Source organism: Variovorax sp. MPBD4-3 (genome assembly GCF_058809745.1).
Genome location: NZ_JBXASW010000006.1, coordinates 1 through 57,671 on the forward strand (window position 1 = coordinate 1; position 57,671 = coordinate 57,671).

Sequence of the window (57,671 nt, forward strand, 5' to 3'; positions counted from 1 at the left end):
GCCTCGCTGCCGCTTGCCAACCCGCAAGGCAGCCGCCGCGCCAGCGACCAGGCCAGCGTGACCATCACCCTGGACGCGGCCACCACCCAGCGCCTGCTCAAGGACGCCCCCGCCGCCTACCGCACCCAGGTCAACGACTTGCTGCTGACCGCGCTGGCACGCGCCCTGTGCGGCTGGAGCGACCAGCCCGGCGTGCTCATCGACCTCGAAGGCCACGGGCGCGAAGACATCTTCGAAGGCCTGGACCTCAGCCGCACCGTGGGTTGGTTCACCAGCGTGTACCCGGTGGCGCTGGCGCCGCAGGGCGAGATCGGCGAAGCGCTCAAGCGCGTGAAGGAGCAACTGCGCCAGGTTCCCCGCAAGGGGCTGGGCCACGGCGTGTTCCAGCACCTGGGCAGCGATGCGCAGAGGCAGGCCGTCGCGGCACTGCCGAAGGCGCAGGTGGTCTTCAACTACCTGGGCCAGTTCGACGGCAGCTTCGACGAGCAGGCACCGTGGCGCCCGGCGGCGCGAGGCGGCGGCCAGGCGATGGGCGCGGACGCGCCGCAGGCGCACGAGTTCGCGATCAACGCGCGGGTCTACGAGGGCGAGCTGAGCCTGGCGGTGAGCTACGGGCGCGAGCGCCATCGGGAAGAAGACGTGCGGGCGTGGACCACCCGACTGCGCGAGGAGCTGCAGGCGCTGGTGGCGCACTGCACGGGCGGTGCCGCAGGCGTGACGCCCTCGGACTTCGCATTGGCCGCGCTGACGCAGGCGCAGCTGGACGCCTTGCCGCTGGAAGCACAGAAAGTGCAAGACCTATACCCGCTGTCGCCGATGCAGCAGGGCATGCTGTTCCACAGCGTGTACGACGGGGGCGGCACCGCCTATGTGACGCAGCTGCGCATCGAAGTGCAGGGACTGCAGGTGGAGCGCTTCAGGCACGCCTGGCAGCAGGTGGTGCAGCGCCATGACGTGCTGCGAACAGGCTTCCTGAGCATGGCCCAGCCTCCGATGCAGTGGGTCGCCCGCCAGGTGGTGCTGCCGTTTGTCGAGCACGACTGGCGCGGGCGCACCGACCACGCGCAGGCCACCGAGGCGCTGGCGCTGGAACAACAGGCGGCCTTCGACCTGGCGGCACCACCGCTCATGCGGCTCGCAACAATCCGTATCGACGACAAGCGCCATCGTTTCATCTGGAGCTGCCATCACCTGCTGCTGGACGGGTGGAGCATGTCGCGCCTGTTCGGCGAGGTGCTGCAGGCCTACGACGGCGTGGCGGTCGAGGAGCCGGCATGCAACTATCGCGACTACATCGCATGGCTGGCCGCGCGTCCTGCAAAGGACGGGGAAGCCTACTGGCGCGGCAGGCTGCGGCAGGTGGATGCGCCGACGCTGCTCGGCACGGCGCTGGAGCCGCCGGCCACCGGGGAGGGCCACGGCGAAGTCGGGGCCGCGCTCGATGTCGCGGGAACGCAGGCGCTGCAGGCCTTCGCCCGGCGCGAGCGCGTGACGCTGAACACTCTCGTGCAGGGCGCCTGGTCGCTGCTGCTCGCGCGCTACACCGCGCAGGACACGGTCGTTTTCGGCGCCACAGTGGCGGGCCGACCCGCGGGACTGGTGGGCGCGGACCGGATGCTGGGCCTGTTCATCAACACGCTGCCGGTGATCGTCGACGCCACGTCGGCGCAACAGTTGGGCGACTGGCTGCGCGAACTGCAGGCGCAGAACCTGGCATCGCGAGAGCACGAATACACGCCGCTGCACGACATCCAGCGCTGGGCCGGGCAGGGCGGCGGGCAGGGGCTGTTTGACAGCATCGTGGTGTTCGAGAACTACCCGATCGACCAGACGCTCGCCGGCCGCGCCGACCAGGGGCTGAAATTCGAGCAGGCAGAGTCGGTCGACGTGACCCATTACCCGATGGACGTGGAAGTCCATCTCGGCGAAGTGCTGACGATCAAGCTCAAGTACCTGCGCGAACGCTTCAAGGAAGCCGACGTGCAGGCGCTTTCGCAGCAGCTGTTCGGCCTGATGGAGCGGATGCGCGAGGACGGCTCGAAGGCGCTGCGCGACCTGGACACGCTGACGCCCGCGCAGCAGACCGAGATCGCGCGGCTGGGACGCAGCGGACGCCACGGCTTCCTGCGCACGCCGGTGCACCAGTTGATCGCGCAGCAGGCGCAGCTGCAGCCCGAGGCCATTGCCCTGCTGATGGGAGATGCCGAGCTGAACTATGCCGACCTCAACGCACGCGCCAACCGGCTCGCCCATGCGCTGATCGACCGGGGCGTGCACGGCAATGCGGTGGTCGCGGTCTCGCTGCAGCGCTCGCTGGAGACCATCGTCGCGCTGCTCGCGGTGCTCAAGGCCGGCGCCGCCTATCTGCCACTGGACCCGGACTATCCGCAAGACCGCCTGCACTTCATGTGCAAGGACAGCGGCGCGCGGCTGATGCTCACACAGCGCGCGGTGCTGCCGCGCCTGCCTTCGATGGACGACACGCTCGTGCTGGACGAAACGGATCTCTGCTGCTGGCCCGACCATGATCCCGGGACCGAGGTTCACGTGGACCAACTGGCCTACGTGATCTACACCTCGGGCTCCACCGGCCAGCCCAAGGGCGTGGCGGTGTCGCACGGGCCGCTCAGCATGCATTGCCAGGCCACGGCGGAGATCTACGGCATGGTGGCGCGCTCGTGCGAACTGCACTTCATGTCCTTCTCCTTCGACGGGGCCCACGAACGCTGGTTGACCGCGCTCACGGTGGGCGCCAGCCTGGCGCTGCGCGACAACGAACTCTGGACGGCGGAGCAGACCTGCGACGCGCTGTACCGCTACGGCGTCACCAACGCCGCCTTCCCGCCGGCCTACCTGAGCCAGTTGGCCGACTGGGCCCATGCGCGCGGCGAGGCCCCGCCGGTGGAGCTCTACGTGTTCGGCGGCGAGGCGATGCCGCGCGCCGCCTACGACAAGGTCTGCCAGTCGCTGCGCCCGCGCACGCTGATCAACGGCTACGGGCCGACGGAGACCGTCGTGACGCCCCTCATCTGGAAGACCAGCGCGGACCACGGTTTCGACGAAGCCTATGCACCCATCGGCCGCCCGGTCGGCGAACGCACGGTCCACGTGCTCGACGCCGAACTGCGGCCGGTGGCCCGGGGCAGCGTCGGCGAGCTGTACATCGGCGGCTATGGCCTGGCCCGCGGCTATCTGGGGCGCAGCGCGTTGACGGCCGAACGCTTCGTTGCCGATCCGTTCGGCGGCGGCGGTGGCCGCCTGTACCGCACGGGCGACCTGGTGCGGTGGCGCGAGGACGGCAACGTTGCCTACATCGGGCGTGCCGACCAGCAGGTCAAGATCCGCGGCTTTCGCATCGAGCTGGGCGAAGTCGAGGCGCAACTGCGCGAGGTGCCGGGCGTCCTCGAAGCTGCGGTGCAACTGCACGAAGGCGCGGCAGGGCGGCAGCTGGTCGGCTACATCGTGCCCATGCCGAACGGACCGCGCGCGCAGTTGTCGAAACAGGCCCTGCAGCAACTGCGCCGGCGCCTGCCCGAGCACATGGTTCCCGCGCACCTGATTGTGCTGGAGGCGCTGCCACGGCTGATCAGCGGCAAGCTGGACCGTCACGCGCTGCCCGAACCCGACATAGACGCGCAACGCGAAATCAAGGCGCCGCGCAACGACACGGAACGCCAGCTCGCGGCCATCTGGGCCGGCGTGCTGGGCGTAGATTCGGTGGGCATCTCGGACAACTTCTTCGAGCTGGGCGGCGACTCGATCCTGAGCCTGCAGGTGATCTCGAAGGTGCGCCAAGCCGGGATCGGCTTCCAACTGCGCCTTCGCGACCTGATGCGCCACCCGACCATCGAGACGCTGTTGGAACAGTTCGCCGACGCTGCGCCCGCACAGCCGGTGCCAGCCACCGCCGAGGCCGAGGCTGAGGGCACGCTGCCGCTCATTCCGATCCAGGCCTGGTTCTTCGACACGGCCATTCCGCGGCGTCATCATTTCAACCAGGCGCTGATGCTGCAGACCGCGCAGCCGCTGGACGAATCGCTGCTGTTGCAAGCACTGGATGCGCTGGCGGCGCATCACGATGCGCTGCGGCTGCGCTATGCGCCGCGGGCCGACGGAAGCTGGGAGCAGCGCTATAGCGCGCAGGCCGAGCCGCGCGACTTGCTCTGGAGCCGCGAGGTTGCCGATGCCGAAGAGATCGTGCGCGTGGCCGACGCCGCACAGCGCAGCCTCGACCTGAGCGAAGGCCCTGTCTGGCGCACAGTGCACATGCGGCATGCGGACGGCAGCGCGAGGTTGTTGCTTGTGGTGCATCACCTGGTGGTCGACGGTGTGTCCTGGCGCGTGCTGCTGGAAGACCTTCAAGCGGTCTACGGCCAGCTGAGCAACGGCCGCGCGGTGCAGTTGCCCGGCAAGAGTGCGTCCTTCAAAGCGTGGGCCGAGCATCTTCAAAGCCTGGCGCAGAGCGGCGAGCTCGACAGCGAAATCGCGTACTGGCAGGCGCAGATGCAGCCGGTGACCGATATTCCACGCGACCGCCCGGTCGATGCGCTGCTGGATCGCGATGCGGTGACACAACGCCTGCGCCTGGACAGCGAGCGCACGGCCCAGCTGCTGCGCGTGGCGCCGTCGGCCTACGGTACGTCTATCGACGACCTGCTGCTGGCGGCCCTGTCGAGAACCGTCTGGCGCTGGTGCGGCGAGTCCGAGACGCTGGTGCAGTTGGAAGGCCACGGGCGGGAGGGCGATGCCGCCGGGCTCGACCTGAGCCGCACGCTGGGCTGGTTCACCAGCGTGTATCCGGTACGGCTGCGCGAGGGCAACTCGCCGGTCGAAGCGCTGGTTCTTTCCGCCAGGCAGCAGCGGCAGGACGTGCCGCGCCGCGGCGTCGGCCATGGCGTGCTGAAGTACCTCCGGCCTCACGGCGCCACGCTTGGCAAAGCCCAGCCGCGCATCACCTTCAACTACCTGGGGCAGTTCGACCGCAGCCTGGGGGGAGACGACGCCATGTTCAAGCCGGCCGAGGAGCATCCCGGGCCGGTGCACGACGAGGAGTCGCCGCTGGCCAACTGGCTGGAGATTGCAGGCAACGTGTACGAGGGGCAGCTCTCGATGAGCTGGATCTTCAGCCGGGCCATGTACGACGAGGCAACCGTCCAGCAACTCATCGGCTTCTACCGCGAAGCGCTGGAGGAGATCGTGGACCACTGCGTCGAGGTGGCGCAGCGGGCCCGCGGGTAGGCACCGGCGAGGGGTAAAAAAAGGCCGGCCCCTTTCGGGACCGGCCATGTTTTTTTCGTACGCTGTTGCGCGGAGCGTCAGAGCTTGTAGGTCAGCTTCAGCCAGGCGTTGCGCGGACGGCCGTAGGTGTAGCCGTTGTAGCCGCCAAGACCGCTGTAGTAGCGCTTGTCGGTCAGGTTCTCGATGTTGAGGGACGCGCTCAGCTTCTTGCTGAACTCGTAGCGCGCCATCAGGCCGATCACCGTCAGCCCACCCTGGCTCGCGCGTCCCAGGCCGGAGGACTCGTCGTAGTAGATGCCGCTCTGGTAGTTCACGCTGCCGCCGATGGTGAGCTTGCTCCATTCGCCCGGCAGGCGGTAGCTCGTACTGACGCGGAACAGGCGGTTGGGGATGGTGGGTTCCAGGAGCGCGCCATCCTTGTCGCGCTTGGCGTAGTAGGTATAGCCCGCCAGCACCTGCCAGCCGGGCGCGAGTTCGCCGGAGGCGGTCAACTCGAAGCCCTTGCTGTGCGCACCCGGGACGGCGCGATAGGGGATGCTGCTGTCCGGCAGCCTGCCTGCGCTGGTGTCTTCCACCGGAACGTTGGTCTGCTTGGTGCGGAATACCGCGAGGCTGGTGTTGAGCTTGCCGCCGAAATGTTCACCCTTGATGCCGACCTCGTAGTTCTTGCCGCGCTGCGGCGCGATCAGGCTGTTGTTGCGGTCGCGCTGGGAGTTCGGAAGGAAGATGTCGGTGTAGCTGCCGTAGATCGAGAACTCCTTGCTCAGGTCGTACACGATGCCCGCATAGGGCGTGATGACGCCGCTCTCGTGCGAACCCGGGTTCCGGGTCAGCGTGCCCGCCACCTGGTTGCGGTTCAGGGAGCTGTCCGTGTACCAGGTCCCCCGTGCGCCCACGATGACCGAAAGCGGATCGGCAAGACGCAGCCGCGTCGACGCATAGATTGCCTTCTGGGTCACCTGGCCCGACAGGGTGTACGACTTGTAGGGGAAGGACGTGACCGCGGGGAAGGATTGCAGCGTGTAAAAGTTCAGCGGCCGGGTGTCGAAGGCCGTGGAGGTTGCCAGGTTGGTGTCGATGGCGTAGTCGTAGTTGTTGTAGCTCAGCCCGAGGACTGCCTCGTGCTGGCGGCCGAAGGCTTCGAAGGGCCCGCGGAGGTAGGCGTCGAACGAGGTGTTTTTCCCGTTCGCGGGGTTGTCCCGGATATCGATGGTGGAGTCGCCCGTCACGCCGTCGACGGGGTAGTAGGTGTTGAGGTCGCCGGAGGCCCGCTTGCGCTTGGTCTTCGTGTAGCTCGCATCGAGCTTGAGGCGCCAGCCGCTGCCCAGTTGCTGGTCGAGGCTCGCGAAGACCTTGTCCGAATACATGTTCCAGTAGCTCCATGGCGCGCTGGAGTTGAAGGAGCGCGGCAGGTTCGTGCGCGTGCCGTCGCTGAAGAAGAGCGGGGCCTGGCCGAAGTTGGCGCCGTCGGTGGCGGTCTTCTGGTGCTCGACGCCGAGGGAAAGCGTCGTGGTGGGAGAGAGATCCGCCTCGAGGATGCCGTACAGCACGTCCTCCGCGGTCTTCTTCGATTCGATGAAGCTCTTGCCTTCGGTACGCGAAGCCACGAACCTGCCGCGCAGTGTGCCTGCCGCGTTCAGCGGACCGCCCACGTCGACCTCGGCGTTGTACCGGTTCCACGAGCCGAAGCCCCCGGTCACGTGACCCGCGAACTCGGTGGTGGGCCGCTTGCGAACCAGGTTCACCACGCCACCCGGCGAGCCCGAGCCGCTGAGCAGGCCGGCCGAGCCGCGGATGACTTCCACGCGGTCGTAGATGGCGGTGCTCAGCATGCTGGCCTCGCCCGCCACGGAGCTGAATGACAGCGTGGGGACGCCGTCGATCATGGTGCCCAGCTCGAAGCCGCGCGAGGTGAATTTGACCCGCTCGTCCAGCCGGTCGGACACGATGCCGGGCGTCTGGCGCAGCACGTCGTCGAGCGTCACGAGGTTCTGGTCCTCGATCTGCTGGCGGCCGATCACGCTCACGGACTGGGGCGTCTCGCGCTGGGACAGGTCCAGCCGCGTGGCCGTCGCCGTGGAGCGCGTGGTGTAGGAGCCGGTGCCTTCGGTGGTGCCGTCGGAGTCGGCCTGGACGGTCACCGTCGGCAGCGATGAGCCTGCGGCGGCGGCCGAGGCACGCTGGATCGTGACTTGCGACGATCCGTTGCGAACGGCAACCAGGCCGCTGCCCACCAGGAGCCGGTCCAGCGCCTGCTGCAGCGTGAGCCGCCCCGACACGGCGGGCGCGTTGATGCCCGTCACCACGTCACCCGCTGCGAGCACCTGAGCGCTGGTCTGGCGCGAGAGTTCGTTCAGGGCCGCCGCCAGCGGCTGCGGCCCGACATTGATATCGAATGTCGGCGTGGCCGCCTGCCCGGGTGCTTGGGCGGCAGCGATGCCGCTCCAGCTGACGAATGTGGTTCCAAAGGCAGCGGCAAGCGCGGCACTCAGAAGGCGGTGGCGAGGCGAAGAACGCATGGGTCAGGGCTCCAGGTCAGATAAATGCGACGTATTCGTACTTTTGGGCGGCAGAGCCCCCGAATTGATCGGGTCCCTGGCGCTTCTCAAAGTAAGACGTTTGAACTCGTCAAACAGAGACAGCCTGTTTCAGGCACGACGCGCCAGAGGCCCGGCGCGGTTCGTTGTCAGCGGGGCTGCAGTTCCACGCCGCCACCCGCCCGGGAGACGGCCGTCACTGGAAGAATCGTCGGCAGCACCGCCACCAAGGCGGCCGAGTCGTTGGCGCGGAAGCGGCCCGACAGGCGCAGCGCGTCGATGCGCTCGCTGGCGCTGACGATCGGACTGGCGCGGTAGCTGTTGACCACCGCCAGCGCTTCGCCCAGCGGCGTGTTGTCGAAAACCAGCCAGCCCTCGCGCCAGGCCGACATGGCCCGGATATCGGCCTGCCGCACCGCGTCGGCATGGCCATCCTGCACCTCCACGAGTTCACCCCCGCGCAGGTCGATGGCTTGCGGCGCGTTCCGAGCGGACGCTCCATCGCCCTGGCGGGCATGGACCTGCACGCGCACATGGCCCTGTTCCACACCCACGGTGACGGGCCCGCCACGGTCGCGCACAGTGAACACCGTACCGACCACCTCGATCACGGCTGCACGCGTGCGGACCAGGAAGGGGCGCTGCGTGTCGTGCGCGACTTCGAAGCGCACCTCGCCGCGAGACATGTCGACGATGCGGCGCTGCCGGTACAGCGTGACGTCGACGGCGCTTTGCGGCGCGATGTCGAGCTGGCTGCCCGCCGCGTTGCCGCCGCCGTCCGCGAGCGTGACTTTCAGCATCTGGGCGGTGCGGGTGCTGTAGGCCGCTTGAAAAACTGGCTGCTGCCAATACCACTGCACGCCGCGGCCCGCGACCAAACCGCCGCCAAGCAACCCTGCGATGGAAAGCAGGATCTTGCGGCGCTGCGACCGCCGGCCGGATTGCGCCGCCGCAGCCGCCATGCCCGCCGCCGGTTCGTCGAAGTGCGCACGCAGTTCGCCTGCCATGCCGCCGAGCGCGTCCCAGCGATGCCGCGCCTCCAGCAAGGCAGCCGCATGCTCCGGCGACTTGCTGCGCCATTGGTTCATGGCCGCGCGGGCGCGCTGCGCGGCCTCGCCCGGCGCGATCTCGCCTTCGACGATCAGCGCGAGCGCACGCTCGATCAGCCGTTCGCGCGGAGCGCCGATCGCCATGCCGCCGCTCACGAGAAGTCTTCGGCGAGCGCAGTGTCGAAGCCTGCGTGGTTGTGCACGTGCTGCGGCTCGATCAGTTCGGCGCGCAGTTCGGCGAACACCCGAGAGCAATCGATGGTGGCGCGCAGCAGGTGCTTGGCCACCGCCATCTCGGTGATGTTCAGGCGCTGGGCGATCTCGGCGCGGGTGTGGCCGTAGGCACGGAACAGCAGAAAGACCTCGCGTCGCCGCGGCGGGAGCTTTTCCATGGTGTCGACCACGCGCGCAAGCACGCGTTGCTGCGCCAGGATGAATTCACTGGAAGGTGCCACGAGGTGGGTGCCGAGCGTGGCGTGCGTGCCGACCCATTCCTGCGCCACCTTGCGGCGGCGCGCCTCGTCGATGCACAGGTTGCGGGCCACCCGAAAGAGCAGGGCGCGCGGCGATTCGATGCCGCCGTTCGCGTCGTCGCACGCGGCACCGCGCGGCTTCGTGGCCTGCGCGTACACCCGCTCGAAGCTCGACTGCGCGATGTCGGCCGCGTAGTGGGGATCCCTCAGGTCGCGAGTCAGCTGCCGGCGCAAGTCCGCATAGTGAGCTACAAGTTCCTGGACGAGGTCGCGCATCCGGCCGCCTTCTCGCAAGCATCGACGATAAGCCCCGGAAACCGGGCGTCGATCATGCTGGCGGTGCCGACATTGCGCTTCGGTGAACCCGGGGACGGGTGTTAATAAGAACTATTCTTATTGAGTGTATCACCGAGCCGCGTCCGAGGAACAGCAAATCTCAAAGAACGGCTGCCGCCTGAGGCGCGCGTTCTGCCGCTTGAGCCGCCGGCCGCGGATTCGCATTCAGCAGCGCCTGTCCGATCTCATCCGAGCGGATCGCCGTGACCGAGAGCAGCGTGTCGCTCAGGCCGTGGCTCATCTCGCAGGCGCCTTGCAGGAAGATGGCCGGCTTCAGTTCCGGTGCGGCTTGCAGCCGGTAGTGGCGGTCGACCGTGAAGTCGCCCAGGTACGGCGCGATCGGATCGAGCAGCGCCTTGTGGGCGTCGCGCTTGTAGCCGGTCGCGAGGATCACCACGTCGTAAGCCTGGCTGCCGCGCTGGCCGGTGTTCATGTCGTGCAGCGCCAAGTGGATGCCGTCTGCAGCCGCGCGCACCGCCGACACCTCGTGGCGGCGCAGGAAGCTGTGGCGCGCCACGCCGGCCACGCGCTGGCGATAGAACACGTTGAAGATCTGCTGGATCAATTCCAGGTCGGGCGCGGCATAGTTGGTGTGCCAGAACTCCTCCAGCAGCTCGGCACGCTCGGGCTCCGAGCGGTTGAACACGAAGTCGGTGAAGTCGGCATTGAAGATCTCGTTGACGAAGGGACTGTCATCCGACGGCTTGATCGAGCGGGCCCGCATGATCAGGTCGACCGCGGGCTTGTTCGGGTGGCTCTGCAGGTCCATGAAGAGTTCGGCAGCGCTCTGCCCCGCGCCGACGATGGCGATGCGCTTGGCATCCGGATGCCGGGCAATCGCCTCGAGGTAGCTGCTCGAATGGAAGACGCGCGCGTCGTCCCTGAAGGGCAGGAAGCGCGTGGGAACGTTCGGTACACCACCCACGCTCACCACCAGGTTGCGCGCCAGCCGTTCGCGCACGGCGCCGCCCGCTTCGCGCGAGCGCACCCGCAGCAGTTGCACATCCGTGCCGCGCATCTCCGGAAGCACCTCGAACACCGCCTCGCCGTAGGCGCAGCGGTCCTCGAACTGCGCGGCGGCCCAGCCCAGGTAGTCGTTGAACTCGTGGCGGCTCGGGAAGAAAGTCTTGAGGTTGACAAAGTCCTGCAGGCGCTGCTTCTCATGCAGGTAGTTCAGGAACGTGAAGCGGCTCGCGGGGTTGCGCAGTGTCGCCAGGTCCTTGATGAAGGAGATCTGCATGTGCGCGTTGTCCAGCAGCATGTTCTTGTGCCAGACGAAGCCCGGCTGCTTCTCGATGAAAAGCGCATCCACGAACTGGCCGTGGTGGCGTTTCTCGTCGAGGGCGATCGCCAGGGCGATGTTGGACGGGCCGAAGCCGACGCCGATCAGGTCATGGATTTGCATGGGGTGTCCTCGATGGGAAGTTCGGCGCCCTTGGCCGAAGTTGGCGAAATGGTCGACTCCCCTTGGGGAATCCAGAGGGCCTCGCCGAAGAAGCGTTCGCGCAGCAGCACGCCGAGCATGGCCCGCTTGTGCGGAAAGTCGAACTCCTTGACGTGGGCATAGCCGCAGCGGCCCAGGCTCTTGATCATCTTGTGGTTGTCCGCGCGCGGCTCGATCACGATGCGCTGCGTGCGGCAGTCGTCCAGGAACAGGTAGTGCGACACGGAAGGCATCCACGCCGTGAGGAACGGCTTGCCACGAAAGCGCGGCTCGCCGATCAGCGCATGCCAGCCGCGGTCGTGGTCACCGGCGTCGCAGAAGGGCGCAATGCGGTCTTCCTTGGCCCAGTACACCTCGAAGTAGCCGAATGCCTCGCCGTCGAGCCGGCCGACGAGCCCGGTGACGCGCGGATCGGCGGCAATGGCCTCGAGGTAGGCGCGGTGCCTGGCGAGGTCGCCCTGTTCCTCCCAGAAGTGGGCCACCACCGGGTCGTTCATCCAGCGGTTGAAGGCTGGGAGGTCGCGCTCGATGTCGACGGCGTCCAGTGTCAGCGTCTGCAAAAGCCACGGAATGTGGCGCTGGTAGACGGTGCCCGATGGCTTGGCCGGGCGCAACGGATGGCGCTTGCCCTGGCTCATGGTGTAGCGTTGCGCGAAGGGCTCGCGCGGGTTGCGCTGCCACACGCGAGGCAATTGCCAGAAGGCTTCGCGCGAGACGATCGCCGGCCGCGAACCGGAAGCCTCGCTTGCCGCACCCGCGTCCACCAACCGTGCGATGCGCGACGCAGGCACCTGCAGCAAGAGCAGGCCATGCCCGGGGTGACGCACGAAGGCCGCCTCGATGGCTGCCAGCAGATGAGGCTCCTCGGGTTCCGTGACGCTGTCGCCCGGCCATTCCAGACGCAGCGAATCGGCTTGCTCGCGCAGCGCCCATTGGCTCGCGCCTTCCTTGCTCGCCTGCGGTCCGACGGTCAGCCGTGCCCCGTCGAGCCGCACTTCGAGCGGATGGCCATCAGGATGCGCATGGAACACCCATGCACCGATCGAAGCCGGCGTGATCGGCGCTGCGGAGACGGCCGGAGGGCAGAACGCGTCGGCCAGCGTCCGCGCGATCGCGGTGCGCAGCGTGTCGGCTTCCTCCACCACCTGGCTCAGGCGCGAGAAGTCGTGGACCATGCCCTCGTGCACGTCCAGCTGTGTGCGCACGCCGGCGGCTTCCAGTCGCTGCGCATAGGCCTTGCCCTCGTCCACCAGCGGGTCGTACTCCGCCAGCACGATGTGCGCGGGCGCCAGGCCCGACAGGTCTTGTGCGGCCAGCGGCGCGAAGCGCCAGTCCTGCCGATCCTCGTCGCTGCGCAGGTAGTGGTTGAACATCCACTGCAGCGTGCGCTGTTCGAGCAGATGCCCGCGCGCGTAACGCTGGTGCGAGGCGCTGTCCTGTCGGATGCTGGTGCATGGATAGAGCAGCAGTTGCAGCAGAGGTTGCGGGCGGCCGGCTTCACGCGCGGCCAGTGTCAAGGCGGTAGCCAGCGTGCCGCCGACGCTGTCGCCGCCGAAGGCCACGCGCGCGGTGTCGAGGCCGTGCGAGCCGCCGTGCGCCAGGAGCCACGCCGCGGCGTCCTCGGCGTCGTGGAACGCAGTCGGAAACTTGTGCTCCGGCGCGAGCCGATAGTCGACCGCCAGCACCGCGCAGGGCGTGCGCAGCGCGATCGCGCGGCACAGTGCGTCGTGCGAGTCGAGGCCGCCGACCACGTAACCGCCGCCGTGAAAATACAGCAGCGTCGGCAGCGGCGCTGCTGTGTCGACGCCCCGGTAGAGCCTGGCCCGCAGCGTCGCGCCGTCGCGCGCCTGAAAGCCGATGTCCTCGACCGGCAGGTCGGGGCCGACGCCGTCCAGCGCCAAGGTCGACTGGTCGTAGCTCTCGCGGGCCTGCGCGGGCGACATCTCGCACATGGGCGGGCGCCCGTCTTCTTCGGCGAGAGTGGCCAGTTCGAGGAAAGCTTCGAGATCGGGATGCAGTGGCATGGGGAATCGCAGTGGCACCGATAAATGGATGCTTAACCGCAAATGACGCGCGGCCAGTGCGTTTGTTTAAGCAGCCGTCTTGCGGAATTCCGGCGCCAGCGGACATGCGCCGCAATAGCCTTCTTCGGGCAGCAGGTAGTAGAGACAGCACTGCCGGTGCAGCGAGAGATGCTCGGGCATGCCCGAGTGCATCCGCACGACCTTGCGTTGCACCGCGAACATCGGATTCTCCTCGCCGTCCCAGCGCGGCTGATGCAGCAGGTACTGGAGGTCTTTCGCGATGGATGGCGCATGCCCGCTCAATGCCAGTCCTTGTTCGAGCACGGGCTCCAGGTAGCGCGCCGCGTTGCCCCACAGAATCTTCGGCGCAATGCGCGTGAGACGTGTCAGTTGCTCGAAGAGCGGGGCCAGGTGCTCACCGAGCAGTCCCGCGTAGCGCGCCGCCGTGTCGGCGCCCGGAAACGGCTGCCCTTCGTGCGGAATGTGAAAACGTTGCGGCACGGCCCCTTCGGCCAATGAAAGCCAGACCTGCGCCGGCGCCATCGGAAAGACGTGCTGCAGCAGGCTGGCCGCCGCCGTCACCGGTGGCAGCAGGGCATTCAGGTAATGCATGCTCCAGGCCGAGGCCACCGGGCGCAGGTCGGGCTTGCGCACCCGCAGGTGGCGCGCGTGCGCCTGCAGCAGCCCGGCGAGCAGCGCGGGATCGGCGACGAGGTCGGCTACCCGCAGCGCGCCGGCCGGTGGCTGCGGCGCACATGCCAGCGCCTCGCCGTAGGCCGCCCATTCGCCCTGGAAGATCGGCACCAGCAGGGGAATCATCGAAAAGGCGCAGCCGCGCAAATGAAGCTCATCGTTGATGGAGACGGATCGGGCGCCCCCGGGTTTAGTGCGGCGCACTGGTCCACGAAATTGCGACGCGCGGATGACACGCGCTAAACATACGGCGGCGGGTCGCGTCTATCCACGCATCCACAGCAGTCCGGCCTCCCGAATGCGATGAACTCCCGACACCAGGCTCCTTCCGATCCGGCTTTCAGCGAGGCCTGGCGGCTTTTTCGCGCGCTGCACGACGCGCCGTCGCTCGACCGCGCGCAAAAGCTGGTCCTGTGGCTGGGGCGCGATGCGAAGCATGTGCGTGCTTTCGACGAGGCGCTGACGCTCTGGGCGATGGCCGGTGCGGCAATGGTCGGCTCCGCGTCCGGCGAAGAGTCCAGGCACGAATCGACGCTGCAATAGCGGCACCGGCGAGCGCTAAACATTCCGGCCGCCGGACCGTCTTACCCGTCATGCAAACCCAACCCGCCAGCGCCAAGGCGTCCGACCTTCTTCGGCTGCTGCAACCCTTCACTCCCTGGATCGCGCTCTCGTCCGTCACCGGCATCGGAGCGGGCGTGGCCACCGTGGCGCTGCTGGCAACCATCAACGAGGTGCTGAGCCGACCCGGCGGCATGGCCGGCGGCCTGCTGCTGACCTTTGTCGCGCTGTGCGCCCTGGCGCTCGTCGGCCGCGCGGTGTCCGACATCTCGAACAACGTCGTGGGCCAGCGGCTGGTCGCGCAGGTGCGCAAGGACCTGGCGCAGAAAATTCTCGCGGCGCCCATCGATGCGCTGGAGCGCTACCGCATGCACCGGCTGATGCCCGTGCTCACGCAGGACGTGGACATGATCAGCGACGTGGCCTTCATGCTGGCCGCCACCATGATTTCGCTGGCCATCGCGCTGGGCTGCCTGGGCTACCTCGCGTGGCTGTCGCTGCCGCTGTTCGGCCTGCTGGTGGTGGCGATGCTGATCGGCGTGGCAGTCCAGACCTGGGCCCACGGTCGTGGCATCGCGGGCTTCTTCCAGTCGCGCGAACAGGAAGAGCTGCTGCACAAGGCCTACCGCGGCATCAGCGAAGGCGCCAAGGAACTGCGCATGCACCGTGCCCGCCGCGCCAGGGTGTACGAGGGGCAGATCGCCCGCACAGTCGACAACATCCGCGACATCAACCGCCGCGCGATCAACATCTTCGTGCTGGCCACGTCCTTCGGCTCGGCACTTTTTTTTCTGCTGATCGCGCTGATCCTCGGCTGGGCCGCCTGGCGCACGACCGACCCGGTGGTGCTCAGCGGCTTCGTGCTCGTGCTGCTGTTCATCAAGGGGCCGATCGACCAGATCGTCGGTGCCCTGCCACACCTGGGCCGCGCCAGGGTGGCGTTCGAGCGCATCGCCGACCTGTCGGCCCGCTTCGCCACGCCGGAGCCGCACCTGCACCTCGGCTCCCCGCCGACTTCGCCACCGCTGCGCAACGCCATCGAGCTGCGCGGCGTGCGCTACGCGTTCGACACGCCAGAGGGCAGCGAGGCCTTCTCGCTGGGGCCGGTCGACCTGCAGATCGGGCGCAGCGAGATCGTCTTCGTCGTGGGCGACAACGGCTCGGGCAAGACCACGCTCATCAAGCTGCTGCTCGGGCTCTACGTGCCGCAGCAGGGCGAGGTCGTGCTCGACGGAAAGCCCATCACACCCGAGACGCGCGACGACTACCGCCAGCTGTTCACCACCGTGTTCTCCGACTTCTATCTGTTCGAGGACCTCGTGGCAGGCGAGGAGGGCGGCCACCAGGCGCTGCCCGAGACCGCGCTGCCCTACTTGCAGCGGCTGGAGATCGCGCACAAGGTGTCTGTGAAGGACGGCGCGTTCAGCACCACCGATCTGTCCACGGGCCAGCGCAAGCGGCTCGCGCTGGTGCACGCCTATTTGGAAGGCCGCCCCGTGCTGGTGTTCGACGAATGGGCCGCCGACCAGGACCCGACCTTCCGCCACCTTTTCTACACCGAGCTGTTGCCTGAGCTGCGCGCCAAAGGGCATTCGCTGGTGGTCATCTCGCACGACGACCGCTACTTCCACGTGGCCGACCGCATCGTCCACATGAAGGCCGGGCGCATCGCGCAGGACACCAAGGCGCCGGCGCCAGGCCTCGCGGCCTGAACGCACGGCAACACGGGCGGCAGCGGAAGGTGCGCAAGTCGACGGCAGTGTCAGGCACGCACGGGGCGCAGGTGCCGGCGAGCAGCGGCTTTTCAGAGCAACTGCGCAGCCTGGGTATTCGGCCCACCGTCATCCGTCTGTGCGTGCTGCAGACGCTGGCGGAAAGCGATTCCCAATGGCTCGGCGGCGAGGAAGTGTTTCGCCGCATGCTCAAGCGCGGCACGGCCACCGGCCTGGCGAGCGTCTACCGCGTGATCAAAGAGCTGGAAAAAGCCAGGCTCGTGCAGCGCGAATGGGAGCGCGGCCTGGGCGGCGCGCGCGCGGTGCACCGGCTGCGGCGCACGCAAACGCCAGAAAGCACGGTGCGCCTGCGCTGCGGGGGCTGCAACGCGAGCGTCGAGGTGGTCGACGAGGCATTGCACGAGGGCCTGCTGCGCGCGGCGCAGGCGCATGGCATGCCGGCAGGCGGGCCCTTCACGGTGCAGCTCGCCTGCGCGCGGGCGGACTGCGTTCGTTGAAACGCGGGGCCGGCGTCTTTCCGATGCCATCGAGGAGATCGAACAGGGGCAGCTCGAAGATCCGCGATCCCATTGCCCAACGCGAACTGCACGAACGACCGATGCGGAGATAATCGCCGCTGCACTTCAACGGCAAACAGATCCCGGTCCGGCGCAGCAAGCATTGCGTCAATGGCCGCTGGGTCCAAGGTCCCAACACCACCTCACAAGGGTCGGGAGAAGGGGCACCCGAGGTATTTCGTCAGAGAAATTCACAAAGGTAGACCATGAAAAACTCCCCCGCCGGGCACATCCCGGCAGCCGCGGCATTGCCGCGCGAAACCTCCGCCGCCCCGGTTTCACCCGACGCATCCAGCGAAGAGCTCTCAGGCTCTGAAATCCTCGTCCGATGCCTTCAGGCAGAAGGTGTCGCCTGCCTGTGGGGCTACCCCGGCGGTGCCGTTCTTCATGTGTATGACGCCCTGCACAGGCAGCAGCAGATCCAGCATGTCCTGGTCCGGCATGAGCAATCGGCCGTACATGCGGCCGACGGCTATGCGCGTGCCACGGGCCATGTCGGCGTGGCGCTCGTCACATCCGGCCCGGGCCTGACCAATGCCGTGACCGGCATTGCGACGGCCTACATGGACTCGATCCCGATGGTCGTCATCAGCGGCCAGGTGCCGACCCGCGACATTGGGCAGGACGCGTTCCAGGAGTGCGACACGGTCGGCATCACGCGTCCGATCGTGAAGCACAACTTTCTGATCAAGGATCCGCGCGACATCGTGCAGACCATGAAGAAGGCTTTCCACATCGCGCGCAGCGGGCGTCCAGGCCCCGTGGTGGTGGACTTTCCGAAGGACGTGTCGGCAAGCAGGATCATCTATGCGGGCTACCCGCAAACGCTGGAAATGCGGACGTACAAACCCACGCTGCAGGGACACGGCGGACAGATCCGAAAGGCGCTGCAACTGCTTCTGACCGCCAGTCGTCCCTGTATCTACACAGGTGGGGGCGTGATCCTCAGCGGTGCTTGCGACGAACTGCGCACGCTGGTCGACCGGCTGGGTTTCCCGGTCACCAGCACGCTCATGGGATTGGGCGCCTACCCGGCGTCGGATCCCAAGTTTCTCGGGATGCTGGGGATGCACGGCACCTGGGAGGCCAACAACGCCATGCAGGACTGCGACGTGCTGCTGGCCATCGGGGCTCGCTTCGACGACCGGGTCATCGGCAATGTGAAGCACTTTGCGCAAGGCAAGCGCAAGATCATTCACATCGATATCGATCCCTCGAGCATTGCCAAGCGCGTGAAGGTGGACGTTCCCATCGTCGGGGACGTCAAGACTGTTCTCGTGGAAATGCTGTCGCTGCTCGATGCTTCGGACGTTCGGCCCGCGCCGCAGGACATGGCGCAATGGTGGTCGGCGATCGGGACGTGGCGCGCCCGGCATTGCCTTGACTACGATCGCGGCAACACATACGTCATCAAGCCGCAGCGCGTCATCGAGACGTTGTGCGACATCACCCGCAATGAAGATGTCTACATCGCATCGGATGTCGGGCAGCACCAGATGTGGGCCGCGCAGTACTTCCGCTTCGAGAAGCCGCGGCGCTGGATCAATTCAGGTGGGCTTGGCACCATGGGCGTGAGCATCCCCTTCGCGATGGGGGTGAAGATGGGCAGGCCCGACAGCGAGGTCTATTGCATCGTCGGCGACGGATCGGTGCAGATGAGCACCAAGGAGCTGTCGACCTGCCTGCAGTACGACACGCCGATCAAGATCGTTCTTCTGAACAACCGCTATCTCGGGATGGTCCGGCAACAGCAGCAGATCAGCCATGAGGGCCGATACAGCCAAAGCTATCTCGACGCCTTGCCCGACTTCGTGAAGCTCGCGCAAGCCTACGGCCATGTCGGCATGCTGATCGAACGCCCGGCCGATATCGAAGCTGCGCTGCGAGAAGCCCGGGCCATGCGCGACCGTACCGTGCTTCTCGATTTCCGCATCGATCCGACGGAGAACGTTTTCCCCGTGGTGGAGGTCGGCAAGGGCATCAACGAGATGTTGCTGGGAAGCGAAGACCTCTGAACAGGAAGGCGCCTTGCCGACCATCAGCAAGCTGCCGGGCAGGGGGTTTTCTCTGCCCGCTCCTGCAGCCAGCAGGACAAAGCCTCCTTGTCCATGGGCGCTGCGATGCAGTAGCCCTGGCCTTCGTTGCAGTCCATGGCCAGCAGCGCCTGCCAGGCCGCGGCGTCCTCGATGCCTTCGGCCAGCACGTGCAGGCCGAGCTTGCGGCCCAGTTGCACGACCATCTCCGCGATGCGCGCCCCCTGTGTCTCGCTGAGCTGGCGTACGAAAGTGCCGTCGATCTTGATGCGGTCCAGCGGCAGCCGCTCCAGGTAACTCAGCGACGAATAGCCGGTGCCGAAGTCGTCGATGGCGATGGAGATGCCTTGGGCGCGCAAGGCGGTGAGGGTGGATTCGAGCAGTTGCGTGGGCAGCGCAGCCACGGATTCGGTGATCTCCAGCTCCAGGTGATGGCCCTGGAGCCGGCTGTGCGCCAGCGCCGCGCACACGCTCTCGAAGAAGCCGGGGTCCTGCAACTGAACGGTCGAGACGTTGACGGCCATGCGCAGCGGCGCGCGCCCCGTGTCCAGCAGCTCGCGCATGGTCATGCAGGCCGTGGACAACACCCATTGCCCGAGCGCCACGATCAGCCCCGAGTGCTCGGCCACCGGAATGAACCGGTCCGGCGGCACCAGATTGCCGTCCTCGGCACGCCAGCGCAGCAGCGCCTCCAGGCCCACCAGCGCGCAGGTGCCCAGGTCGATCTGCGGCTGATAGACCAGGAACAGCTGCCGGTTGTCGATCGCGGCACGCAGGTTGGACAGCAACAAGGCGCGGGCGCGCGCCTCGGTGCCCATGTGGCCGGAGTACTGCAGGTGCTGGCCGCGGTGGTCACGTTTGGCCCGCTTCAGCGCGATGGTGGCGTCCTTGACCAGGTCGACGCCGGCCTGCGCATCTTCCGGAAGCAATACGTAGCCGCAGGTCAGCGAGACCTTGTGCGGCACGCCGTCGACCGCGAGCGGCTGGCGCACGCACTCCAGCAGTTGCGGCGGCGACACCTGGCCCACCGGGCCGAGCACGCCGAACGTGTCGGCGCCCAGGCGGGCCAGCATGATGCCGGCCGGCAATGCGTCGGCCAGGCGCCGGGCCACGGTCACCAGCAGGCGGTCGCCGAATCGGTGGCCCATGACATCGTTGGTGGCGCTGAAATCGTCGATGTCGACCAGCGCCAGGATGTGGTCCCGCCTGCCTTGCCGTGCACAGGCGTCGACCTCCTCGACGAAGTGGGTGCGGTTGGGCAGGCGCACCAGCGGATCGTAGTAGGCATATTCATGCAGCCGCTCCAGCAGTCCCCGGCTGTGCAGCAGCGTGCTGAGGTTGACGCAGAAGACGTCCAGCAGTTGCCGGTCGATGGTGCCGCGCACCCCGGTCGTGTCGATGAAGACGGCCATGTCCTGCTCGTCCTTGCGTCCGATGTGCAGGGCCACCCCGCCTTCGTCGCCGTAGACATTGCAGCCGAGCGCCAGCGCGCGGCGCAGCAGGTGCAGGCCGGACAACTCGGGCAGCTGCGGCACCGCATCCAGCGGCAGATCGACGAGGCCTGAGAACCGGCCAGCCGCCGCCATCACGCGGTACGGACTGCCCTGCTGCATGCCGGGTGCACAGACCAGGCCGTCGCCGGCCGCGCCCAGCAACGCGGCGAGCTGCGTGATGATGCTGCGGGCAAACGCGCGCAGGTCTGTCTCCTCCAGCAAGGAGGCGCTGGAGCGCACGATGAGTTCGAGGCTGCGGCTGTTGGCCTCGATGGCGCACAGCTGCTTGTAGGAACGCACGGCCGTGACGACCATGGCCAGCAGGCGGTCCTGGGTGAGTTCGGCCTTGGTCCGGTAGTCGTTGATGTCGTAGCGCAGCAGCGTGTCCAGCGCCGGCACATGGCCGGGGCCACCTGTGCGCAGCACGATGCGTGTGTTGCGCAGGCCTGCCGTGTGGCGGATGAAGTCGACCAGGTCCAGGCCGGCTTTCGTGCTTTCGGTCACCACGTCCAGGATCACAACGGCCAGGTCGTGCTCGCGCAGCACCAGCGCGCGTGCCTCCTCGCCGGAGTACGCATGCACGAACACCAATGGCCGCTCGAACAGCGTGAGGCCCTGCAGCGCGGCGCGCGCTGCGGCATGCACATCGGCGTCCTGGTCCACCACGAGCACGCGCCAGTCGGGCGTCCGGCGCCTCGCTTGGGTCGGCCGCCCCGGCTCAGCCGCGCGCCTCATGCGGGCTGCACATGCACGTGGCCGGATGCGAGCGCGACCTGGTTGCGGCCGCCGCGCTTGGCAACGTACAAGGCTTCGTCGGCCAGCCCGTAGGCGATGTCGAAGTTGCTGCCGCGCGGAAGCCAGCAAACGCCGAAGCTGGCCGTGACGCCGCTGCCGTCGGGCAAGTCGAAGGCGTACGCCTCGATGGCGCTTCGCAGCGTCTGCGCGACCTGCCCGCAGGTATCGCCGCGCTGCCCTGGCAGCACTACGGTGAACTCCTCGCCGCCGACACGGCCGATGTGCGCAGTCGCGGGCACCTGCGCCTGCAGACAGGTCACCACGGCCTGGATGACCCGGTCTCCCGCAGGATGGCCGAAGCTGTCGTTGATGCGCTTGAAGTGGTCGATGTCCAGCACGATCAGCGCGATGTCGCCGTCCGCGAAATGGCTGTTCACGAGCTCGATGACGGCCGCCCGGTTGAGCACGCCGGTCAGGGGGTCGTGCGTGGCGCGGTATTCGAGTTCGGCGGCCAGATCCTGCAGGCGCAGGTTCAGCTGATTCATCTCGAGCTCGGCGCGATCGCTGCGCCGCACCAGCCGGCGCGTTTCGCGCAGGAGCCGCTCGTAGGCGGTAAGCAGTTCGCCCAACGCCCGGTGGCAGGGTGCGGGCTGCGTCGCGGCACAAGTGTCGTAGGCTGCGCGCGCGGCCTGCAGCGCCCGGCTCTCGGCGTCGAACAGGTCCGGTGGTGCGGCGGTGTCCATTCAGCTCGACTTCACGGGATGGCTCGCGAAATCGATCGCGGGGAAGTCTTCGCTGAGCTCCTGGCCGAATTCGAGGATGGTGTCGTCGTCCTCGTCGTGGTACCAGTTCAGTGTCACCCGGTTGCCGGCCTCCACGGCGTCGTTGAGCGCCGCGATCAGGTTGAACAGCATCTTGGTGCTGGAGCTGTTGAAGTAGGCCAACGCGATATTGACCTCGATCTGGGTGCCGTTCTGCTGGGCCAGGTAGTCCTTGAGCCGCGAGATCACCTCGCCGTAGAAGGCGGCCGCGTTCTCGGGGTAGGACTCGCCCCGCAGGCTGAGTGTCCGAGTGTCGAACTTGAAGTCCACCTGGGGTGAACTGGGCGTCGGGGCGATGTAGAGGTTTTCCATCTGTAATCTCGATTCGTTGCCGGGCTTGGGCGTGTCAGATCGCCGCCTTCAGGTAGAACACCGGGGCGCCGCCGTCGCTGTCCGCGGCGTCGAAATCGAACTCCAGTGGTTCGCGGGCGTCGCGAGCGACCGTGAGAAGCCCCATGCCCGCGCCTTTGCTGCCTTCGGGCGTTTCCTCGCGCAGCGTCTGGCGGTAGGCCTGCTTGATCTCTTCCAGCGTCATGCTGCGCAGGGTTTCCAGTTTCGCGCGCAGCGCATCGGCGATCTCGGGCTCCACGGGATTGGCGCACAGCAGCAGGAAGCCGCCATCGCTTTCGCGGCGGATGCAGACCGAGCCGTGGCGCAGCTCGCCGCTGTGCGTGCTCGCGGCGGTGAGCGTGTCGGCAGAATAGTGAATGATGTTCTGCGCCATCTCCACGAACGACGAGAACAGCCTCCGCCGGGTCGGGCCGGCGACGCCGGCCACCTCGAGCTGCAGCTTCACGGCGTCGGACATGGCGGCCACGATGTGCTGGGAGAAGTAGCCGACGTAATAGAAGATGACCTGGTGTTGGCGCGCCACGTTGAAGAAGGAGCCGTACTTGTCGGCGATCTGAGGGAAGGGCATGGGTGATTCCGTGTCAGGTGCGGAAGCAGAAAAATGTCAGGTCGTCGCGGCGATGGTGCTCGCCCTGCCAGGCCTGCAGGGCGTCCAGCACGGCCTGGTTGACTTGCGCGGCCGTGCGCCCGCGCTGCTCGAACAGCAGTTCGCGCACACGCCGTTTGCCCAGCGCGATGGCGCGGGGGCCACCGACCTGGTCGATCAGCCCGTCGGTGCTGACGAAGACGAGGCTGCCCGGGGGCAACAGCAGTTCCTGGTTGCTCCAGCTGAAGTCGAACTCGGTGTCCATGTAGCCCACGCCCTTGCGCCGTCCTTCGACCAGCTCCACGGCATCGGCATCGGGACGCAGCAGGAACAGCGACAGCCGTGCGCCGGCAAACACCAGGCGGCCTTGCGCGGGTTCGAACCAGAAACATGCGGCGTCCATGCCGTCGTCCGAGCCGGGCGTCGCGTCCTGCCCGTCCATCTGGCCCAGCATATGTTTGATACTGCGATTCACGTTGCCCAGCAGCCGAGCGGGGTCGCGCGGGCCGTGCTGCTCGATGGCGCGGTTCAGGTTGGTGGAGGCGATCAGCGTCATGAAGGCGCCGGGAACGCCGTGCCCCGTGCAGTCGGCCACGGTGGCGAACCAGCCGTCCGGCGCGGTGCTGAACTGGTAGAAATCGCCGCCGACCACGTCGCGCGGCTCCCACACCAGGTGCGCCTGCGGGCACGCGCGTGCCAAGGCATCGAGCGAGCTGCGCAAGGTGGAGCGCTGGATCACGCTGGCGTATTCGATGCTGTGCATGATCTGGCGGTTGCGCGACACCTGCAGGTCCGCCACCAGGCGCATGAGCTGCAGGCCATTGCCCACACCGGCGAATTCGCCTTCGCGCGTGATGATGAAGCCGTCGGACAGGGCCTTCTCGCCGTGCGCCACAGTCTTGAGGGTCAGCGCTTCCAGGTCCAGCGCCGCATCGACGATCAGCGGGTCCTTGTCCATGAAGGCGATGCAACTCTTGCGGCCGTACAGTTCCACGCGAAACGGCTTGCTCATCTGCGAGAGAAAGATGTTCCGGTTGATCAGGCCGATCGGCTGGTTTCCCTCCACCACCGGCAGGCTGACGAGGTCGCGGTGCCGGTTGAAGACTTCCAGCACTTTCTCGTTCGTTTCCTCGGTCGTCATGCACGGCACTTCCGTGCAGAGATCCGCCGCACTGGGCTGGCGAAAACGCGGCCGGAAATCGCTCAAGTACTCGGAGGTTTCGGGCATGGAAACGTCGCCTGCTGATATATGTGTACTTATGTTATGTTTTTAACGTTTCGTATCCATGACAAACGAATGACGGCTACCGCCGATGGAGGATTTGAGTGCGCAATGCGAAGGCTTGGTCGCCGAGGGGGGCCGTGGTTGCCTTGACGGCGCTGTGTCTGCTGGTCGGCTGCAACGAGCAGCCCGTTTCATCTTCTCCCGGTCCAACGACAGCGGCCGTCGTGACCGATCCCACCACCGGGTTGCGATGGCTGCGATGCGCGGTGGGCCAGACCTGGAAGGAAGAACGCTGCGTGGGCAACGCCGAGGCACTGGGCCTGATGGATGCCCAGGCGCGCGTTCAGGCGCTCAATGCCCAGGGCCACGAAGGCATCGACCAGTGGCGGCTGCCGACCATCACGGAACTGGCAGCCCTGCGGCGATGCGACCATGGACTGGTGGAAGAGAGCTTCACGCTTGCACTGGGCCCTGAGCAGGCCCCCGTGACCTTGCCCCGATGGTGCGCAGGCGAGACCCGCATCCCCACGATCGACACGGCGCGCTTTCCCGACACGCCAGCCGTCAAGTTCTGGTCGGGCTCCGGCAGCGAAGCCGAGCAGCACTTCTACGCCGTGAACTTCGGCAATGCGTGGATCGGCCTCAACGAGGACGCCGAATCCACCTACGCCGTGCGGCCGGTGGCCGACCAGGCGCGCTGATCGGCCTCCGCGGCCGCTCAGGTGCCGGAAAGGCTCGGGGCGTACACCCGCCTGCTGCGCCCGCGTGCCTGCGTCGGCCGAACTATCTGGAACTCCGATCCCGCGAAGCCAGCCCGGGATAGCTGGCCCGCACCACCTCCTGCAGTTGGCGCGGGGAGGGCAGCTTGCCCTTCATCTCCGCCGGCAGCCGGCCCTGGAGGTGGTACTCGGCCACGCCGATCGGGTTCGACTTGCTCTTGAGCGCGAACTCCACCTCGAGGTTGTCCTTCTCGGCGCACAGGATGATCCCGATGGACGGTGCATCGTCCGGCGCACGCTCCTTCTCGTTGAGGAGGTTGAGATAGAAGTCCATCTTGCCGGCGAATTCCGGCTCGAAGGCACCGATCTTCAGTTCGATGGCCACCAGCGCCTTGAGAAAGCGATGGTAGAAGAGCAGGTCGATGAAGTACTCCTTGCGCCCGAGCGTGAGGCGGTACTGGCGCCCGACGAAGCAGAAGCCGTAGCCCAGCTCGAGGATGAAGTCGCGCAGCCTGTCGATCAGGTGATCTTCCAGCTCGCGCTCCCTGATCTCTCGCCGGATGCCGAGAAATTCCAGGTTGTAGCTGCTCTTGAGGGCTTCCTCGGCCTGCTCGGCGAGGTGCTCTGGCAGCGCCAGTGCGAAGTTGTGCGCCTTGCCCTCGGCCAGCGACCGTTCGTAGGCCTGCGCCTTGATCTGGTTGAGCAGCACGTTGCGGCTCCAGCCGAAGCGCGCGGTGGCCTTGAGGTAGAAAAGCCGCTGGCCGGCGTCGTCGAGCTTGGACAGCAGGTTGACATGATGGCCCCAGGGCACGGCCTCCACCATGTCTCGCACAGCCTGTGCGAGTTGCCGATCGCCGGTCACCGCAAGCGCCTTGGACGCCCGCGGGCGCTTGGCATCGCGCTCGTTTTCTCGCACAAGCTGTGCGAGAAATTCCGGCGCGGTGTAGAGCGCGTGGAACTGCCGCATGCGCCAGAGGCTCGCCGCCGAAAAACCGGCCGTCCCGGGAAAGAAGGTCTTGAGATCGCGCGCCAGCCGGTCGACCACCGCGTCGCCCCATCCGCGGCGCGCCTGCTGCTCATGAATGGCCTGCCCAATGTCCCAGTACAGCGCCACCAGTTCGCGGTTGACGGCCCGCGCGGCCGACAGCCGCGCGCCATCGATGCGCTGTTTCAGGTCCTCGACGAAGCGGGCGTAGTCGAACGGGGTGGGGGCAGTGGTGGTGGGCACCAGGGGAATATAGTGCCTTGCGTCCGGCGGCTTGCTGGCAGTGGCGACCTTCAGTTCGCGGCCAGGCGCAGCTCATGGATCAGGTCGATGAGCGCCCGCAGCCGCGCGGGCACGAAGCGACGGCCTGGGTAGTAGAGCCTCAGGCCACCGAACGGCGGGCACCACGGAACCAGCAGAGGCTTCAGCGCGCCGGACGCGATTTCTTCCTCGATGAACCATTCGGAGATGAAGCCGATGCCCAGGCCGAGCAGCACCGCCTGCTTGATGGCTGGCATCTCGTTGAGCGCCAGGCGCACGGGCGGGTCCATCTGCAGCTTCTGGCCGTTTCGCTCCAGCTCCCAGTGATAGATGCCGCCGTGCGACATGCGCATGCCGATGCTCTGGTGCTTGAGCAGGTCGCGCGGATGCCTGGGTGTTCCGTGGCGCGCCAGGTACGCCGGCGTTGCCACCACGAGCATGCGTATGTCGCGCGAGAGCGCGACCGCGATCATGTCCTGCGGCACGGACTCGGCCAGGCGGATGCCCGCATCGAAGCCACCGGCCACGATGTCGACCATGCGCGACTCGCTCAAGATGTCGATCCGCACCTGCGGATAGCGTTGCGCGTACGTGCTGAAGAGAGGCTCCAGCAGCAGAAAAGCCGCCCCTTGCGGCGCATTGATCCGCAGCGTGCCGCTGGGAACGCCCGAGCCGGTGCCGGCCTCTTCACCCGCGCTGCGGATCTCGGCAAGCGCCGGCGCGATGCGCTCCACATAGCGCTGGCCGGCATCGGTAAGTGCCACGCTGCGCGTAGAACGGTTGAACAGGCGCACCTTCAGCCGCGCTTCCAGCCCAGCCACGGCGCTGCTCACTGCGGTGGTCGACATGCCGAGTTCCAGCGCCGCGGCGCGAAAGCTGTTGCGGCGTGCCACGGCCAGCACCACTTCGAGCTCGGTCATTCCTGTGCGATGCATGAATTGTCCTGATTATCCGGATGTGCCATCCACGAAAAAGCGGCTTATCAGAACAATAAACCATTCCTAGACTTCCATGTCACCGCGGATTCGCGCCCCCGTTCCTTCCCTGGCGCCGAAGGCCGCGAGTCATTTCCAAGGAGTCACCATGCACCGCATTGAACGCATCTACATCGACGGCGAATTCGTCGCACCGCACGGCCAGGAATGGTTCGATCTTCACAATCCGAGCACCGAGGAAGTCATCGGACGGGTGCTGCTTGGCGATGCGCACGATGCAAGGCGCGCAATCGCGGCTGCCAAGGCCGCGTTCCCCGCCTGGTCGCGCACCACGCGCGAGGAACGCGTGGCGGCGCTCAAGCGCATGCAACGGGCCGTCGTCGCACGCGAAGACCGGTTGATGGAAGCCATCCTGGAGGAATACGGCGCGCCTTCGGTGCGCGGGCGCTGGATGGCGACCTATCCAGCCGCCGTCATCGAGCAGGCCGTCGAAGTGCTGGAATCCTTCGCGTTCGAGGAGCAGGCGGGAACCGCGCGGGTGATCCAGACGCCCGTGGGCGTCGCTGGCCTGATCACCCCCTGGAACAGCAATGCGGGCTTCATCTGCAACAAGCTCGCCACGGCGCTTGCGGCAGGCTGCACCGTCGTCATCAAGCCCAGCGAGATGAGCGCGCTGCAAACGCAGGTCATTGCCGAGGCGCTGCATGACGCCGGCCTGCCCGCCGGCGTGTTCAACATCGTCAATGGCCGGGGCGATGTCGTCGGCGAGGAAATCGCACGCCATCCCGACATTGCCAAGATATCGTTCACCGGATCGTCCGCCGTCGGCGAGCATTTGGTGACCGCCGGTGCGGCCACGATGAAGCGCGTGACGCTGGAGTTGGGCGGCAAGTCGCCCACGGTGGTGCTGGAGGACGCCGACTTCGCGGGCGTCATGCCTCTCGTGCTCCAGGCAGGCTTCGCCAACAGCGGACAAGCCTGCATCGCGGGGACGCGCATTCTCGTGCCGCGGGCGCGGCTGGCCGAGTTCGAGCAGATCGCAAGGGAAGCGGTGTCGCACATCAAGTCGGGCGACCCGAGCAAAGCCGACACCGACATCGGCCCCATGGTGAGCGCAAAGCAATGGGAGCGCGTGCAGAGCTACATCCGCCTTGGCCAAGCCGAAGGCGCGAAGCTGCTCGTCGGCGGTGAAGGGCGGCCCGAGGGACTGCACAGGGGCTGGTTCGTGAAGCCGACGATCTTCACCGGCGCAACCAACCAGATGCGCATTGCGCGCGAGGAAATCTTCGGCCCCGTGCTGACCGTGATCCCCTATGAAGACGAGGCCGACGCCATTGCCATCGCCAACGACACGCGCTACGGACTGAGCGCCCTCGTGCTCGGCAAGGACTCCGCGCGCTGCGAACGGGTGGCGCGGCAGATCGATGCGGGCCGGGTCCTCGTCAACACGCTGTCCCATGAGCCGCGCGCGCCGTTCGGCGGCTTCAAGCACTCGGGGCTCGGGCGCGAGATGGGGCGATGGGGAGTGAACGCCTATCTGGAGCCCAAGACGCTGCTGATGGACGCGGGGGTGTCCCGGCGTTGACGGACCGCAGCTTTCGCGGCGCACTCTGACGGCCGATGAAGCGCCATTCCGATGCACCAGGTGCATGGACGCCCGCATGGTTGCGTTATGCAGACCTCTGTCCTTATCCCCCATGGTGAAACGCTGGTGCGTCTTCTCGTCGCTGCTGCCCTAGGCAGCCTCGTCGGCCTGGAGCGCGAGCGATTGCTTTGGGCCGCGGGCATCCGTACGCACATGCTCGTGAGTGTCGGCGCCTGTCTGTTCATGCTGGTATCGGCATACGGCTTTGCGGACAGCCTGCGCGGCGAGCATGTGGTGCTCGACCCTTCGCGCGCTGCCGCCCAGGTGGTGTCGGGCATCGGCTTCCTGGGCGCGGGCGCGATCCTGGCGCGTGGAGAGATCGTGCGTGGGCTCACCACGGCAGCCAGCATCTGGACGGTGGCAGCGATCGGACTCGCGGTGGGCGGCGGGCTCTACTTTCCGGCCGCTGCCTCGACGGTGATCATCCTCGTCATCCTGGCGGGGATCAAACCGCTCGAAGAGGCCTATCGTGCCCGCAGCCAGAGCTGCCGCCTGGGCGTGGTCGCGGACCACGGCGCGGTAAGCCCCGAGACGCTGGAACGCGGCCTGGGCATCCAGCCTGCGCGGCTGCGGCGCTTCCTGGTGGCGGTGCAGCCGGGCGGTCAGATGGACGACATCACGGTTCAGCTGGTGCGCGTGTCATCGGCCGACATCGACCGCTTCGTGCAGCGCCTGCAGCAGCAGCCTGGCGTGCGCTCCGTCGAGGTCATGACCCGTGGCGGCGGCCACGGCACCGAGGTCAACTGAGCCTGCGGATCATCCAGGCTGCAGCGCAGCCAGCTCCGAGAACCGCAACGGCGCGTCCAGCGACAACGCGCGCAGGGCGGACTGCTTCTGCGCGGCATCGAGCGCCACCAGCATCGTGACTTCCCCGGCCACGCTGGTGGCGACCGGCACGCCGTCGAGGTACACCACGCGCGATCCCGCCACGCGGGGAACCTTCGGCCCGGGCACCAGCGTGCCCAGCAGGTTGGCCGGGTCGCTGGCCGCCAGCGCGACCAGCTCGCCAGTGTCCGGCTGGCGGCGCACCTGCCGCATCGACGCGATGGCTTCAGGCAACGCGAATTGCTCGCCCGATACACCGGCGATGAAGCGCCCGCCGCGGATCTCGCCGCGCGCTTCCAGCCGCCGGCACACGCGCACCAGGTCGCGCCACGGCGCAAGCCATGCAGCCTCGCGCTCCAGCAGGCGCCAGCAGATCACGCCATAGCGGCGCAGCAGCACGCGCACGACCTGCTCGATGGCCTCCGCGGAACCGGTCGGCAAGGCTTCAGCGGCCGGCGGGCGCACCAGCGTCCATCGGCCCGCATCCTCGATGCCGAAAAGCGGCGCGCGACGGCGCCGCCGTGTGTCGGCCGAGGCACGCTTCGACGCCGGCACCAGCAAGGCGCGCAGGCCGGCGTAGCTGTCGCAGCGCACACGGCCCTTGGCGACCAGTTCGGCCAGCGCCTCCTCGATCTCGACGGGCAGCAGCCGGGTACCGGCCGCGATCTCGTCGAAGAAGCAGGCACCGTGCTGCGCAAGGTGCGCCGCCACACGCGCGGCCCGCGAGCCCAGGTGTTCGTCATCGGCCGGCGCGGGTGCCAGCGTGGTCCACAACGCGGCGCTGCGACGCGGCAGCAGCACGACCGGCGTGGCGCGCAGCGACAGACTGCCCGCGCCCTTGCGGCTCTCCGTGGCGTTGGGCCGCAGCCGTGTCCACAACACCCGGCCGGCGGTGCACAGGTCGTCGAGCCATGCGCCGGCGTAATCGGCCACGCGCGCGGGAAGCAGTTCGGCCTCCCACAGCGGCGCAGGCGCCTCGTAGCCTTCGAGCTGCGACAGGATGCCCGAGAGCGCCTCCGGACCGCGCACCCGCGCGGACGCGCCGATGTGCTGCCACTCGAAGAGAAAGCGCACGAAGTCGCGCGGCTCCACCGGTTCGATTTCGCGGCGCAGGCGTTTGAGCGTGTAGCGGTGGATGCGCGCCAGAAGATGCCGCTCGCACCACTCGAGGGCCGTCGTGCCCGGTGTGAAGCGACCCTGCAACACGCTGCCCTCGGCTTGCAGCGCTAGCAGCGCACCTTCGATATCGGCAGGCTGCAGGAACAACGGTCGGGCCAACTGTTCTACCGTCACCGGCCCAAGGCCGCCGAGGCGTGAACGCAGCAGCTCGCGCAAGGCGGCATCGCGGTCCGGGGGTTGTTCGCCATCGGCGGGCGGGGTGATGGCGGGTTGCAGCGGTGCATCCGGCGCCACGGCCTGCAGCAGCCGCAGCCGTTCGGCCGTCACCCACAGCCCGCGCGCGGCACGCCCCTTGCCTTCGCACAGCAGGCGCGTGGCGCGGCCTGCCTTGGCGAGCGTCGCGAGCCAGGGCTTCCAGTCCGCCTGTCGGGCCACTTCGTTGTCGCCCACCGCGCCGAGCATGCCCAGCGCCTCATGCATCTCGTCGGCGTTGCGCGGTTGCGGCCATGCTTCCTCGCGCACGCTGGCGATGGCATCGGCGTCGAGCTGGCCGACATCGTCGGCGCTTTCGGGGTCGCTGTATCGGCGGTTCTGCACGGCTTGCGTACGGCGCTCCTCCAGCGGGGCGTCGTCGAGGAAGGCATAGGGACGCGCGTTCAACGCTTCCATCGCAAGCGGCGAGGGTGCCGGCAGGTCGCGCGCAATCACCTTCACCTCGCCCGACTCCATCCGGCGCAGCAACGCAAGCCAGCCGTCGGCATCCATCGCGTCGTGCAGGCAGTCGTCGAGGGTCTGCGCGACCAGCGGATGCGCGGGCACTTCGCGCTCGCCGACGATGTTCTCCGCGCATGCGACCTGGTCCGGGAACACGGCCGCCAGGAGGTCTTCGGAGCGCATGCGCTGCAGCTGCGGCGCCACCTTGCGCCCGCCGCTGAAGCGCGGCAGTGCCAGCGCCGTGGTCGCGTTCCAGCGCCAGCGCACGTTGAACAGCGGCGCGTCGAGCAATGCCTGTACCAGCACGTGCAGCGCCGAGGCCGAATGCAGATAGCGCGCGACCTCGTCGAGCGGAAAGCTGTGGCTGGCGGACAGCGACAGCACGATGGCGTCTTCCGTGGCCGCGGCCTGCAGCTCGAAGTTGAAGGTGCGGCAAAAGCGCTTGCGCAACGCCAGACCCCACGCACGGTTGAGCCGGCTGCCGAAGGGCGAATGAATCACCAGCTGCATGCCGCCCGAGGCGTCGAAGAAACGTTCCATGACCAGCGTGCGTTGCGTCGGCAGCGCGCCGAGCACCGCGTGTGCATGCGCCAGGTGTTCGACGATCTGGCGCGCCGCTTCTGCGTCGAGGCCGAGGGTCTGCGTCAGCAGTCGCATGGCGGTGTCGCGGCCGCCGGCTTCCAGTTCCTGCGCCATCTCCTCGCGCAGGCGCGACACACCGGACGACAGCTCGTCGCTGCGCCCCGGTGCCTCGCCGAGCCAGAACGGAATGTTGGGCGCAACCCCGTGCGCGTCCTCCACCCGCACGCGCCCTGGCTCGATCTTCAGGATGCGGTAGCTGGTGTTGCCGAGCTGGAACACGTCGCCCGCCAGGCTCTCGATCGCGAAGTCCTCGTTGACCGTGCCGATCTTGTCGGCCTGCGGCTCCAGCACCACCGTGTAGTCGCCGGTCTCCGGAATCGTGCCGCCGGAAGTCAGCGCGGTCATGCGCGCACCCTTGCGTTCGCGAAGCAGGTGGTTCACCGCGTCACGGTGCACATGGCCGGCACGCTGGCCCTGGCGCGTGGTGAAGCCTTCGCTCACCATGCACACCACCTGCATGTAGCTCTCGCGCGTGAGCCGCGCGTAAGGCCAGGCGCGGCGCACCAGCGCGAAGAGCGCGTCCTCGTCCCACTCGCGGCAAGCGGTCTCGGCGACGATCTGCTGGGCCAGCACGTCCAGCGGCGCAGGCAGTATGCGCAAGGCGTCGAGCTCGCCACGGCGTATGCAGTCGAGCAGGGCGGCGCATTCGACCAGTTCGTCGCGCGACTGCGGGAAGAGCCGCGCCTTCGGCACCCCGCCCACCGCATGGCCCGAGCGCCCCGCGCGCTGCAGGAAGGTGGCAATGGCACGCGGCGAGCCGATCTGGCAGACCAGGTCGACGTCGCCGATGTCCAGGCCCAGCTCCAGCGAGGCCGTGGCCACCAGCACCTTCAGCGCGCCGCGCTTGAGGCGCTGCTCGGCGTCGAGCCGCGTTTCCTTCGACAGGCTGCCGTGGTGCGCGGCCACCGCTTCCTTGCCGAGAATGTCGCCCAGGTGCCGCGCTGCCCGCTCGGCCATGCGGCGCGTGTTGACGAACACTAGCGTGGTCTTGTGCAGCCACACCAGCTCGGCCACGCGCGCGTACACCTGCGTCCACTGGTCGCCGGACATGACGGCTTCCAGCGGCGTCGGCGGCAGTTCGAGCGCCAGATCGCGCTGCCTGGCATAGCCGATGTCGACGACCGCGCAGTCGGCCGTGCCGTCCGCGCACAGTGCGCCCGCGCCCACCAGGAAGCGCGCCACCTCGTCGATGGGCTTTTGCGTGGCCGACAGGCCGATGCGCACCGGTCGCGCGCCCGAATGTGCCGCGCACAGCGCCTGCAATCGCTCCAGCGACAGCGCCAGGTGACTGCCACGCTTGCTTGCGGCGACGGCATGGATCTCGTCGACGATCACACTGCGCACCGTCGCGAGCATCCGCCGTCCGGACGCCGAACCCAGCAGCACGTAGAGCGATTCCGGCGTGGTCACCAGCACGTGCGGCGGCCGGCGCAGGTTCTGCTGGCGTTCGCGCTGCGGCGTGTCGCCGGTACGCACGGCGGTGCGGATGTCGACATCGGCCAGCCCGAGCGCCGCCAGTTCGGCGCGGATGCCCGCGAGCGGCGCTTCCAGGTTCAGGCGGATGTCGTTCGACAGCGCCTTCAGCGGCGACACGTAGACGACCGCCGTCTCGTCGGGCAGGCCGCCGGGTTCGAGGCCCCGGCGCACGAGATCGTCCAGCGCGGCGAGAAAAGCGGTCAGCGTCTTGCCGGAGCCGGTGGGTGCTGCCACCAGCGTGTCACGCCCGGCGCTGATCGCCGGCCAGGCCTCGGCCTGGGCGGGCGTAGGCCCGGGAAAGGTTCTCAGGAACCACCGGGCAACGGCGGGATGGAATGAATGCAGGGGCACGGGAAGAAAGGCTACGGCAGGCGCCCGGCGCGCAAATGCGGCAGGTCCTGGCTTAACAGATCGGGGCATGGCGCCCGATCTCAACCCGGCTCAAAGCGGCCTGCGGCGCGCGTACCGGACCACCGTCACGCCGGGCCGGGCCTGGCGGGTCGACGGCATGACGAGCACGCAGTCGTCATACGGCGTGGTCACGGGCTCGCCCTCGTTCCAGCCGATCACGGTGCCCGCCTGGGCGATCACCTCCAGGCCGGTGAACGGGCGGGCGAAGTGGAAGTCCTCGCCGCGCGCGACCACCGGCCCGGTGACGTCCAGCGCCCACTGGCGCGGCGCATCGGCCTGCAGCCAGCCGGGCAGGGCCCGCGCGATGGCCGCATCGTCGAGCGTGCCCGCAGCGCGCAGGAAGCGGGCGCATTGGTCCTGCGCCACGGTGCGGCTGGCCGGGTCCCCATGGAAACCGCACTCGACCAGCAGCGCCATTGCATCTTTGCGCGGGTCGGCGTCGGGCGCGCCGAAGCGGCCGAAATCGCGCATGCGCACGCCGTCCTTGTGGCCCGCGTCGATCACGATGTGCTCGGGGCTGCGCAACTGCCGCGCCAGCGCGAGGTTGCGCGGCTGCATGCCGGTGAGCGTGAGCGGTGCGGACGGCTCGTGCATCGAATGCAGGTCGAGCAGCCAGTCGGCCTGCGCCACGTGCGGCTGCAAAGCCGCGGCGCGGCGGCGCTCGCGCGTGCCGCCCGCCTCCAGGCGGTCGACGGACCACTGGCGGTTGAGGTCCTCGTCCACGAAACGCGAGGCGTCGGTATCGGCCGGATCGAAAGCGTCGAAGGCCTCCAGGTTGCAAAAAGCCAGCGTCAGGCTGCCGCGCTGCGGACGCACGGCAGCGTCCAGCAGCCCCTTGAGCGCCCAGGCGCCGCATACCTCGTTGCCGTGCACCAGCGCGCTGATCATCACGCGGTGCCCGGCCTGGCCGGAGTCGAAATGCCAGACGCCTTCGGTGCCGGTGTTGCCGGCGCGCCAGGCGGAAATATCAGGTGGAAGAAGTTCGAATGTGGACACTGGCAAGCTCGTTCCTTGATGTTGGCGAATTGGACGATGTCCGGGTATTTGACACGACGGCCGTCCCGGTCAACCGCCGCCCGCAAAGCGCACGCTGGTAAACCCTGCTCGCTCGACAAGCATGTGTCCAAATATTGATCACGCTATTTGCCTGAATCAACGACACACGCCCAGCGGCTCGCAAGAAATGTCCTTGCGAATCAACGTTTCGGCGTCTGGCACGGGCCATGCAAAGAAGCATGCGATCCCCTGGTCGCGCAGGTCACCAACCATCACACCCGCGCTCCGGGGGCTGTCACACATCGCGCAGGGACATCGCATGGACACGCTTCAATCGCTCGACAACGTACCTCAGGCACACGACAGCGTGGCCGCGTGGTTCGATCCGCTGTTGTCCGAACGGCTTGAGCAGGCCGGCTTCGGCACGCTCGGGCAATTGGTGCAACGGATCAACGACACCGGAACGACCTGGTGGTATCCGGTGCGAGGCATCGGTGTCACGCGTGCCGAGCGTCTGGTGCAGTGGCTGCATGAACAGCAGGAAAGCACGGGCATGCAGGTGCACCTGGCCAATCTGCAATCACACAGACGCGGCAGCCACGCAAGCCGGTCGCCCTCAAAGACATAGGGGCGTAGGCCGCCGCCCGCGCGGCGCGGTTGAAAATGGTCGCGCTTTCCAGCGCACTCGATCCATCGACCCGGTCTCGGCGTCGTCAGGGCCATTGCTTCAACGCCCGTCCCCCCTGTCCATGCAAGCGATTGAACGAATTCTTGTCGTCGACGACGATGTCGACATCCGGCAACTGCTGTCGGACTATCTGAGCAACGCGGGCTACAAGGTAGCTGCCGCATCGAGCGGGCTGGAGATGCATCGGCAGCTCGGCCAGCAGTCGATTTCGCTCGTGGTGCTCGACGTGATGATGCCCGGCGAGGACGGACTGTCTCTGTGCCGCGACCTGCATGCCAAAGGCGGGCCTCCTGTCATTCTTCTGACGGCACGCGGCGCACTGCTCGATCGCATCATCGGCCTGGAGATGGGCGCGGACGACTACTTGCCCAAGCCCTTCGACCCGCGCGAGCTGTTGGCACGCATCAAGGTCGTGCTGCGACGCCTTCGCAGCTTTCCGCCCCCGTGCGAGGCCGAAAGCGCCCGGACGGTGCGCTTCGATGGGTGGCAGCTCGACACCCGCACGCATCAACTGCTGTCGCCCAGCCAGGTGGTCCTGTCGCTGGGTGGCTCGGACTACCGGGTGCTGCGCCTGCTGCTGCAGAACGCGCACCGCACGCTGAGCCGCGACTTCCTCATCGAGCATGCCTTCGGCAAGGAGCGCGCGCCGTTCGACCGGGCCATCGATGTGTGCATCAGCCGCCTGCGCGTGACCCTCCAGGACGATGCGCGCATGCCGCGAATGATCCGTACGGTGCGGCATGCGGGCTATGTGATGTCGGTCGATGCGCTCGAAGAGCGCTGAGGCGCGCAGCGTCGACGCGGCCGGGCAGGGGCGTTGGCGGCGCTGGCTGCCGTGGCCGCGATCGCTGGGAGGCAGGCTCGCGCTGATCCTCGTGATGGGCATGCTGGCCGCGCAGGCATTGACCAGTTCGGTCTGGTTCGACATGCGCTACCGCCATGCGATGGAGATGCCGATTCGCCTGGTGTCGATCCAGCTGGCAGACACCCTGCGCGTCCTGCGGTCGATGCCGGTGGAGGCGGTGCCACAGGCCCTGACGCAACTGGGCTCGGAAAGCTTCAGGCTCGCATTGCGGGACGGGCCGATGCCGCAGTCGCCGCGTCCCGACAACACGCTGGAAGCCGTGCAGGACATCCTGAGCCAGTCGCTGAGCGACCGGCTCGGCAGCGGAGTCGACGCCACGCTGCTGTCGGCCGAACTGGCCGACGACACCGGGCGGTCGGCGAACGCCTGGACCTTGCTGAACGCGCGCGAACCGGTCGGTCACTTCCGCATCGCTTTGCAGTTGCCGGGCCAGGCCGCGCAGTGGATCGAGGTCGTGGCGTCCGAGGCGCAGGGTGGCATCGAGGCCAAGCCCTTCAGCATCGTGGCCGACTACGTGCTGCGCATCTATGTGCTGCGCATCATGGTGTTCGTCGCGATCGCGCTGGTCGCGGTGCGCCTGGCGCTCAGGCCGTTGCGCCGGCTGGCCGAAGCGGCGGATGCGCTGGGCCGCGACCTGCACAGCCCGCCGCTGTCCGAAGGCGGACCGCGCGAAGTGCACCAGGCGGCCCGCACGTTCAACCTCATGCAGCGGCGGCTGATCCAGGACATCGGCGAACGCACGCGCTTCCTGGCGGCGGTGTCCCACGATCTTCGCTCGCCCATCACTCGCCTGCGGCTGCGCGCTGAGTTCCTGCCGCCCGGAGAGATGCAGGACAAGTTCCGCAAGGACCTGGGCGACATGGAATCGCTGATCTCGTCGACGCTGGACTACATCCGCGGCGCGGACCACAACGAGCCCCGCCGATCGGTGGACGTGAACAGCCTGCTGGCGGGCCTGCGTGCGGATTTCGAGGAGACCGGCGGGACCGTCACGCTGCACGGCCACGCGCGCGAGCCGCTGCCGGCCTACGCCAGCAGCCTTCGGCGCTGCGTGCAGAACCTGATCGAGAACGCGATCCGCTATGGCGGCGCGGCGCATGTCCGCATCGATGATTCGGCGCAGGCACTGCGCATCCGCATCGAGGACGCCGGTCCGGGCATTCCCGAGGCTTCGCTGGAGCAGGTCTTCGAGCCCTTTTTGCGGCTGGAGGAATCCCGCAACCTGGCCTCGGGCGGAACCGGGCTCGGCCTGTCGATCGCACGCTCGATTGCGTTGGCGCATGACGGCTCGATCACGCTGCGCAACCGCGGCGAAGGCGGCCTCGAAGCGCTGCTGACCCTGCCCAGGACCGCGGGGTAGCCGCAGCGGCCGGCACGTCCGGAACAGCCCGCAAGGCAACGGGCGCGCAGTGTCTTGCAATGCGATGTGTCGGGGATGCGGCCCAACACATTGCAATACAAATCGCCGCCGCCCCGGCGTGGAGCCCGACCTAAGCTGCCACCAGCCCGATGCCGCGGCCTCGTCGCGGCGCGGGCTTCGCCGACGCTTGCGCGCGTCGACCTGTTCCATCCAAGGGTCCGAGGACCCATTGCCTGCTTCATGAAAATCACGAGAGACATTCACGACCTGATCGGGGGGCTGGCGATGGTCGCCGCCGGCCTTTTCTTCGCCCTTTACGGCAGCACCTACAACTTCGGCAGCGCGTCGCGCATGGGGCCGGGCTATTTCCCCGTGGTGCTCGGCTGGACACTGGCGGTGCTGGGGCTGCTGGTGGCCTTGCCCGCCTGGTGGCGCCGCGGTGCGGCCGTCGCCGTGCAGTGGAGCAACCTGGCCTGGACCATCGCCAGTCTCCTGGTGTTCGCCTGGACCCTGCCGCGCGTCGGCGTGGTGCTCGCCTCCGCGCTGGCCGCGCTGCTGGCCCTGATGCCTTCGGCCATGGGCCTGCGCACCCGGCTGGTCGTCTGCGCCGTGGTGGCCGTGCTCACCACGCTGATCTTTCCCCTGGCCCTGCAAATGACCCTGCCCATCTGGCCCTGGGGCAACTGACTCTCGACATTCCATGGACCTTCTCAGCAATCTCTGGCTCGGCCTGCAAGTCGCCGCCGAACCCATCACGCTCGCCTACTGCTTCTTCGGGGTCCTGCTCGGAACCGTGGTCGGCGTGCTGCCCGGCATCGGCGCGCTGGCCGCGATCTCGCTGCTGCTGCCGCTGACTTATCACATGCCGCCGACCGCGGCGATCATCATGCTCGCCGGCGTCTACTACGGCGCGCAGTACGGCGGCTCGACCGCCTCCATTCTGTTGAACCTGCCGGGCACGCCGTCATCGGCGGTCACCTGCCTTGACGGCTATCCGATGGCCAGGAAAGGCAAGGCGGGTGTCGCGCTGTTCGTGACCACCATCGCGTCGCTGGTCGGCGCGATGTCGGGCCTGATCCTGCTCGTGCTCTTCTCGCCGGTCATCGCCGGCATCGGACTGAAGTTCGGGCCGGCCGAGTTCTTCTCGATGATGGTGCTGGGCCTGGTCGCAGCCTCCTCCATGACTTCCGGATCGCCCGCCAAGGGCCTGTGCATGGTGGTGTTCGGCCTGCTGCTGGGCATGGTCGGGACCGATGTCAATTCGGGTGTCGCGCGCTTCAGCTTCGACGTGCCCGAACTGATGGACGGCATCAACCTGATCGCGCTGGCCATGGGTCTGTTCGGCGTCGCGGAGGTGGTGCGCTGCATCAACTCGGCCGACACCAACCAGAAGCCCGAGAAGGTCACGCTCAGGTCGATGGTGCCCACGTCGGGCGAGTTCAGGGCCACGATCAAGCCGATGGTGCGCGGCTCGGCGTTGGGCTCGGCGCTGGGGGCACTGCCCGGCGTGGGGCCGTCGATCGCGGCGTTCATGTCGTATGCGATCGAGAAGAAAGTGGCCAAGGACCCGAGCCGGTTCGGCCACGGTGCCATCGAAGGCATCACCGCCCCCGAATCTGCCAACAACGCCTCGGCGCAGACGGCCTTCGTGCCTTCGCTGTCGCTGGGCATTCCCGGCGACGCGGTCATGGCCGTGATGCTGGGTGCGCTGATCATCCACGGCATCCAGCCCGGGCCCATGCTGATCACCGAGCAGCCCGACCTCTTCTGGGGCCTGGTGGTGAGCTTTGCCATCGGCAACATCATGCTGGTGGTGCTGAACCTGCCGACCATCGGCTTGTGGGTCGCGCTGCTTCGCATTCCCTTCGCGTGGATGTATCCGGCCATTCTGGTGTTCGTGGCGCTCGGGGTATACAGCGTCAACAACAACGCCTTCGACATCTATGCGGTGGCCGCCCTCGGCATCATGGGCTACGCATTGATGGTGCTGCGCTTCGAGCCGGCGCCGCTGTTGCTGGGCTATATCCTGGGGCCGATGCTGGAGGAACATCTGCGCCGCGCCATGCTGCTGTCGCGCGGTGACGCCATGGTCTTCGTCGAACGCCCCATCAGTGCCTCGCTGCTGGCATGCACCGCCGCGATGCTGGCCTGGGCAGCCTGGTCCACGGTGCGCAAGGCGATGCGTGCCAAGCGCACGCTGGACGCCGCGAGGAGCGTGACCGTATAGAAGAGCAGCGGCGCAAGCCCGCGCGGGCTTGCGCTCACCGAGAGATACGTAGTTCCCCTTACGGCGGCGTCAGACAACGCTCAGGTACGCCCGAGAGCATCCGTTCGTCCGGGTTCCACCCGGATGGAGACGGGGCCGGGGCGGAGTTGTCCGCGCCGGTGACTTTGGACAACCCAGTAAATCGGGAACTATGAAAAACAGGAACCTTGTCAGAGGACTCTTCCTCATGGCAATTGCGCTGGCCTTCGGCCTCACGGCGCTTCGCTACCCCATTGGAGACTTGAGTCGCGCAGGACCGGGATTGTTCCCGGCCATGGTCAGCGCGATGCTGCTGGTGATCGGCGTGTCGACCGTGATCCGGTCGTTCTTCGTCGCGCCGGTGAAGCTCGACTTCAACTTCAAGAACATCTCGCTCATCCTCGGAAGCCTCTGCGGGTTCGCGCTGATCTCCACCTTCCTGAACATGATCGCGGGCATCGTCTTCATGGTGTTCTGCTCGGCGTTTGCCGGCAGCTCGTACTCGTGGGTGCGCAACGTCAAGGTCTCGGCCGGCCTGATCGTGATGGCGCTGGCGCTGCAGAAGCTCCTCGGCCTGAACCTGCCACTCTTCTGAGGCGACGATCATGGAAGTCCTGAACAATCTCGCATTCGGCTTTTCGCATGCCCTGACGTGGCAGAACCTGATGTTCTGCGCCATCGGCTGCACCGTGGGTACGCTGGTGGGCCTGCTGCCCGGCCTCGGGCCGCTGGCGACCATCAGCCTGCTGCTGCCGCTGACGTACTCCATTCCCACGACCGGCGCGCTCATCATGCTCGCGGGCATCTACTACGGCGCGCAGTACGGCGACAGCGTGAGTGCCATCACGATGAAGATCCCGCATGCCAGCAGCATCGTGGCCTGTATCGACGGCTACGCGATGACGCTCAAGGGGCAGACGGGGCTGGCGCTATTCACCGCGGGCTTCTCCAGTTTCATCGGCGGCACGGTCGCCATCCTGGTGCTGACCTTCCTGGCTCCGGTGCTCGGCGAGGTCGCCTTCCTGTTCGGCCCCGCCGACTACGTCGCGATGATGCTGGTGGGTTTCGTGTGCGTGAGCTTCGTCACCACGGGCAGCCTGCTCAACGGCCTGGCCATGTGCATGATCGGCGTGCTGCTGGGAACGATCGGCACCGACGTCAACAGCGGCGCACAGCGCTTCACCATGGACCTGCCTTTCCTGGTGGACGGCGTCGGCATCGTGAGCATTGCGCTGGGCTGTTTCGGCATCGCCGAGATCACGAAGAATCTCGATTCGCGTGAAGAGCGCTCGCCTTTCAACGGCAAGATCAATCTCATCCCGACCCGGGCCGAGTTCATGCGGATCATCCCCAGCGCGCTGCGCGGCAGCGTGATCGGCTCCTTCCTGGGCATCCTGCCCGGCGGCGGCCCCACCATCGCGCAGTTCGCGGCCTACGCGATCGACAAGAAGGTCAGCAAGTACAAGCACGAGATCGGCTCCGGCTGCATCGAAGGCGTGGCCGGACAGGCCGCTGCCGACGAAGCCGCCGCACGCACGAGCTTCATTCCGCTGATGAGCATCGGCATTCCGGAGAACGCCGTGATGGCGCTGATGCTGGCCGCCTTCATCATCAAGGGCATCCAGCCGGGGCCGAACATGATCGGCAGCCATCCCGACCTGTTCTGGGGCCTGGTCGCCAGCATGTGGATCGGCAATGTCTTCCTGCTCGTGCTGAACGTGCCGCTGGTGCGGTACTGGCTGTCGGTGTTCAAGATCCCGTACGCCGTGCTGTTTCCGTCGATCCTGTTCTTCTGCTGCATCGGCACCTACAGCGTGAACAACAACCTGGAAGACGTCTTCATCACGGCCGCCTTCGGCTTCATGGGCTACATGTTCATGCGCCTGGAGCTCGATGCGGCGCCGCTGATGCTCGGCTTCATCCTCGGCCCGATGCTGGAGGAAAACTTCCGCCGCGCGATGCTGCTGAGCCGCGGCAGCTTCGGCGCCTTCGTGACCCGCCCCATCAGCGGCACGCTGCTGAGCCTGATCGCGGTCTTCGTGGCCTGGCAGGTTGTCTCTTTCGTCTTCCAGGCGCGCAAGAGAGGAGTCGCCATCGAGGCGAAGTGAACCGATGTGGCGCAGCATCGGCCTTAGCAGGCCGGTGCGGCGCCATCCTACCGGCGCTGCAGACGCCTGCCGACGATGTCTTCGCGCCGTGGCCATAGCCTCCTGGGATCAGGCATATGCCTGAGACAACGCCCCCCAGGACCCTCTCCATGGCTCAACGCAAAGTCGCCGAACTCGTCGTCGAAACCCTTCAGCATGCGGGCGTCAAGCGCTGCTACGGCATCGTCGGCGACACGCTGAACCATGTCACCGATGCCATCCACCGCAGTGACATCGAATGGGTCCACGTGCGGCATGAAGAGGCGGCCGCATTCGCCGCCGGCGCCGAGTCCTATCTGACAGGCGAACTCACGGCCTGTGCCGGCTCCTGCGGCCCGGGCGGCCTGCATTTCATCAACGGCGTGTTCGAGGCAAACCGCAATCGCGCGCCTGTGGTGTTGATCGCCAGCCAGGTCGTCACGACCGAGCTGGGCATGGAATTCCCCCAGGAGGTCGACTTCAAGTCGCTCTACGCGAGCTGTACCGTGTTCTGCGAACAGGTGTACTCGGCCGAACAGGCGCAGCGGCTCACTGCGCTCGCGGCACAGGCGGCCCTCTCGCGCAAGGGCGTGGCGGTGATCATCCTGCCGAGCGACATCGCGCAGACCGAGGTGAAGGAAGGCCTGACGTACGCGGTGCATCGCGCCAGGCCGGTGCTGCGGCCGAACGATGCGGAACTGTCGCAGCTGGCCGCGCTGCTCGGCAAGGGACGCAAGATCGCGATCTACGCCGGCCACGGCTGCGAAGGCGCGCACGAGATGCTGCTCGCACTGGGGCAATGCCTGAAGGCACCGATCGCGCACACCTCCCGCGCCAAGGATTTCGTGGAGTACGACAACCCCTTCAACATGGGCATGACCGGCATCTTCGGTGTCGAGTCGGGCTACCGCGCCTTGCAGGAGTGCGACACCTTGCTGCTGCTCGGCGCCGACTTCGCGTGGAGCCAGTTCTACCCGGCCAAGGCCACCATCGCGCAGATCGATATCGACGGCAGCCACCTCGGGCGGCGCCATCCCGTGGCGCTGGGGCTGGTCGGCGACGTGGCCGCCACCATCGAGGCGCTCATTCCGCTGCTGGAGGAGCGCAGCGACCGAAGCTTTCTCGATGATTGCCTGCGCCACAGGAAAGAGGCGGTGCAAACGCTGCGCCGCGACGAGCGTCCGGGCAAGGAAGGCCTGATTCATCCGCAGCACCTGACGCGCGTCATCGACGAGATGGCCGCCGACGATGCGATCTTCACGGCGGACGGCGGCAGCCCGATGGTGTGGTCGCTGCGCCACCTGACGATGAACGGACGCCGGCGCACCCTGGTGAGCCTGCTGCACGGCACCATGGCCAATGCCATGCCTCAGGCTCTTGGCGCGCAGAAGGCCTATCCCGGGCGCCAGGTCATTTCACTTTCGGGCGACGGCGGCATCGCGATGCTGCTCGGCGATCTGATGACCGCCGTGCAGGAGAAGCTGCCGATCAAGGTGGTGGTCTACAACAACGCGAGCCTCAACTTCGTCGAGCTGGAGCAGAAAGTCGAAGGCCTGCTCGACAACTACACCGACCTGCTCAACCCCGACTTCGCCCGGCTGGCAGAGGTGATCGGCTTCTACGGGCAGAAGGTCGAGCGCGCGGAGGATCTGCCCGATGCGGTGCGCGCGTTCCTCGCGCATCCCGGCCCCGCTTTGCTGGACGTGAGCGTCAACCGGACCGAACTGGTGATGCCGCCGAAGGTGGAATTCGCCCAGGTCGCAGGCACCATGCTGTATTCGGCCAAGGCCGTCCTGAGCGGACGCTCGTCAGACGTCATCGATCTGCTCAAAGACAATTTCACGCAGTAGCGTCAGCCCGCCGTGGTGCGGCTGGCCACCAGCGCGACCAGCGCATGCGGCTGCAACGGCTTCCCGAGGTGTGCATCGAAGCCTGTCTCCGTGGTCTTCGCCAGGTCTTGCGGACGGGTGAAAGCCGTGTGGGCGACCGAGAACAGCCTGGGCTTGCCGAGCAGGCGCTCGCGCTCGCGCACTTCGCGGATCAGGTCGTAGCCGTCGCGGCCCGGCAGGCCGATGTCGCTGATCAGCACATCCGGCCATTTCTGGTCGAACAGCTGCAGCGCGCTTTCGACATCGACGCCCAGCCGGACACTGGCGCCGGCGTCGGCCAGCACCACCGTGATGATCTCGCTCGCATCCGCGTTGTCCTCGACCACCAGCACATCGAGGCCATGAAGCGCGCCGCTCATGGCAGGGGCCGGCCTGCCCGCCTGCGAATCCGGCGTGTCCAGAAGCAGGATCGACGCTTCGTCCGAAGGAACGACGCCGAGCGTCACGCGCAGCGTTGCGCCGTGGCCTTCTCCCTCGCTGTGGGCTGACACGCCGCCGCCATGCAGCTCGGCGAGGTTCTTCACGATGGACAGCCCCAGCCCGAGCCCGCCATGAAATCGGTTGTCGGGGGAGTCGCTCTGGGAAAAGCGGTCGAACAGGTGCTCCAGGAAGTCCGCGCGGATGCCGCGGCCGAAGTCCCGCACCGACAGATGCAACATGTGGCCCTGCCGTTGCAGCTCGATCAGGATGCGCCCGCCCTCGCCGGAGAACTTGATGGCATTCGAAAGCAGGTTCCAGACGATCTGCTGGAACCGCGTGGCGTCGAGCCAGGCGGGCGCATCGGCCTCCTGCCGGTCGAACACGATGTCCAGCCGCTTGGCCGCCACCGGGGCGGCAAGCGCCTCGATCGCCGCGCTCACCAGGGCGCGTGGCTCCGCCCACTCGCGGTGAAGCCGCAGTTTTCCGGAACTGATGCGTGAGACGTCCAGGATGTCGGCGATGAGCCGTGTCTGCGCCTTGACGCTGCGATCGATGGCGGCAAGCCCTTTTTCCATCTGCTCGGGGGTTCGCCCGCCGACCTTGAGCACATGCACCCACCCGCTGATCGCGTTGAGCGGGTTGCGCAATTCGTGCGAGAGCACCGCCACGAAGTCGTCCTTGGTCCGGCTCAGCCGCTCGGCGGCAACGCGCGCCGCCTGCTCGCGCTCCAGCACTTCGCGGCGGCGCGCCTCCAGCTCGAAGCGCTCCGATACATCGAGCGCGATGCCCACGCGCAGGCCGGGCTCGATGTGGCCGGACATGGTCCATTCGAGCCGTATCCAGGAGCCGTCGAGCCGCAACAGCGGGAATTCGCCTTTCCATGGCGCCGAGGGAAGCTGCGCCCCCTGCGTGTGGGCGTTCACGAATGCGGTCCACTCGCCGGGTGCAAAGGCGCTGACCGGCTGGCCGACCAGGACGTCGCGCGGCTGTCCGAGCATGGCGACCAGCGCCGGATTCACGTCGGCAAAGCGCCCCTCGGCATCGATCAGTGCGATGCCGGTAGGTGCATGGTCATGGATCGCACGGAAGCGCGCCTCGCTGTTGCGCTGCTTCTCCTCTGCCATGCGGGCACGGATGAGGGCCTGCAGCGTGGCGATGAGCACCGGTGGCTCGACCGGGTGCACCAGATAGGCGTCGGCGCCGGCGTTGAGGCCTGCCACCTTGTCCTCGTTGCGCACGAAGGTGGCCGACAGGTGCACCACGGGCAGGGTGGCGGTCGATGGTTGCACCCGCAGCTCGCGGCATACCTCGAAGCCGCTGAAATCCGGGAGATGCACATCGAGCACCACGGCCGCAATCTGCCGGGATGCGAGTTCCAGCGCCTCGCCGCCAGTGCCTGCTTCACGGGTCTGGAAACCCGCCGCGCGGATCGTGCGCGCGGTCGCGTAGCGCGTCGTGGGATTGTCGTCGACCACCAGCACCGTATGGCGCGACCGGTCGATCGTGGTGTTGATCAGGGGTCCGCTCGGCATGCCTATTCCTGTGGCGCGGATGCCTGGCGGGGCCACTGCACAGGGACCGTCACCGAAAACACCGAGCCCTTGCCCAACTCGCTCGCCACCTCGACATGTCCCCCGAGCAGCACCGCGAGCTGCCGGCTGAGGGACAGGCCCAGTCCGGTGCCGCGCAGGCGCTTCTGCACGGGGGAATCGACCTGCGAGAAGTCGTCGAACACCGCGGCGTGGTGTTCAGGCGCAATGCCGATGCCGGTGTCGGAGACCGAGAACTTCAGGGCATCCTCGCCCACGCGCATGACGTTCACCCGAACCTCGCCCTGCGGCGTGAACTTGAGCGCGTTCGAGATGAAGTTGCGCAGGATCTGCGACAGCTTGCGGTCGTCCGTGTAGAGCTTGGGCAAGCCCTCAGGCTCCTCGAAGATCAGGGCGGTGGCGGGGTTGTGCAGCACCGGGCGAAACATGCCGCGCAGCGCGGAGAACAGGTCGACCATCTCGAACCAGGCCGGCGAAATGTCGACGCGGCCCGCCTCGATCTTGGCCAAATCCAGCAGGTCGTCGACCATCTCGGCCAGTTCCGTCGCGGTGCCGTCGATGAAGCCGACCTGCTTTTCCTGCTCCGGCGTCAGCGGTCCGTCCAGGCGGTCGCTGAGCAGGCGAGCGATGCTGCGGATCGCACTGATCGGGGTGCGGAACTCATGGCTCATGTAGGCCAGGAATCGGCTCTTGAGCTCGGTGGCCTTCTTGAGTTGCTCGGCCTGCGCATCGAGCTCTGCATACAGCGCCACCACGCCGCGGTTGGTTTCCTCGAGTTCCGCGCGCAGTTCATCGACTTCGCGTCGGCTGGCTGCCAGCGCTGCTTGCGAGTCGTCGCAGTCGGCCAGGCCGGTGCTGTTCATCGGTTATTCCTTTTGACGGATCACCACGACGGTGGCGTCGTCGCGGTGACGTGTATGGTCGCGCAAAAGAACCGCGGCCACCAGCGCCGGGTCCTTTTGCAGCAGCGGCCGGATGCGATCGACGTTCCAGCGCGTCTCGATGCCGTCGCTGTGCAGGATCACCAGCGCGTGCGCGGGCAGCGCCAGCGAGGCGGTCTCCGGCTTGCGGATCTGCATGCCCGCGGTGCCATGCTGGGTGACGAGCGACTTGTCGAACACACCCGACAGTACCCGGCCCACGATATTGCCGGCGCCGGTGTAGGTGACGGTGGCGTCGGCCGTGTCGATGCGCAGGGCGCAGATCGCGGCGCCCCGGGTGGTCTGAAGTTCGCGGTGCACCTTCTGCACGGTCTCGCGCAGATCTCCTTCGCAGCAAGAGGCAAAGGCGGCCGTGGCGGCCTGCGAGGCCTTGGCCGCTTCCGGGCCGTGCCCCAGCCCGTCGGCCAGCAGTACGGTGGTCCGCTCGCCATGGATCGCGGCCGCCCAGCCGTCGCCGCAGACGGCTTCGTGCGGCGCGGGCAGGCAGATGGCGCCGATCTGCCTGGCGGCAACATGCCATGTCCCCTCGGCGGAAGACGCGGCCGGACGCACGCGCGCCACGCTCACCGTGCCGTCCGGCATGCTGGAGTGGATGTCGAATTCGCTGGCCAGGCGGCGCACCGCGCCCAGCCCGGTACCCGGCGTGCTGCCCGAGGAGTGGCCATCCTGCATCGCAAGGGAAAGGTCCGCGATGCCGGGTCCGTCATCGATCGAGATGATCTCGACTTCGCCGGCTTCACCCGTCTCCCGGTGCGCCGCGATCAACAGCCGACCGTTCCTCGCATGCCGATGCAGGTTGGTGCCCAACTCCGTCACCACCAGTGCCAGTCGACCTGCATCGACCTCGCTCCATCCCATGTTCGCGACCGCCTGCGCGGCGTGGCGCCGGGCCTCGCCGACGCAACTGGCGTCGCTCATGGGGAAGGCCTTGTGGGTCCAGCCGGTGACTATTTCCACTTGGTGATGCTCACACGGGTGCCCTGACCCGACGCCGATGCGATGTCGAACTCGTTCACGAGCCGCTTGCTCCCGGGCAGGCCCAGGCCCATGCCGCTGCCGCTGGTCCAGCCGTCGGTCAGGGCGAGCGCGAGATCCGCGATGCCCGGACCCTCGTCCTCGAAGTGCAGCATCAGGCCTCGGCGACCGTTGCGCTCCACGAATTCCCATCGCATCCGGCCACCGCCGCCGTGGATGAGCGTGTTGCGCGAAAGCTCGCTGGCCGCGGTGATCATCTTGGTCTGGTCGACCAGGGACAGCTTCAGCTCCTGGCAGAGCGTGCGCACCAACTGCCGGCTCGCGACGATGTTCTGCTCGCTGAGCAATGGCAACGTGCCGGATTGTTCAGTGGCCAAAGGCGTTCTCCTGACGGGAACGCCGCAGGAGCTCCATGCCGCGCTCGACATTGAGCGCGGTCCGCACACCGTCGAGCGACAGCCCGAGCTCGACCAGCGTGATCGCCACCGCCGGCTGCATGCCGACGACGACGGTCGTGGCCGAGAGGATGCGGGCGATGCCGGAGATGCTGGTGAGCATGCGGCCGACGAAGGAGTCGACGATCTCGAGCGCGGAGATGTCGATCATGACGCCCGATGCGCCGGTCTTGGCGATCTGGTTGGACAGATCGTCCTGCAGCGTCAGCGCTGTCTGGTCCTGCATGTCGACCTGGATGGTGACCAGCAGCGTGTCACCCATGCGAAGAATTGGGATGCGGTCCATGAAGCCTGCCGCTCACTTGTCGCGCGAGACGCGCCAGCCTGTCTGCTGAAGCGCGAGCGCGAGCGCATCGGCGAGCGTGGCCTTGGTGCGCACCCCCTGCAGGTCGATGCCCAGGTGTACGATGGTCTGCGCGATCTGCGGACGGATGCCGCTGATGATGCAGTCGGCGCCCATCAGGCGAATGGCCGTGACCGTCTTGAGCAGGTGCTGTGCCACCAGGGTGTCGACCGTGGGCACCCCGGTGATGTCGATGATGGCCAGCTCGGAGCCGGTTTCCACGATCTTCTGCAACAGGGCTTCCATCACCATCTGCGTGCGACTGCTGTCGAGCACGCCGATCATCGGCACGGCGAGCACGCCGTCCCACAGTTTGACCACGGGTGTGGACAGCTCGAGCAGCTCTTCCTGCTGGCGGCGGATGATTTCTTCCCGCGCCTGCTGGTAGATGCCCACCGTGTGTTGCGCGAGCTTGTCGACGGTCGTCGAGAGCGACCAGAGCGACGCCGCCATGGCTTCGGGGTTGGCGCCAAGGCGGCGCTGCAACGAAGAGAAGAGGGGCTTCTTGAGAGCCAGCAGGAACATGCTGGTGTCCGCCGCCGACTGGCCTTTGGCCGCGCGGGTTTTCGACAGGTCGCCCAGCACCTCGCGCAACGGCGCCCATGCGGCGCCGTCCAGACGGGAGGGGTCGCCGCCGTTTTCCAGCGCCTGGCGCAGCTGGCTCAGGATGTCGCGGGCCTCGGTCTCGGCTGCGCGCCTCGCGCCGGTGTCCGTCAGCCTTGCCTCGGTCAGCCAGGCATCGACGACGTCTTTTTCTTCTTCCCGCACGGTGGCGAGCAGCGCTTCGAATTCTTCTCTCATGAGTTCCTCATCGGATGTTTTTGGAGTCGTCCGGTGAAACGGCAGCGCCCCTGCCCGAACGCATGCGCCATGCAGTCGAGCTGCTGGCGTGAAGTTTCACTATGGACGATCCTACCTTTGGCGAAGCGTCGGAAACGCGTTGCAAGAAGCGCCAGATTGCGTCTTTTGACGTAGGCTGATTCTTACGGGCGTGCTAGCGAGGAAGAAGTCGAAAAACGGCGCCACGGCTCGGCGGCCGCTTCAGCGACCGGGGTAGTGCCCGGCGGCGATGTCTTCCAGCAGCGTCGCGTGGCTCGGCTCCCAGTCCAGGAGCTCGCGCGTCCTGGCGTTGGATGCAGGCGCGTCGGCGCCGAAGAACAGGCCGATCCACTCGAAGTGCGCAGCCGCGCGATCGACCGGAACCGACTCCACCGGCACCTGCATCGATCGGCCGAGGGCCTCGGCAATGTCGCGCGTGGCGATGGCTTCCTCGGCCACCGCATGCAGCACGGTCGCGGGCGGCGCCTTGTCTACCGCGAGCCGCACGAGCCTGGCTGCGTCCAGCCGGTTGACGGCGGACCAGCGGTTGCGGCCCTCGCCGAGGTAGGCCGACACGCCTTTCGCGCGGGCGATCTTCGCGAGCGTGGCGACGAAGCCGTGGTCGCCTCCGGCGCCGTGCACTGTCGGGGCAAATCGCACCACGAGCGAGCGAATGCCGCGTCCGGCCAGGCCGAGCGTGTATGCCGCGTTGGCCACGCGCGGGTGCACCGCCGGATTCGGCATGTCGCTCTCGGTGCCGACTCGTCCGGGCGCGAGGCCGAGGGTGCCCGACGCAATCAGCAGCGGGCCGCCGGTGCCGTGGAGGACATCGGCGAAGGCGTCGATGGCCGCACGGTCGGTGCGCGCCGCATCGGCCATCTGCGAGAAGTCGTGGTTGTATCCGAGATGCACCACGCCCTCGGCGCGTTCGGCGGCGGCGCGCAGGCTGGCCACATCGTCGAGCGAGCCCTTCACCGCTTCAGCGCCGAGCTTTCGGATCTTGGACGCAGCCTCTTCGTTGCGGGCGAGGCCGAGCACCTGGTGTCCTGCGGAGATCAGCTCGACGACGCTGGCCGATCCGATCCAGCCCGAGGCTCCGGTGACGAGAATTCGCATGCGCGCTCCTTTGATGTCATTGAGTGACATCATTGTAGGCCTATGATGTCACTCTGTGTCAACACCGTGAGGAAGCGATGGGTCGCTGGGAGCCGGATGGGGAAGGGCGCCTGCGCATGGCGGCCATGGAGTTGTTCGCGGAGATCGGCTATGAGCAGACCACCGTCGCCGCCATCGCCGAGCGCGCGGGCCTGACTTCAAGAACTTTTTTTCGCTATTTCGCCGACAAGCGCGAGGTGCTGTTCAGCGGATCGGAGGTCTTGCAGGAATCGATGGTGGCCGCGCTGCACAGCGCTCCGGCGGATGCAACAGCCATGGATGCCATTGCCTTCGCGCTGCAGGCGCCTGCCGATTTCTTCGACGAGGACCGCCGCGGCTTCGCCCGCTTGCGCGCTGCGGTGATCGCAGCCAACGGCGAACTGCGCGAGCGGGAGCTGATCAAGCTCGCAAGGCTGTCCGCGGCGCTGGCCGAGGCTTTGCGCGCCAGGGGATTCGCCGAGCCCGACGCGAGCCTGCTGGCGGAGTCGGGCATCGCGGTCTTCCGCGTCGCATTCGGGCTGTGGGTCGCACCGGCCGAGCGTCGGCCCTGGGGCGACATCGTCGGCGCCTTGCTGACGCGGCTGAAGGCGCTTTCGACGGCCCAGTAGGGGCCAGGCCGTGGAGGGCCTTGCTGCGTGCGAAGCTGCGTTGGCGAGAGCTGAAGCTCGCGCTATTTCCGCGCCTTCTCGACTTCAGCCATCAACTCCCCGACGGTGGCTTCGCCCACGGACGCTGAATATTTGTCGATCACCGGCTGGACCTTGGCACGCAGCTTCGCGGTTTCTTGCGGCGGAATCTCGGAAACGACCATGCCAGCCTTCTTCAGGGCGTCGAGTGCGCCATCGGCGGCGCCGCGAGAGGCTGCACGCTGGAACAGCGTGGCTTCGGCCGACGCCTGCTCAATGATCTTTTTCTCGTCCGCGCTCATGCCGTCCCAGGTCTTCCTGCTGATCAGCAGCGCCTGCGGGTTGTAGATGTGCCGGGTCTGGGTGATGTACTTCTGCACCTCGGAAAACTTTGACGACAGGATGGTCGTGTTCGGGTTCTCCTGCCCGTCGACGGCCTTCTGGTCGAGCGCAGGGTAGAGCTCGGGAAACGGCAGCGGCGTGGCGTTTGCGCCCAGTGCAGTGAACAGGTCGATGTAGATCGGCGACTGGATCACGCGGATCTTCAGCCCCGCAATGTCGTCCGCCTTCGTGACCGGCCGCTTGCTGTTGGTGAGATTGCGAAAACCCAGGTCCCAGTAGCCCAGGCCGTGCAGGCCCTTGTCTTCCAGCTTGGCCATGAGCTTCTGGCCGAAGGGGCCATCGGTGACCGCATCGGCCTCCTTGGCGCTGTTGAAGAGGAACGGCAAGTCGTAAGCCGCGAATTCCTTCACTTGCGCCGAGAGGATGCCCGCGTTCAGCACCGTGAGCTCGATGGTTCCGCCCTGCAGGGCCGACACGGTTTGCAGGTCACCGCCCAGCACGCCGCCGGCAAACAGCTTCACCGCGATCTTGCCGCCGGACTTGGCGGCCACGAGGTCAGCGAATTTCTGCGCGCCCAGCGCCTGCGGATGACCCGCCTGGTTCTGGAACGCGAATTTCAGCGTGCGCTCCTTGACCTGCGCAGCCGCACCCGATGCCGCAACCAAGGCCGTGGCGGCAACAGCGGCTGCCAGCAGCCTGTGAATCAAGTTCTTCCTCATGGCGTTTGTCTCCTCGTTGTGTCATTCATGCTCTTTTCTTGAACAGCGCCGAAGCACCGCTGGCACGCGCCACTTCCTCGACCGTGGTGAGCAGCGCGGGCCCCAGTGCCTCCATGCGTTGCTGCGTCAGTCTGACGGCGGGCCCCGCGATGGTGATGACACCGATCACCGAACCGCCGGAAGCGAAGACCGGCGCGGCCATGGCGGTCATTCCCGGTGCGAAGACCTCGTTGATCATGCTGAAGCCGCGCTGGCGGGCCGCCTTCACGTAGGTCATCACCGCCTTGAGCGTGGTGGGCGCCTTCGGGCCGTAGTCTTCGGGCTTGCCCAGGCCCTTCTTGGCCACCAGCGCTACCGCATCGTCCTCGCTCATGGTCGACAGCCATGCATGTCCGGCCGCGCTGCACGACAGGGTGACCGACAGCCCCATGTCCGGGTCGTAGCGAAGTCCGTGCGTTGCCCCTTGCGCCTTGGCCACGAAGGTCAGGTCTTCACCGTCGACCACCGCCAGGCGCACCAGTTCGCCGGAGGTCGCGGCAAGCTGGTCGAGCAGCGGCTGCGCCACGTCCACGATGCCCGAATTGCTCAGGAACGACAAGCCGACGGAGACGAGCTTGATGGTCAGCACGTAGTGGCCGTCGGCCAGGTCCTGGCGCACATAGCCGCAGCGAATCAGTTCCGTCAGCAATCGGTGCGATGCGCTCAACGGGATCTGCAGTTGACTGGCCACGGTGGACAGTGCAACGCCGTGCGGATGCTCCGCCAGGTATTCCAAGACCTTGAAGCTGCGTCCCAGCATTTCGCTCATTTCGTGTCTCCGGTTGCGTGGCGTTGCGACATCGTCACTCTATCAGATCACGGGAAGGGATTTCCATTATGGAAAGTTTTTCCGAAAAACTCAGAATCGGGCCAGTCAGACTTTTCTGCACCCCTTTGGAGATACCTGTGAAACTTCTTCGAACGCTTGCCGTCGCCGGCCTGTGCATCGGCCTTGTCGCCCCGACCTGGGCCCAGCAGGAGCGGGTGATCCGCTTCGGCCATCTCAACAATGCGGACCATCCGGTGAGCTTCGGCGTGAAGCGCTTCGCCGAACTGCTCGCTGCCAAGAGCGGCGGCAAGATGAAGGTGCAGGAGTACCCGGCCTCCCAGCTCGGCAACGAGATGCAGCAGCAGTCCGCCCTGCAGGGCGGCGTGCAGCAGATGTCGGCACCGGCCACCACCTCGCTGGCGGGGATCGTCAAGGAGTTCGGCCTGGTCGACTTCCCGTTCTCGGTGAACAACTTCGCGCAGGCCGATGCGTTGCTCGACGGCCCGCTGGGACAGGCACTGATCGCCAAGCTGCCGGAGAAGGGCCTCGTGGCGCTGGGCTACTGGGACCTGGGCTTTCGCAACGTGACGAACAGCAAGCGCCCCATCGCCAAGCCGGAGGATCTCGAGGGACTGAAGATCCGGGTCATTCCCAACCCGGTGTTCCTGGAGACGTTCAAGTCGTTCAAGGCCAATCCGGTGCCGATGCCCTTCGCCGAGCTCTATGGCGCGCTCGAGTCGAAAGCGGTCGACGGCCAGGAGAACCCGTATTCGGTGATCCTGTCGAACAAGTTCTTCGAGGTGCAGAAGTTCGTGAGCGCCACGAACCACGTGTATGCGGCCAACATCGTGCTGGTCAGCAAGAAGTTCTGGGACTCGCTGAGCGCCGCCGAGCAGAAGATGATGAATGAGGCCGCCAACGAGGCGCGCGGCTATCAGCGCCAGGTCAGCCGTGCCGCTGCCCAGAAGGCGATCGGCGACCTGCAAGCCAAGGGCGCGCAGTTCAACGAAGTGAGCGCGGCAGAACAAGTGCGCATGCGCGAGATCGCCAAGCCGGCGATCGACAAGTTCGCGGCGCAGTACGACCCCGCCATCGTCAAGCTCTACAACGACGAGCTCGCCCGCATCCGCAAACAATGACCGCCCGCTCGGCTTCCCTCATGAAAATCCTCGTTCTCCACGGCCCGAACCTCAACCTGTTCGGGCGCCGCGAACCGCACATCTACGGCAAGACCACGCTCGCGGAAATCAATGCCCAGCTGCAAGCGCTGGCAAGCGAACTCGGCGTGGCACTGGAGACGATCCAGTCGAACCACGAAGGCGATCTCATCGACTTCCTGCATGCCCACATCGACGATGCCCAAGGCGCGCTGGTCAACCCCGCAGGGCTGACCCAGCACGGCGTGCCGCTGCATGACGCGATCAAGGCCATGCCATTTCCGACCATCGAGGTGCACATGTCGAACATCGCCGCACGCGAGACCTGGCGTGCGCACTCGATCATCTCGCCGGCGGTGAAAGGCACGGTGCAGGGACTGGGGCCGCATTCCTACCTGGCGGCGTTGCGCGCACTGGTCGACATGCAAAAGCAGGTGGCCGCCTCCTGAAACACCGTGCCGTCCGGCGAGGACGGACCGCGAGAGAGAAAACAAGATGAATCAATGGATCGATCGGTGCTGTGCCGGCATCGAGGCACTGATCGCCGCCGCGCTCGCGGTCATGGTGGTGCTGGTGTTCGGCAACGTCGTGCTGCGATACGGTTTCAATTCGGGCATCACCATGTCCGAAGAGGTGTCGCGCTGGCTCTTCATCTGGATGACCTTCCTTGGCGCGGTGGTCGCGCTCAAGGAGCACGGCCACCTGGGCGTGGACATGGTGGTCCAGAAGCTGCCGCCCCTCGGCAAGAAGATCTGCCTGGCGGTAGGCCACGTGGTCATGCTCTACATCGTCTGGCTCCTGTTCCAGGGCAGCGTGGCGCAGGCGCGCATCAACTGGGACGTCACGGCACCGGTCACCGGCGCTTCGATGGCCATCGTCTATGCCTCCGGCGTGGTGTTCTCGGTGTTGGCCGGGTTCATCCTGGCGCTCGATCTGCTTCGGCTGCTCACGGGGCGCATCGCCGATGACGAGCTCGTGATGATCCAGGAGTCGGAGGAGGCCGTCCAGCTCAAGCAGATCCTCGGATCGAAAGATGAGGCTCCAGGAGCGCGCAAATGACCATACTCGTTTTCGTGGGCTCCCTGCTGCTGGCCATGGCGATGGGCATTCCCATCGCGTTCTCGCTGCTCGCATGCGGCGTGGCGCTGATGTGGCACCTCGATCTGTTCGACGCGCAGATCCTCGCGCAGAACGTGATCGGCGGTGCCGACAGTTTTCCGCTGCTGGCGGTGCCGTTCTTCATGCTTGCCGGCGAGATCATGAATGCCGGCGGCCTGTCCAAGCGCATCGTCGACCTTGCGCTGGCACTGGTCGGGCATGTGCGAGGAGGCCTGGGCTACGTGACCATCATGGCCGGCTGCCTGCTCTCGGCGCTCTCGGGTTCGGCCGTCGCGGACGCCGCCGCGCTGACCGCACTGTTGCTGCCGATGATGGTCAGGGCGGGCCATGACAAGGCGCGGGCAGGCGGCCTCATCGCCGCCACGGGGATCATCGGCCCCGTGATTCCGCCCAGCATCGGCCTGGTGATCTTCGGCGTTGCAGCGAATGTGTCGATCTCCAAGCTGTTCCTGGCCGCCATCGTGCCGGGCTTGCTGATCGGCGGCGCACTGTGGGTGACCTGGGCGTGGCTCGTTCGGCACGAGAAGATCCAGCCGCCGCCGCGCAAGCCGGCACGCGAAGTCATGAAGGCCGCGCGGGACGCGGGCTGGGCATTGATGCTGCCCGTCATCATCCTGGTCGGCCTGCGCATGGGTGTCTTCACGCCGACGGAAGCTGCCGTGGTCGCGGCCGTCTACGCGTTCTTCGTCGCCACCTTCATCTATCGCGAGCTGAGCTTCGGCGAGCTCTACAAGGTGTTCGTGAGCGCCGCGAAGACGAGCGCCGTGGTCATGTTCCTGATTGCCGCGGCCATGGTCAGCGCCTGGCTGATCACGGTGGCGGACCTGCCGTCCAAGGTGGTGGGACTGCTCCAGCCCTTCATGGGGAACAAGATCCTCCTGATGATCACGATCATGGTGCTGGTCATGGCCGTGGGCACGGCCATGGACATGACGCCCACCATCCTGATCCTGACACCGGTGCTGATGCCGGTCGTCATTGCCGCGGGCATCGATCCGGTCTACTTCGGCGTGATGTTCATCATCAACAACTCCATCGGGCTCATCACCCCGCCCGTGGGGGTGGTGCTGAACGTCGTTGCAGGTGTCGGGAAGATGAAGATGGACGACGTCACCCGCGGCGTGCTGCCGTTCATGGCGGCCGAGTTCGCCATCATGTTCGTCATGGTGCTGTTCCCGCAACTGGTGACGGTGCCGGCCCGGTGGTTCGGGGGCTGAGATGCCCAAGGCTGCGATGCGCTTCGCGCGCCCCGCGTGGTTCGCCGCGCTGGCGCTCCTCGCCCAATCGGCCGCGTTCGCGCAGGATCCCGAGCGCGAAGTTCTTCCCGAGCAGCGCCAGCGGCTGGCCTTCGTCTCTCCCACCGGACTGACGCCGCTGGGCGCGCGGATGCTTTTTTCCGCCTTCCACGCGAGCTCGGGCCAGGAGCTCTGGATCACGGACGGCAGCGCCGTGGGCACGAAGATGCTCAAGGACATCCGCCCCGGCTTCCGGGGATCTTTCCCCGTCTGGCAGACGCCGTTCCGTGGCCGTGTGTACTTCACGGCCACGGACGGCGAGCGCGGCCTCGAACTCTGGAGCACCGATGGAACGGCTGCAGGCACTTCGCCGGTGATCGACCTGCGCCCAGGCGAGGAAGGCTCCATGCCCAGCGAGCTGACGGTGTTTGGCGACGCGCTGTACTTTGTCGCCAACGACGGCAGCACCGGCTTCCAGGTGTGGAAGACGTCGGGCAGCGCGACAACCACCACGCGCGTGTCCTCGATCAACACCGGCCCCCGGGCAGTCGCACGCCAGCTCACGGTGGCCGGCAAGCGCCTGTTCTTCACCGCGACCACGCGCGAGCAAGGCCATGAGCTCTGGGTCAGCGAGGGAACGCCGCAGAGCACACGCCTGGTGAAGGACATCCGCCCGGGCATCGAGGATGCGGACATTCAAGGCCTGACCGCCGTGGGCGACAGCATCTACTTCACCGCGAACGACGGTGTGCACGGGGCCGAGCTGTGGAAGAGCGACGGCACCGATCAGGGCACGCGAATGGTGAAGGACATCCGCCCGGGCGAAGCGTCCTCGCGCCCCGCGCACCTGGTCGCACTCGATCGCATGCTGTACTTTGCCGCCAACGACGGCGTCCATGGCACCGAACTGTGGAGGAGCGACGGCACCACGGCCGGCACGACGCTTGTGGCGGACATCCGTCCGGGCGCCGAGGGTGCCATTGCGAGCCCGTTGTCGACGATGGGCGGACGGCTCTATTTCGCCGCGACGGACGGCGTGTCCGGTGCCGAACTGTGGCGCAGCGACGGCACGGCAAAGGGGACCGCACTCGTCAAGGACATCGCACCGGGCGCCGAAAGCGGCTCTCCGGCACGCTTCGCCGCCATCGGCTCGCGGCTGTGGTTCTCGGCGAACGGCGGGGCCGCGCGCGGCGTCGAGCCCTGGGCGAGCGACGGTT

At 67.1% G+C, this 57,671-nt stretch carries 46 protein-coding genes and 1 pseudogene (1 of these 47 running past the window's edge); 22 read left to right on the top strand and 25 right to left on the bottom strand.

Annotated elements, in window-relative coordinates; genetic code table 11:
- The coding region (locus tag AC1RVW_RS04980; RefSeq protein ID WP_493198369.1) for an amino acid adenylation domain-containing protein at positions 1-5,238 on the top strand (5,238 nt) is incomplete at its 5' end.
- A gap of 77 nt (positions 5,239-5,315) precedes the next feature.
- On the opposite strand, the gene AC1RVW_RS04985 is transcribed toward AC1RVW_RS04980, so the two are convergent.
- From AC1RVW_RS04985 to fhuF, 7 genes and pseudogenes are all read right to left on the bottom strand, one after another.
- Positions 5,316-7,757, bottom strand: a complete 2,442-nt coding sequence (locus tag AC1RVW_RS04985) for a TonB-dependent siderophore receptor (RefSeq protein ID WP_493198371.1) — start codon at positions 7,755-7,757, stop codon at positions 5,316-5,318.
- 167 nt (positions 7,758-7,924) lie between these two features.
- A complete protein-coding gene (locus AC1RVW_RS04990) occupies positions 7,925-8,968 on the bottom strand; it encodes a FecR family protein (RefSeq protein WP_409196486.1) in 1,044 nt (347 codons plus the stop codon).
- Positions 8,969-8,976: 8 nt separating this feature from the next.
- Positions 8,977-9,573 carry an RNA polymerase sigma factor gene (locus tag AC1RVW_RS04995; RefSeq protein ID WP_081267789.1) on the bottom strand — a complete coding sequence of 199 codons (597 nt, stop codon included), beginning with the start codon at positions 9,571-9,573 and terminating at the stop codon, positions 8,977-8,979.
- Between the two features lie 160 nt (positions 9,574-9,733).
- A complete protein-coding gene (locus AC1RVW_RS05000; protein ID WP_081267788.1) occupies positions 9,734-11,038 on the bottom strand; it encodes a lysine N(6)-hydroxylase/L-ornithine N(5)-oxygenase family protein in 1,305 nt (434 codons plus the stop codon).
- Positions 11,020-11,715, bottom strand: a complete 696-nt coding sequence (locus AC1RVW_RS05005; RefSeq protein ID WP_493198610.1) for a GNAT family N-acetyltransferase — start codon at positions 11,713-11,715, stop codon at positions 11,020-11,022. Before AC1RVW_RS05005 ends, AC1RVW_RS05000 begins: the two co-directional genes overlap by 19 nt.
- 447 nt (positions 11,716-12,162) lie before the next feature.
- Positions 12,163-13,101, bottom strand: a pseudogene (locus tag AC1RVW_RS05010) (alpha/beta hydrolase); the annotation flags it as partial.
- 66 nt (positions 13,102-13,167) lie between these two features.
- The gene (gene fhuF / locus AC1RVW_RS05015; RefSeq protein WP_106938476.1) at positions 13,168-13,920 is read right to left on the bottom strand and encodes a siderophore-iron reductase FhuF; all 753 of its coding nucleotides are present in this window, start codon (positions 13,918-13,920) and stop codon (positions 13,168-13,170) included.
- A 177-nt stretch (positions 13,921-14,097) separates the two neighbouring features.
- Here fhuF and AC1RVW_RS05020 point away from each other — a divergent pair, with 177 nt between their 5' ends.
- The 4 genes from AC1RVW_RS05020 (at position 14,098) to AC1RVW_RS05035 (ending at position 18,660) form a co-directional block, all read left to right on the top strand.
- Positions 14,098-14,337 (top strand): hypothetical protein, encoded by a 240-nt coding sequence (locus AC1RVW_RS05020; RefSeq protein ID WP_493198374.1) that lies wholly within the window; start codon positions 14,098-14,100, stop codon positions 14,335-14,337.
- A 50-nt stretch (positions 14,338-14,387) separates the two neighbouring features.
- Positions 14,388-16,067 carry a cyclic peptide export ABC transporter gene (locus AC1RVW_RS05025; protein WP_081267785.1) on the top strand — a complete coding sequence of 560 codons (1,680 nt, stop codon included), beginning with the start codon at positions 14,388-14,390 and terminating at the stop codon, positions 16,065-16,067.
- A 47-nt stretch (positions 16,068-16,114) separates the two neighbouring features.
- Positions 16,115-16,585 carry a Fur family transcriptional regulator gene (locus AC1RVW_RS05030; protein ID WP_285411398.1) on the top strand — a complete coding sequence of 157 codons (471 nt, stop codon included), beginning with the start codon at positions 16,115-16,117 and terminating at the stop codon, positions 16,583-16,585.
- 266 nt (positions 16,586-16,851) lie between these two features.
- Positions 16,852-18,660, top strand: a complete 1,809-nt coding sequence (locus tag AC1RVW_RS05035; protein WP_493198377.1) for an acetolactate synthase 3 catalytic subunit — start codon at positions 16,852-16,854, stop codon at positions 18,658-18,660.
- A 23-nt stretch (positions 18,661-18,683) separates the two neighbouring features.
- Here the strand turns inward: AC1RVW_RS05035 and AC1RVW_RS05040 are convergent, their stop codons facing one another.
- From AC1RVW_RS05040 to AC1RVW_RS05060, 5 genes are read right to left on the bottom strand one after another with little or no spacing between them, the layout of a single operon-like run.
- Positions 18,684-20,906, bottom strand: a complete 2,223-nt coding sequence (locus AC1RVW_RS05040) for a putative bifunctional diguanylate cyclase/phosphodiesterase (RefSeq protein WP_493198378.1) — start codon at positions 20,904-20,906, stop codon at positions 18,684-18,686.
- Entirely contained in the window at positions 20,903-21,649 is a 747-nt protein-coding gene (locus AC1RVW_RS05045) for a GGDEF domain-containing protein (RefSeq protein WP_409196502.1), read from the bottom strand. The genes AC1RVW_RS05040 and AC1RVW_RS05045 overlap by 4 nt, the downstream gene beginning before the upstream one ends.
- Positions 21,650-22,039: a DUF1987 domain-containing protein gene (locus AC1RVW_RS05050; protein ID WP_081267780.1), complete on the bottom strand. Its 390-nt coding sequence runs from the start codon at positions 22,037-22,039 to the stop codon at positions 21,650-21,652. It lies immediately after the preceding gene.
- Between the two features lie 34 nt (positions 22,040-22,073).
- Complete coding sequence (locus AC1RVW_RS05055) at positions 22,074-22,646, bottom strand: SiaB family protein kinase (protein WP_081267779.1); 573 nt, start codon at positions 22,644-22,646, stop codon at positions 22,074-22,076.
- Between the two features lie 13 nt (positions 22,647-22,659).
- A complete protein-coding gene (locus tag AC1RVW_RS05060; RefSeq protein WP_493198381.1) occupies positions 22,660-23,892 on the bottom strand; it encodes a SpoIIE family protein phosphatase in 1,233 nt (410 codons plus the stop codon).
- 221 nt (positions 23,893-24,113) lie between these two features.
- Here AC1RVW_RS05060 and AC1RVW_RS05065 point away from each other — a divergent pair, with 221 nt between their 5' ends.
- Positions 24,114-24,590 (top strand): Lcl C-terminal domain-containing protein, encoded by a 477-nt coding sequence (locus AC1RVW_RS05065; protein ID WP_409196503.1) that lies wholly within the window; start codon positions 24,114-24,116, stop codon positions 24,588-24,590.
- Between the two features lie 82 nt (positions 24,591-24,672).
- Here AC1RVW_RS05065 and AC1RVW_RS05070 read toward each other — a convergent pair whose 3' ends face one another.
- Both AC1RVW_RS05070 and AC1RVW_RS05075 read right to left on the bottom strand, forming a co-directional pair.
- Complete coding sequence (locus AC1RVW_RS05070; protein ID WP_081267776.1) at positions 24,673-25,836, bottom strand: PDDEXK nuclease domain-containing protein; 1,164 nt, start codon at positions 25,834-25,836, stop codon at positions 24,673-24,675.
- Between the two features lie 50 nt (positions 25,837-25,886).
- Entirely contained in the window at positions 25,887-26,789 is a 903-nt protein-coding gene (locus tag AC1RVW_RS05075) for a LysR family transcriptional regulator (protein ID WP_493198384.1), read from the bottom strand.
- Positions 26,790-26,937: 148 nt separating this feature from the next.
- Between AC1RVW_RS05075 and AC1RVW_RS05080 the strand changes: the two genes are divergently transcribed.
- Positions 26,938-28,374, top strand: a complete 1,437-nt coding sequence (locus tag AC1RVW_RS05080; RefSeq protein ID WP_493198386.1) for an aldehyde dehydrogenase family protein — start codon at positions 26,938-26,940, stop codon at positions 28,372-28,374.
- Between the two features lie 87 nt (positions 28,375-28,461).
- The gene (locus AC1RVW_RS05085; RefSeq protein ID WP_493198388.1) at positions 28,462-29,181 is read left to right on the top strand and encodes an MgtC/SapB family protein; all 720 of its coding nucleotides are present in this window, start codon (positions 28,462-28,464) and stop codon (positions 29,179-29,181) included.
- Positions 29,182-29,190: 9 nt separating this feature from the next.
- Here AC1RVW_RS05085 and AC1RVW_RS05090 read toward each other — a convergent pair whose 3' ends face one another.
- Complete coding sequence (locus AC1RVW_RS05090; protein WP_493198390.1) at positions 29,191-33,630, bottom strand: DEAD/DEAH box helicase; 4,440 nt, start codon at positions 33,628-33,630, stop codon at positions 29,191-29,193.
- 21 nt (positions 33,631-33,651) lie between these two features.
- The gene (locus tag AC1RVW_RS05095) at positions 33,652-34,617 is read right to left on the bottom strand and encodes a M14 family metallopeptidase (protein ID WP_493198392.1); all 966 of its coding nucleotides are present in this window, start codon (positions 34,615-34,617) and stop codon (positions 33,652-33,654) included.
- A 319-nt stretch (positions 34,618-34,936) separates the two neighbouring features.
- Between AC1RVW_RS05095 and AC1RVW_RS05100 the strand changes: the two genes are divergently transcribed.
- The 8 genes from AC1RVW_RS05100 (at position 34,937) to AC1RVW_RS05135 (ending at position 43,751) form a co-directional block, all read left to right on the top strand.
- Positions 34,937-35,245 carry a phage integrase family protein gene (locus AC1RVW_RS05100; RefSeq protein WP_106938457.1) on the top strand — a complete coding sequence of 103 codons (309 nt, stop codon included), beginning with the start codon at positions 34,937-34,939 and terminating at the stop codon, positions 35,243-35,245.
- A 121-nt stretch (positions 35,246-35,366) separates the two neighbouring features.
- Positions 35,367-36,089, top strand: coding sequence for a response regulator (locus tag AC1RVW_RS05105; protein ID WP_106938456.1), 723 nt, complete (start codon positions 35,367-35,369; stop codon positions 36,087-36,089).
- Complete coding sequence (locus AC1RVW_RS05110) at positions 36,070-37,530, top strand: ATP-binding protein (RefSeq protein ID WP_493198395.1); 1,461 nt, start codon at positions 36,070-36,072, stop codon at positions 37,528-37,530. Before AC1RVW_RS05105 ends, AC1RVW_RS05110 begins: the two co-directional genes overlap by 20 nt.
- A gap of 240 nt (positions 37,531-37,770) precedes the next feature.
- On the top strand, positions 37,771-38,217 hold the full coding sequence (locus AC1RVW_RS05115) for a tripartite tricarboxylate transporter TctB family protein (RefSeq protein ID WP_106938454.1): 447 nt from the start codon (positions 37,771-37,773) through the stop codon (positions 38,215-38,217).
- A gap of 13 nt (positions 38,218-38,230) precedes the next feature.
- Positions 38,231-39,757, top strand: coding sequence for a tripartite tricarboxylate transporter permease (locus AC1RVW_RS05120; protein WP_493198396.1), 1,527 nt, complete (start codon positions 38,231-38,233; stop codon positions 39,755-39,757).
- A gap of 190 nt (positions 39,758-39,947) precedes the next feature.
- A complete protein-coding gene (locus AC1RVW_RS05125) occupies positions 39,948-40,370 on the top strand; it encodes a tripartite tricarboxylate transporter TctB family protein (RefSeq protein WP_345891203.1) in 423 nt (140 codons plus the stop codon).
- 10 nt (positions 40,371-40,380) lie between these two features.
- Positions 40,381-41,883: a tripartite tricarboxylate transporter permease gene (locus tag AC1RVW_RS05130; protein ID WP_081267769.1), complete on the top strand. Its 1,503-nt coding sequence runs from the start codon at positions 40,381-40,383 to the stop codon at positions 41,881-41,883.
- 149 nt (positions 41,884-42,032) lie between these two features.
- Positions 42,033-43,751, top strand: coding sequence for a thiamine pyrophosphate-dependent enzyme (locus tag AC1RVW_RS05135; RefSeq protein ID WP_493198399.1), 1,719 nt, complete (start codon positions 42,033-42,035; stop codon positions 43,749-43,751).
- Between the two features lie 2 nt (positions 43,752-43,753).
- Here the strand turns inward: AC1RVW_RS05135 and AC1RVW_RS05140 are convergent, their stop codons facing one another.
- The 7 genes from AC1RVW_RS05140 to AC1RVW_RS05170 all read right to left on the bottom strand — a co-directional run bounded on the left by AC1RVW_RS05140 (position 43,754) and on the right by AC1RVW_RS05170 (position 50,409).
- A complete protein-coding gene (locus tag AC1RVW_RS05140; protein ID WP_493198401.1) occupies positions 43,754-45,742 on the bottom strand; it encodes a hybrid sensor histidine kinase/response regulator in 1,989 nt (662 codons plus the stop codon).
- A 2-nt stretch (positions 45,743-45,744) separates the two neighbouring features.
- Positions 45,745-46,623 (bottom strand): sensor histidine kinase, encoded by an 879-nt coding sequence (locus tag AC1RVW_RS05145; RefSeq protein WP_493198404.1) that lies wholly within the window; start codon positions 46,621-46,623, stop codon positions 45,745-45,747.
- A gap of 3 nt (positions 46,624-46,626) precedes the next feature.
- Positions 46,627-47,619, bottom strand: coding sequence for an ATP-binding protein (locus AC1RVW_RS05150; RefSeq protein WP_493198406.1), 993 nt, complete (start codon positions 47,617-47,619; stop codon positions 46,627-46,629).
- Positions 47,620-47,648: 29 nt separating this feature from the next.
- Positions 47,649-48,053, bottom strand: coding sequence for an anti-sigma regulatory factor (locus AC1RVW_RS05155; protein ID WP_081267764.1), 405 nt, complete (start codon positions 48,051-48,053; stop codon positions 47,649-47,651).
- Positions 48,043-48,417 (bottom strand): STAS domain-containing protein, encoded by a 375-nt coding sequence (locus AC1RVW_RS05160; protein WP_081267763.1) that lies wholly within the window; start codon positions 48,415-48,417, stop codon positions 48,043-48,045. Before AC1RVW_RS05160 ends, AC1RVW_RS05155 begins: the two co-directional genes overlap by 11 nt.
- Before the next feature lie 12 nt (positions 48,418-48,429).
- Positions 48,430-49,275, bottom strand: coding sequence for an STAS domain-containing protein (locus AC1RVW_RS05165; RefSeq protein ID WP_493198411.1), 846 nt, complete (start codon positions 49,273-49,275; stop codon positions 48,430-48,432).
- A 240-nt stretch (positions 49,276-49,515) separates the two neighbouring features.
- Entirely contained in the window at positions 49,516-50,409 is an 894-nt protein-coding gene (locus AC1RVW_RS05170) for an SDR family oxidoreductase (protein ID WP_493198413.1), read from the bottom strand.
- Between the two features lie 77 nt (positions 50,410-50,486).
- Here AC1RVW_RS05170 and AC1RVW_RS05175 point away from each other — a divergent pair, with 77 nt between their 5' ends.
- On the top strand, positions 50,487-51,056 hold the full coding sequence (locus AC1RVW_RS05175; RefSeq protein ID WP_493198415.1) for a TetR family transcriptional regulator: 570 nt from the start codon (positions 50,487-50,489) through the stop codon (positions 51,054-51,056).
- A gap of 62 nt (positions 51,057-51,118) precedes the next feature.
- Here AC1RVW_RS05175 and AC1RVW_RS05180 read toward each other — a convergent pair whose 3' ends face one another.
- Both AC1RVW_RS05180 and AC1RVW_RS05185 read right to left on the bottom strand, forming a co-directional pair.
- Complete coding sequence (locus AC1RVW_RS05180) at positions 51,119-52,135, bottom strand: TRAP transporter substrate-binding protein (RefSeq protein ID WP_493198417.1); 1,017 nt, start codon at positions 52,133-52,135, stop codon at positions 51,119-51,121.
- 25 nt (positions 52,136-52,160) lie between these two features.
- Positions 52,161-52,943 (bottom strand): IclR family transcriptional regulator, encoded by a 783-nt coding sequence (locus AC1RVW_RS05185; RefSeq protein WP_493198419.1) that lies wholly within the window; start codon positions 52,941-52,943, stop codon positions 52,161-52,163.
- Positions 52,944-53,080: 137 nt separating this feature from the next.
- On the opposite strand from AC1RVW_RS05185, the gene AC1RVW_RS05190 reads away from it, so the two are divergent.
- The 5 genes in view from AC1RVW_RS05190 to AC1RVW_RS05210 are tightly spaced (at most 46 nt apart) and all read left to right on the top strand, a layout consistent with a single transcriptional unit that may run on beyond the window.
- A complete protein-coding gene (locus AC1RVW_RS05190; protein WP_081267757.1) occupies positions 53,081-54,082 on the top strand; it encodes a TRAP transporter substrate-binding protein in 1,002 nt (333 codons plus the stop codon).
- A 20-nt stretch (positions 54,083-54,102) separates the two neighbouring features.
- Positions 54,103-54,549 carry a type II 3-dehydroquinate dehydratase gene (locus tag AC1RVW_RS05195; protein WP_081267756.1) on the top strand — a complete coding sequence of 149 codons (447 nt, stop codon included), beginning with the start codon at positions 54,103-54,105 and terminating at the stop codon, positions 54,547-54,549.
- 46 nt (positions 54,550-54,595) lie between these two features.
- Positions 54,596-55,159, top strand: a complete 564-nt coding sequence (locus tag AC1RVW_RS05200; protein ID WP_081267755.1) for a TRAP transporter small permease — start codon at positions 54,596-54,598, stop codon at positions 55,157-55,159.
- Positions 55,156-56,436: a TRAP transporter large permease gene (locus tag AC1RVW_RS05205; protein WP_081267754.1), complete on the top strand. Its 1,281-nt coding sequence runs from the start codon at positions 55,156-55,158 to the stop codon at positions 56,434-56,436. The genes AC1RVW_RS05200 and AC1RVW_RS05205 overlap by 4 nt, the downstream gene beginning before the upstream one ends.
- 1 nt (position 56,437) lies before the next feature.
- A protein-coding gene (locus tag AC1RVW_RS05210; protein WP_493198423.1) for an ELWxxDGT repeat protein crosses the window boundary here: on the top strand, positions 56,438-57,671 show its 5' portion. It continues 194 nt past the right edge of the window; the window shows 1,234 of its 1,428 coding nt (coding positions 1-1,234); its start codon is at positions 56,438-56,440; its stop codon lies off the right edge, out of view.

What these genes read in the sequence shown, in the direction of transcription:
- AC1RVW_RS04985 (WP_493198371.1), bottom strand. Translation starts at nt 7,757, where the DNA reads ATGCGTTCTTCGCCTCGCCACCGCCTTCTGAGTGCCGCGCTTGCCGCT.
- AC1RVW_RS04990 (WP_409196486.1), bottom strand. Translation starts at nt 8,968, where the DNA reads ATGGCGATCGGCGCTCCGCGCGAACGGCTGATCGAGCGTGCGCTCGCG.
- AC1RVW_RS04995 (WP_081267789.1), bottom strand. Translation starts at nt 9,573, where the DNA reads ATGCGCGACCTCGTCCAGGAACTTGTAGCTCACTATGCGGACTTGCGC.
- AC1RVW_RS05000 (WP_081267788.1), bottom strand. Translation starts at nt 11,038, where the DNA reads ATGCAAATCCATGACCTGATCGGCGTCGGCTTCGGCCCGTCCAACATC.
- AC1RVW_RS05005 (WP_493198610.1), bottom strand. Translation starts at nt 11,715, where the DNA reads ATGAGCCAGGGCAAGCGCCATCCGTTGCGCCCGGCCAAGCCATCGGGC.
- fhuF (WP_106938476.1), bottom strand. Translation starts at nt 13,920, where the DNA reads ATGATTCCCCTGCTGGTGCCGATCTTCCAGGGCGAATGGGCGGCCTAC.
- AC1RVW_RS05020 (WP_493198374.1), top strand. Translation starts at nt 14,098, where the DNA reads ATGAACTCCCGACACCAGGCTCCTTCCGATCCGGCTTTCAGCGAGGCC.
- AC1RVW_RS05025 (WP_081267785.1), top strand. Translation starts at nt 14,388, where the DNA reads ATGCAAACCCAACCCGCCAGCGCCAAGGCGTCCGACCTTCTTCGGCTG.
- AC1RVW_RS05035 (WP_493198377.1), top strand. Translation starts at nt 16,852, where the DNA reads ATGAAAAACTCCCCCGCCGGGCACATCCCGGCAGCCGCGGCATTGCCG.
- AC1RVW_RS05040 (WP_493198378.1), bottom strand. Translation starts at nt 20,906, where the DNA reads ATGAGGCGCGCGGCTGAGCCGGGGCGGCCGACCCAAGCGAGGCGCCGG.
- AC1RVW_RS05045 (WP_409196502.1), bottom strand. Translation starts at nt 21,649, where the DNA reads ATGGACACCGCCGCACCACCGGACCTGTTCGACGCCGAGAGCCGGGCG.
- AC1RVW_RS05050 (WP_081267780.1), bottom strand. Translation starts at nt 22,039, where the DNA reads ATGGAAAACCTCTACATCGCCCCGACGCCCAGTTCACCCCAGGTGGAC.
- AC1RVW_RS05055 (WP_081267779.1), bottom strand. Translation starts at nt 22,646, where the DNA reads ATGCCCTTCCCTCAGATCGCCGACAAGTACGGCTCCTTCTTCAACGTG.
- AC1RVW_RS05060 (WP_493198381.1), bottom strand. Translation starts at nt 23,892, where the DNA reads ATGCCCGAAACCTCCGAGTACTTGAGCGATTTCCGGCCGCGTTTTCGC.
- AC1RVW_RS05075 (WP_493198384.1), bottom strand. Translation starts at nt 26,789, where the DNA reads ATGCATCGCACAGGAATGACCGAGCTCGAAGTGGTGCTGGCCGTGGCA.
- AC1RVW_RS05080 (WP_493198386.1), top strand. Translation starts at nt 26,938, where the DNA reads ATGCACCGCATTGAACGCATCTACATCGACGGCGAATTCGTCGCACCG.
- AC1RVW_RS05085 (WP_493198388.1), top strand. Translation starts at nt 28,462, where the DNA reads ATGCAGACCTCTGTCCTTATCCCCCATGGTGAAACGCTGGTGCGTCTT.
- AC1RVW_RS05090 (WP_493198390.1), bottom strand. Translation starts at nt 33,630, where the DNA reads ATGCCCCGATCTGTTAAGCCAGGACCTGCCGCATTTGCGCGCCGGGCG.
- AC1RVW_RS05100 (WP_106938457.1), top strand. Translation starts at nt 34,937, where the DNA reads ATGGACACGCTTCAATCGCTCGACAACGTACCTCAGGCACACGACAGC.
- AC1RVW_RS05105 (WP_106938456.1), top strand. Translation starts at nt 35,367, where the DNA reads ATGCAAGCGATTGAACGAATTCTTGTCGTCGACGACGATGTCGACATC.
- AC1RVW_RS05110 (WP_493198395.1), top strand. Translation starts at nt 36,070, where the DNA reads ATGCGCTCGAAGAGCGCTGAGGCGCGCAGCGTCGACGCGGCCGGGCAG.
- AC1RVW_RS05115 (WP_106938454.1), top strand. Translation starts at nt 37,771, where the DNA reads ATGAAAATCACGAGAGACATTCACGACCTGATCGGGGGGCTGGCGATG.
- AC1RVW_RS05120 (WP_493198396.1), top strand. Translation starts at nt 38,231, where the DNA reads ATGGACCTTCTCAGCAATCTCTGGCTCGGCCTGCAAGTCGCCGCCGAA.
- AC1RVW_RS05125 (WP_345891203.1), top strand. Translation starts at nt 39,948, where the DNA reads ATGAAAAACAGGAACCTTGTCAGAGGACTCTTCCTCATGGCAATTGCG.
- AC1RVW_RS05130 (WP_081267769.1), top strand. Translation starts at nt 40,381, where the DNA reads ATGGAAGTCCTGAACAATCTCGCATTCGGCTTTTCGCATGCCCTGACG.
- AC1RVW_RS05135 (WP_493198399.1), top strand. Translation starts at nt 42,033, where the DNA reads ATGGCTCAACGCAAAGTCGCCGAACTCGTCGTCGAAACCCTTCAGCAT.
- AC1RVW_RS05140 (WP_493198401.1), bottom strand. Translation starts at nt 45,742, where the DNA reads ATGCCGAGCGGACCCCTGATCAACACCACGATCGACCGGTCGCGCCAT.
- AC1RVW_RS05145 (WP_493198404.1), bottom strand. Translation starts at nt 46,623, where the DNA reads ATGAACAGCACCGGCCTGGCCGACTGCGACGACTCGCAAGCAGCGCTG.
- AC1RVW_RS05150 (WP_493198406.1), bottom strand. Translation starts at nt 47,619, where the DNA reads ATGAGCGACGCCAGTTGCGTCGGCGAGGCCCGGCGCCACGCCGCGCAG.
- AC1RVW_RS05160 (WP_081267763.1), bottom strand. Translation starts at nt 48,417, where the DNA reads ATGGACCGCATCCCAATTCTTCGCATGGGTGACACGCTGCTGGTCACC.
- AC1RVW_RS05165 (WP_493198411.1), bottom strand. Translation starts at nt 49,275, where the DNA reads ATGAGAGAAGAATTCGAAGCGCTGCTCGCCACCGTGCGGGAAGAAGAA.
- AC1RVW_RS05170 (WP_493198413.1), bottom strand. Translation starts at nt 50,409, where the DNA reads ATGCGAATTCTCGTCACCGGAGCCTCGGGCTGGATCGGATCGGCCAGC.
- AC1RVW_RS05175 (WP_493198415.1), top strand. Translation starts at nt 50,487, where the DNA reads ATGGGTCGCTGGGAGCCGGATGGGGAAGGGCGCCTGCGCATGGCGGCC.
- AC1RVW_RS05180 (WP_493198417.1), bottom strand. Translation starts at nt 52,135, where the DNA reads ATGAGGAAGAACTTGATTCACAGGCTGCTGGCAGCCGCTGTTGCCGCC.
- AC1RVW_RS05185 (WP_493198419.1), bottom strand. Translation starts at nt 52,943, where the DNA reads ATGAGCGAAATGCTGGGACGCAGCTTCAAGGTCTTGGAATACCTGGCG.
- AC1RVW_RS05195 (WP_081267756.1), top strand. Translation starts at nt 54,103, where the DNA reads ATGAAAATCCTCGTTCTCCACGGCCCGAACCTCAACCTGTTCGGGCGC.
- AC1RVW_RS05200 (WP_081267755.1), top strand. Translation starts at nt 54,596, where the DNA reads ATGAATCAATGGATCGATCGGTGCTGTGCCGGCATCGAGGCACTGATC.
- AC1RVW_RS05205 (WP_081267754.1), top strand. Translation starts at nt 55,156, where the DNA reads ATGACCATACTCGTTTTCGTGGGCTCCCTGCTGCTGGCCATGGCGATG.